Source organism: Parahoeflea olei, assembly GCF_001703635.1.
Classification (GTDB): domain Bacteria; phylum Pseudomonadota; class Alphaproteobacteria; order Rhizobiales; family Rhizobiaceae; genus Hoeflea; species Hoeflea olei.
Genome location: NZ_LQZT01000001.1, coordinates 605442 through 649118 on the forward strand (window position 1 = coordinate 605442; position 43677 = coordinate 649118).

At 64.5% G+C, this 43677-nt stretch carries 42 protein-coding genes; 24 read left to right on the top strand and 18 right to left on the bottom strand.

From position 1 onward, the window contains the following. Positions 1–49 precede the first annotated feature (49 nt). Genes phnD through AWJ14_RS02805 form a run of 4 tightly spaced genes read left to right on the top strand, consistent with a single transcriptional unit; the run spans position 50 to position 5131 of the window. Positions 50–979 carry a phosphate/phosphite/phosphonate ABC transporter substrate-binding protein gene (gene phnD / locus AWJ14_RS02790; RefSeq protein ID WP_066174600.1) on the top strand — a complete coding sequence of 310 codons (930 nt, stop codon included), beginning with the start codon at positions 50–52 and terminating at the stop codon, positions 977–979. Between the two features lie 38 nt (positions 980–1017). Further along, positions 1018–2856 carry an ABC transporter permease gene (locus AWJ14_RS02795; RefSeq protein ID WP_066174603.1) on the top strand — a complete coding sequence of 613 codons (1839 nt, stop codon included), beginning with the start codon at positions 1018–1020 and terminating at the stop codon, positions 2854–2856. Further along, positions 2856–3956: an ABC transporter ATP-binding protein gene (locus tag AWJ14_RS02800; RefSeq protein ID WP_066174606.1), complete on the top strand. Its 1101-nt coding sequence runs from the start codon at positions 2856–2858 to the stop codon at positions 3954–3956. The genes AWJ14_RS02795 and AWJ14_RS02800 overlap by 1 nt, the downstream gene beginning before the upstream one ends. A 35-nt stretch (positions 3957–3991) precedes the next feature. After that, the gene (locus AWJ14_RS02805; RefSeq protein ID WP_066174609.1) at positions 3992–5131 is read left to right on the top strand and encodes an ABC transporter substrate-binding protein; all 1140 of its coding nucleotides are present in this window, start codon (positions 3992–3994) and stop codon (positions 5129–5131) included. 179 nt (positions 5132–5310) lie between these two features. Here AWJ14_RS02805 and AWJ14_RS02810 read toward each other — a convergent pair whose 3' ends face one another. The 8 genes from AWJ14_RS02810 to AWJ14_RS02845 all read right to left on the bottom strand — a co-directional run bounded on the left by AWJ14_RS02810 (position 5311) and on the right by AWJ14_RS02845 (position 12606). Next, complete coding sequence (locus AWJ14_RS02810) at positions 5311–6786, bottom strand: aldehyde dehydrogenase (protein WP_083219976.1); 1476 nt, start codon at positions 6784–6786, stop codon at positions 5311–5313. A gap of 17 nt (positions 6787–6803) precedes the next feature. After that, entirely contained in the window at positions 6804–7517 is a 714-nt protein-coding gene (locus AWJ14_RS02815; RefSeq protein ID WP_066174615.1) for an ABC transporter ATP-binding protein, read from the bottom strand. Beyond that, positions 7507–8280, bottom strand: a complete 774-nt coding sequence (locus AWJ14_RS02820) for an ABC transporter ATP-binding protein (protein ID WP_066174618.1) — start codon at positions 8278–8280, stop codon at positions 7507–7509. Before AWJ14_RS02820 ends, AWJ14_RS02815 begins: the two co-directional genes overlap by 11 nt. Beyond that, the gene (locus AWJ14_RS02825) at positions 8277–9239 is read right to left on the bottom strand and encodes a branched-chain amino acid ABC transporter permease (protein WP_245304104.1); all 963 of its coding nucleotides are present in this window, start codon (positions 9237–9239) and stop codon (positions 8277–8279) included. The genes AWJ14_RS02820 and AWJ14_RS02825 overlap by 4 nt, the downstream gene beginning before the upstream one ends. Before the next feature lie 8 nt (positions 9240–9247). Continuing rightward, positions 9248–10111: a branched-chain amino acid ABC transporter permease gene (locus tag AWJ14_RS02830; protein WP_066174624.1), complete on the bottom strand. Its 864-nt coding sequence runs from the start codon at positions 10109–10111 to the stop codon at positions 9248–9250. A gap of 61 nt (positions 10112–10172) precedes the next feature. After that, positions 10173–11339 carry an ABC transporter substrate-binding protein gene (locus tag AWJ14_RS02835; RefSeq protein WP_139112503.1) on the bottom strand — a complete coding sequence of 389 codons (1167 nt, stop codon included), beginning with the start codon at positions 11337–11339 and terminating at the stop codon, positions 10173–10175. Between the two features lie 17 nt (positions 11340–11356). Then, positions 11357–12232: an alpha/beta fold hydrolase gene (locus tag AWJ14_RS02840; RefSeq protein ID WP_066174627.1), complete on the bottom strand. Its 876-nt coding sequence runs from the start codon at positions 12230–12232 to the stop codon at positions 11357–11359. Beyond that, on the bottom strand, positions 12229–12606 hold the full coding sequence (locus AWJ14_RS02845) for a hypothetical protein (RefSeq protein ID WP_066174629.1): 378 nt from the start codon (positions 12604–12606) through the stop codon (positions 12229–12231). Before AWJ14_RS02845 ends, AWJ14_RS02840 begins: the two co-directional genes overlap by 4 nt. 64 nt (positions 12607–12670) lie before the next feature. Between AWJ14_RS02845 and AWJ14_RS02850 the strand changes: the two genes are divergently transcribed. The 3 genes from AWJ14_RS02850 (at position 12671) to AWJ14_RS02860 (ending at position 15857) form a co-directional block, all read left to right on the top strand. After that, complete coding sequence (locus tag AWJ14_RS02850) at positions 12671–13762, top strand: SMP-30/gluconolactonase/LRE family protein (protein WP_245304105.1); 1092 nt, start codon at positions 12671–12673, stop codon at positions 13760–13762. Continuing rightward, positions 13759–14640: an NAD(P)-dependent oxidoreductase gene (locus AWJ14_RS02855; RefSeq protein WP_066174635.1), complete on the top strand. Its 882-nt coding sequence runs from the start codon at positions 13759–13761 to the stop codon at positions 14638–14640. The genes AWJ14_RS02850 and AWJ14_RS02855 overlap by 4 nt, the downstream gene beginning before the upstream one ends. 485 nt (positions 14641–15125) lie before the next feature. Next, on the top strand, positions 15126–15857 hold the full coding sequence (locus AWJ14_RS02860; RefSeq protein WP_066174641.1) for an IclR family transcriptional regulator: 732 nt from the start codon (positions 15126–15128) through the stop codon (positions 15855–15857). Positions 15858–15970: 113 nt separating this feature from the next. Here AWJ14_RS02860 and AWJ14_RS02865 read toward each other — a convergent pair whose 3' ends face one another. Further along, positions 15971–16957, bottom strand: a complete 987-nt coding sequence (locus AWJ14_RS02865; RefSeq protein WP_245304106.1) for a LysR substrate-binding domain-containing protein — start codon at positions 16955–16957, stop codon at positions 15971–15973. 26 nt (positions 16958–16983) lie between these two features. On the opposite strand from AWJ14_RS02865, the gene AWJ14_RS02870 reads away from it, so the two are divergent. Continuing rightward, a complete protein-coding gene (locus AWJ14_RS02870; protein ID WP_066174644.1) occupies positions 16984–17466 on the top strand; it encodes a DMT family transporter in 483 nt (160 codons plus the stop codon). Between the two features lie 40 nt (positions 17467–17506). Then, a complete protein-coding gene (locus AWJ14_RS02875; protein ID WP_066174646.1) occupies positions 17507–18097 on the top strand; it encodes an FMN-dependent NADH-azoreductase in 591 nt (196 codons plus the stop codon). A 167-nt stretch (positions 18098–18264) separates the two neighbouring features. Here the strand turns inward: AWJ14_RS02875 and AWJ14_RS02880 are convergent, their stop codons facing one another. Both AWJ14_RS02880 and AWJ14_RS02885 read right to left on the bottom strand, forming a co-directional pair. Next, entirely contained in the window at positions 18265–19707 is a 1443-nt protein-coding gene (locus AWJ14_RS02880) for an amidohydrolase family protein (protein ID WP_066174649.1), read from the bottom strand. Then, the gene (locus AWJ14_RS02885; RefSeq protein WP_066174652.1) at positions 19704–20387 is read right to left on the bottom strand and encodes a GntR family transcriptional regulator; all 684 of its coding nucleotides are present in this window, start codon (positions 20385–20387) and stop codon (positions 19704–19706) included. The genes AWJ14_RS02880 and AWJ14_RS02885 overlap by 4 nt, the downstream gene beginning before the upstream one ends. Positions 20388–20567: 180 nt before the next feature. On the opposite strand from AWJ14_RS02885, the gene AWJ14_RS02890 reads away from it, so the two are divergent. From AWJ14_RS02890 to AWJ14_RS02930, 9 genes are all read left to right on the top strand, one after another. Continuing rightward, positions 20568–22133 (top strand): ABC transporter substrate-binding protein, encoded by a 1566-nt coding sequence (locus AWJ14_RS02890; RefSeq protein WP_066174655.1) that lies wholly within the window; start codon positions 20568–20570, stop codon positions 22131–22133. 71 nt (positions 22134–22204) lie between these two features. After that, positions 22205–23188, top strand: coding sequence for an ABC transporter permease (locus tag AWJ14_RS02895; protein WP_066174658.1), 984 nt, complete (start codon positions 22205–22207; stop codon positions 23186–23188). 13 nt (positions 23189–23201) lie between these two features. Then, positions 23202–24119, top strand: a complete 918-nt coding sequence (locus AWJ14_RS02900; RefSeq protein WP_066174851.1) for an ABC transporter permease — start codon at positions 23202–23204, stop codon at positions 24117–24119. Between the two features lie 5 nt (positions 24120–24124). Then, complete coding sequence (locus tag AWJ14_RS02905; protein WP_066174661.1) at positions 24125–25093, top strand: ABC transporter ATP-binding protein; 969 nt, start codon at positions 24125–24127, stop codon at positions 25091–25093. After that, a complete protein-coding gene (locus tag AWJ14_RS02910) occupies positions 25090–26109 on the top strand; it encodes an ABC transporter ATP-binding protein (RefSeq protein ID WP_066174664.1) in 1020 nt (339 codons plus the stop codon). The genes AWJ14_RS02905 and AWJ14_RS02910 overlap by 4 nt, the downstream gene beginning before the upstream one ends. Beyond that, positions 26109–26762, top strand: a complete 654-nt coding sequence (locus tag AWJ14_RS02915; RefSeq protein ID WP_066174856.1) for a flavin reductase family protein — start codon at positions 26109–26111, stop codon at positions 26760–26762. Before AWJ14_RS02910 ends, AWJ14_RS02915 begins: the two co-directional genes overlap by 1 nt. Beyond that, entirely contained in the window at positions 26762–27487 is a 726-nt protein-coding gene (locus tag AWJ14_RS02920; RefSeq protein ID WP_066174669.1) for an aspartate/glutamate racemase family protein, read from the top strand. The genes AWJ14_RS02915 and AWJ14_RS02920 overlap by 1 nt, the downstream gene beginning before the upstream one ends. After that, positions 27484–28677, top strand: coding sequence for an amidohydrolase family protein (locus AWJ14_RS02925; RefSeq protein ID WP_066174672.1), 1194 nt, complete (start codon positions 27484–27486; stop codon positions 28675–28677). The genes AWJ14_RS02920 and AWJ14_RS02925 overlap by 4 nt, the downstream gene beginning before the upstream one ends. Beyond that, positions 28677–30149 (top strand): chlorohydrolase family protein, encoded by a 1473-nt coding sequence (locus tag AWJ14_RS02930; protein WP_066174675.1) that lies wholly within the window; start codon positions 28677–28679, stop codon positions 30147–30149. Before AWJ14_RS02925 ends, AWJ14_RS02930 begins: the two co-directional genes overlap by 1 nt. Before the next feature lie 283 nt (positions 30150–30432). On the opposite strand, the gene AWJ14_RS02935 is transcribed toward AWJ14_RS02930, so the two are convergent. From AWJ14_RS02935 to AWJ14_RS02955, 5 genes are read right to left on the bottom strand one after another with little or no spacing between them, the layout of a single operon-like run. Then, positions 30433–31938 carry a tripartite tricarboxylate transporter permease gene (locus AWJ14_RS02935; RefSeq protein ID WP_066174857.1) on the bottom strand — a complete coding sequence of 502 codons (1506 nt, stop codon included), beginning with the start codon at positions 31936–31938 and terminating at the stop codon, positions 30433–30435. A gap of 18 nt (positions 31939–31956) precedes the next feature. Further along, complete coding sequence (locus AWJ14_RS02940) at positions 31957–32400, bottom strand: tripartite tricarboxylate transporter TctB family protein (RefSeq protein ID WP_066174678.1); 444 nt, start codon at positions 32398–32400, stop codon at positions 31957–31959. Positions 32401–32405: 5 nt separating this feature from the next. Further along, a complete protein-coding gene (locus AWJ14_RS02945) occupies positions 32406–33377 on the bottom strand; it encodes a tripartite tricarboxylate transporter substrate binding protein (protein ID WP_066174681.1) in 972 nt (323 codons plus the stop codon). Positions 33378–33430: 53 nt separating this feature from the next. Next, positions 33431–34108, bottom strand: a complete 678-nt coding sequence (locus AWJ14_RS02950; protein ID WP_066174684.1) for an RraA family protein — start codon at positions 34106–34108, stop codon at positions 33431–33433. A gap of 8 nt (positions 34109–34116) precedes the next feature. Further along, positions 34117–35115 carry a hydroxyacid dehydrogenase gene (locus AWJ14_RS02955; protein ID WP_066174687.1) on the bottom strand — a complete coding sequence of 333 codons (999 nt, stop codon included), beginning with the start codon at positions 35113–35115 and terminating at the stop codon, positions 34117–34119. A 145-nt stretch (positions 35116–35260) separates the two neighbouring features. Between AWJ14_RS02955 and AWJ14_RS02960 the strand changes: the two genes are divergently transcribed. Continuing rightward, the gene (locus AWJ14_RS02960; RefSeq protein ID WP_280949299.1) at positions 35261–35932 is read left to right on the top strand and encodes a GntR family transcriptional regulator; all 672 of its coding nucleotides are present in this window, start codon (positions 35261–35263) and stop codon (positions 35930–35932) included. A gap of 207 nt (positions 35933–36139) precedes the next feature. Here the strand turns inward: AWJ14_RS02960 and AWJ14_RS02965 are convergent, their stop codons facing one another. Both AWJ14_RS02965 and AWJ14_RS02970 read right to left on the bottom strand, forming a co-directional pair. Next, positions 36140–36940, bottom strand: a complete 801-nt coding sequence (locus AWJ14_RS02965; RefSeq protein WP_066174691.1) for an aspartate dehydrogenase — start codon at positions 36938–36940, stop codon at positions 36140–36142. Then, positions 36937–37761 (bottom strand): IclR family transcriptional regulator, encoded by an 825-nt coding sequence (locus tag AWJ14_RS02970; RefSeq protein WP_066174693.1) that lies wholly within the window; start codon positions 37759–37761, stop codon positions 36937–36939. The genes AWJ14_RS02965 and AWJ14_RS02970 overlap by 4 nt, the downstream gene beginning before the upstream one ends. 252 nt (positions 37762–38013) lie before the next feature. Between AWJ14_RS02970 and AWJ14_RS02975 the strand changes: the two genes are divergently transcribed. The 5 genes from AWJ14_RS02975 to AWJ14_RS02995 all read left to right on the top strand — a co-directional run bounded on the left by AWJ14_RS02975 (position 38014) and on the right by AWJ14_RS02995 (position 43325). Continuing rightward, positions 38014–38958: a TRAP transporter substrate-binding protein gene (locus AWJ14_RS02975; protein ID WP_245304107.1), complete on the top strand. Its 945-nt coding sequence runs from the start codon at positions 38014–38016 to the stop codon at positions 38956–38958. A gap of 29 nt (positions 38959–38987) precedes the next feature. Beyond that, on the top strand, positions 38988–39476 hold the full coding sequence (locus tag AWJ14_RS02980; protein WP_066174696.1) for a TRAP transporter small permease: 489 nt from the start codon (positions 38988–38990) through the stop codon (positions 39474–39476). Between the two features lie 42 nt (positions 39477–39518). Next, positions 39519–40823 carry a TRAP transporter large permease gene (locus AWJ14_RS02985; RefSeq protein WP_066174698.1) on the top strand — a complete coding sequence of 435 codons (1305 nt, stop codon included), beginning with the start codon at positions 39519–39521 and terminating at the stop codon, positions 40821–40823. Positions 40824–40925: 102 nt separating this feature from the next. Continuing rightward, positions 40926–41741: an alpha/beta fold hydrolase gene (locus AWJ14_RS02990; RefSeq protein WP_066174701.1), complete on the top strand. Its 816-nt coding sequence runs from the start codon at positions 40926–40928 to the stop codon at positions 41739–41741. A 9-nt stretch (positions 41742–41750) separates the two neighbouring features. Then, complete coding sequence (locus AWJ14_RS02995) at positions 41751–43325, top strand: amidase (protein ID WP_066174704.1); 1575 nt, start codon at positions 41751–41753, stop codon at positions 43323–43325. Positions 43326–43677: the final 352 nt, after the last annotated feature.

Genomic DNA, 43677 nt, shown 5'->3' on the forward strand with positions numbered 1-43677 from the left:
CGTCTGGGAGGAGAAAATGACAAACACCTGCAGGTTTGCAGCGTTTGGAATGCTGGTTGTCCTCATGTCGGGAGGCGGCGCCACGGCCCATGCCGGGGCGTGCGAGCAGCGTGCTGCCCTGGAGCAGGCCTATTGCGACGCCGATGGCGATCTCGTCGCCGACCTCCCCGCCGACAGCTCGAAACTGCGTGACCCCGACACGCTGGTCTGGGCCTTCGCGCCGATCGAGGACCCGGCCGTCTATGCCCAGCTGTTCCGCCCGTTCACTCGCCATCTGTCGGCCTGCCTCGACCGCCAGATCGTCTATTACCCGGTTCAGTCCGTTTCCGCCGAAATCGCCGCCATGCGCGCCGGCCGCCTGCATTTCGCAGGGTTTTCCACCGGCCCCACGGTGGAAGCCGTCAACAAGGCCGGCGCGGTGCCCTTCGCGGCGAAAGGCCAGAACGGCGAAGTGCGGGGCTATCACCTGGTCGCGATCGTGCGCGCGGATTCGCCCTACCAGACGCTCGCGGACCTGAAGGGCAAGCGGGTGGCCCATGTTTCCGCCGCCTCCAATTCCGGCAACCTCGCCGCCCGTGCCCTGTTCCCGGCGGAAGGCCTTGTTCCGGACGAGGACTATCGGCCGATCATGTCGGGCGCCCACGACAAGTCGGTCATGGGCGTGCTGTCGGGCGATTACGACATGGCGGCGGTGGCCTCCGACGTTCTCGAGCGGCTGGTGGAGCGCGGCACGGTCGATCGCTCGGCCATCCGCGTCCTCTATGAAAGCCCGCTGTTTCCGACGGCAGCCTTCGTCCACGCCCATGATCTCGATCCCGCGCTCACGGAGAAGCTGAAGGCCTGCTTCTTTGCGTTCCGGTTTCCACCCGACATGTCGGCCGCCTTCAACGGCGACGAACAGTTCCTGCCGGTCCGCTATGAAGAGGCGTGGCGAACGGTGCGCGAAGTGACCGATGCCGTCGGCGCCTTGCCGGATTGAAGCCAGAAGAAAAACCATTCCCAACCAGAAGTGAGCCCATGACCCAGCAAACCGTTTTGCCGGAGGAGCGCGCGCATCCTCTCTCGGCCTGGAAAAGGCTGTCCTATCTCGTCCGCGTCAAGAGCGCCGATCCGACCCTCCTGCTGGCCTTGGCGCTGCTGATCGTCTTCGGCTATCTCATCTTCGCGCCCGTCGTGCTCCTGCTGGTCGATGCGGTCACGGTGCATTTCGCCGATACGGCGCGAACCCGGCAGGATCTCGGTGACCTGACCTTCTATTATCTCAACCGGGTGCTGCTCTCGCCGATATCGCGCGATCTGTTCTGGTGGCCGCTCGCCCACACGGCGATCATCAGCGCCGGCGCGATCTTGCTCGCATTCCTGGTCGGCGCCCCGATCGGCTGGCTGCTGAGCCGCACGGACCTGATGGGCAAGAAGTGGTTTTCCACGGCCCTGCTGGTCCCCTACATGCTGCCCTCCTGGACCTTTGCGCTCGCCTGGCTGACGCTCTTCAAGAACCGCACGATCGGCGGCCTGCCGGGCTGGATGGAGACCCTGGGCTTCACGCCGCCGGACTGGCTGGCCTACGGGGCGCTGCCGATCGCGCTCATCCTCGCGCTTCACTATGCGCCCTTCGTCATCCTGCTGTTCGGCAATGCGCTGAAGCAGTTCGACACGCAGCTCGAAGATTCCGCCCGCAGCCTCGGCGCCAGCCCGCTCACCGTTGCGCGCCGGATCATCCTGCCGCTGATGATGCCGTCGCTGGTGTCCGCCGCCACGCTCATCTTCGCCAAATGCCTGGGCGATTTCGGCGTGGCCTATGTGCTCGGCGTGCCGGTCGGCTTCGATGTGCTGGCCACATCGCTGTTCCGCGCGATCTCGACAAGCCAGGCCGGTGCATCGGCCGTGCTTGCCGGCGCCATCGTGCTTCTGGGCAGCCTGTCGATCATCATCGACATGCGCCTGCTCAAGGAAGCCCGGCGCTTCGTGACCATTGGCGCAAAGGGCGCGATTGCGCGCGAGGCGCCGCTCGGAAAATGGCAGTTGCCGGCGGTCGCCTGGGCGTTTGCGGTGTTTCTGGTCAGTGCGGGCATACCGCTTGCGGCGCTGTTGCTCACCACGGTGATGCATGTCCCCGGTTCGTTCAGCCTCGACAACTTCACCCTCGACTACTGGATCGGCACCGATCTCGGCACCACCGCGCTGCACCAGGGGATTCTCCTGACCGGCGAATTCTGGCTGGCGCTGTGGAACAGCGTCTGGATGGTGGGTCTGGCCGCCACCGGTGCGGGCATGCTCGGCCTGCTGGTCGGCTATGCCGTGGTTCGCTCGCCGGTGCGCTTCGTGTCGGTGGCGCTGCGGCAGATCACGTTCCTGCCCTATCTGGTTCCCGGGATCGCCTTCGCCGCCGCCTATCTCTCCATGTTCGCCGTGCCCCGGCCGCCGCTGCCGGCCCTTTACGGCACGCCGATCATCCTGGTGCTGGCAATCCTTGCAGACCAGATGCCCTTCGCATCGCGCGCCGGCATCTCCTCGATGATGCAGCTCGGCCGCGAACCGGAGGAAGCCGGGCAGATCGTCGGAGCCGGCTGGTTCCGCCGCATGCGCTCCATCGTGCTGCCGATCCAGCGCGGCGCGCTTGTCTCGGCGATCCTGCTGCCCTTCATCTCCGGCATCAAGGGCTTGAGCCTCGTCGTGGTGCTTGCCGTGCCGGGCACGGATCTCCTGACCACCTACGCAATCCGCCTTGTCGATTACGGCTACAGCCAGGCTGCCAATGCCGTGGTGGTGATGCTCTGCGTCGTCGCCTTTGCCGGCACCATGCTGGTCCAGAAGATCGGCAAGGCCAACCTCTCTGACGGTATGGGAAGCAAATAATGTCCAGCATCGTATTGGAAAACATCCGCAAGACTTACGGCCGCAACGCGCCCCCCGCCATCGCCGATCTGAGCATGGAAATCGGCTCCTCCGAATTCCTCTGCCTGCTCGGCCCGTCCGGCTGCGGCAAGACCACGACGCTGCGCATGATCGCCGGCCTCGAGCATCCGACGGACGGCCGCATCCTGGTCGACGGCAAGCCGATCGTTTCGGTCGCGGACGGTCTCTTCACCGTGCCGGAGAAGCGCAACATGGGCCTGGTCTTCCAGAACTATGCGCTCTGGCCGCACATGACCATCCGCGACAATGTCGCCTTCGGCCTGACACTGCGCAAGATGCCCGCCGCCGAGCGCGACGCCACCGTCGATCAGGTGATGACGACGCTCGGAATTGCCCGCTATGCGGATCGCTACCCGGGACAGCTGTCCGGCGGCCAGCAGCAGCGCGTGGCGCTCGCGCGCATGCTCGCGCTGCAGCCGTCCGTCATCCTGCTCGACGAGCCGCTCTCCAACCTCGACGCCAAGCTGAGGCTGGAGATGCGCACCGAGCTCAAGCGCATTCACGCCGAGGCGGGCTCCACCATCGTCTTCGTCACCCACGACCAGTGGGAGGCGATGACCCTCGCCACCACCATCGCCGTGATGAGCGAAGGAGAGTTGCAGCAGGTCGGCACGCCCGATGACATCTACGAGCGCCCCGCCAACCGCTTCGTCGCCGAATTCGTCGGCAACCTGCCGATCAACATCGTCGAGCGCGACGATGGCCGGAGCGACGCCCTGCATGCGTGGATCGACCGCTGCTTGACGCTGTTCGCCGTCGACGGGGCTCGCGTCGCTTCCGCCGGTATCCGGCCGGAAGCGCTCAGGTTCGGCAGTCTTTCCGACGAGGAGGTCACCCGGCACGCGGCCGGCCAAGGCGTGATCGTCGACATCGTCCCCACGGGTGGAAGCTGGATCGTCGAACTCGACGTCGCAGGCCATCGCGTCTTCGCCATCGCCACAGAGCATCCGCAGGTGACCACGGGCGAGCAAACGCATTTCTGGGTCGAAAGGCATCACCTGCATCTTTTCGACCGGGACAAGAAACGCATCACCCTGTGACGGGGATGTGCAACCAAAGGCAACGGAGGACCTCAATGCCTAGACTATCGATCTGCATTCTGACGAGCGTGTCCGCTCTCACCATCGGCCTGGCAAGCGCTACGGCGCAGGAAGCCAAGGAAATCGGGATTCCTGACAGCGAATACTCGCTGGAAGCCCTCATCGAGGCTGCCAAGAAGGAAGACCCGATCACCGTCATCGACGCCACCGGCAAGATCGTTGCGATGGCCGAGAACTTCTCGAAGAAATACGGCCTTCAGGCAACCGGCGTGAAGATGAGCGGCCAGGACCAGGAACAGGTGATCGCCCGCGAAGCCGCAGCCGGCAATGTGCGCACCGACGTCTTCAACATGAGCAACCTGCCCTCCGTGACCAGCCAGATCCTGCCGCAGGGCTTCGGCATTTCCTGGCTGGCGCCGGACCTCAAGGACAAGATTCCCGCCGAATACCAGAACCCGGCGATCACCAGCAACAATCCCTGGGTGTTCGCCTACAACACCGACGTCAACGGCGAGACCTGCCCGGTCGACAATCTCTGGGCACTGACCACGGACGCGTGGAAGGGGCGCGTCGCCATGCCCGATCCCCTGCTGCGCAACGAGACCATGTTCTGGTTCAACCAGCTCGCGGAGCATGGCGACCAGGCCATGCGCGAAGCCTACAAGGCCCAGTTCGGCGAGGAACTTGAAACCGACGAGGCAAGCGCGACGGCCGAATGGGTCAAGCGCCTTGCCCAGAACAAGCCGAAGGTCACCAAAAGCGACAGCGATGTCGGCCCGATCGTCGGCGCCAAGGAAGAGCAGCCCCCGATCGGCTTCCTCAGCGCGGCGATCTTCCGCGATGCGAAGAAGAACGGCTATGGCATGGGCATCTGCAAGGAGATGAAACCGTGGGTCGGCCAGCTGACGCCGCGGGTTGCGGTCATCGCCAGCGGCACCAAAAGCCCCAACACCGCCAAGCTCTTCGCCCGTTTCATCATGACGGAAGAAGGCATGGCGCCGCAGCTTCATGACGGCAAGATCTCGACCAATATCGACGCGAAGATGCCCGACGACGAAGCCTCCGGCATCGCCAACTATGTCGACCGGCTCTATGTGAACCACTCCGAGACGACCGACAGCGACTTTGCCAAACTGCAGGATTGGCAGGACTTCTGGCTGACGAACTCGCGGTAAGCGAAACCGCCCCACGTAGCGATGCGTGGGGCATCTCCTGTCGGCCGCGCCGTCAGGTCATCACGACACACCAGCGACCGGTCCCCGAGCCACCCGACGGATCTCCGAATGCCGGAGCCTGACCTGCCAACGCGACGGGATCCCGCGACCCGGAACCCCGCCCCCGACCCTGCCGGTCTTCACACCGCCCAGTACAGGCTCTTGGCCTGCTGGTAGGCACGCATGCCCTGGAGGCCCTTCTCGCGGCCGAGGCCCGAGAGCTTGAAGCCGCCGAAGGGGGCTGCGATCGAGAGCTGCTTGTAGGTATTGATCCAGACCGTGCCGGCTTCGAGCGCGCGCCCCACCCGCCAGGCTTTGCGGTAATCGCTGGTCCACAGGCCCGCGGCCAGACCATAGACGCTGTCGTTGGCCGCCGCGACCAGATCGTCTTCATCCTCGAAGGTCATGAAACACAGCACGGGCCCGAAGATCTCCTCCTGGGCAATCTCCGACCTGTTGTCGATCCCGCCGATGATCGTCGGCAGGTAATAGGCGCCGTCGGCGTAGACGTCGCCTTCCGGGCGCCGGCCGCCGAGGATCGCTTCGCCGCCGGCCTCAAGGCCCTTGCGGACGAAACTTTCGACCCGATCCCGGTGCGCGAAGGATGCCAGCGGCCCGAGATTGCTGTCGGGATCGGTCGGCGGACCGAGCCGCAAGGCCTGGGCCTCCTGGACCAGAAGCTCCCGGAACTCGTCGGCGACGCGCTGTTCCACGAACAGCCGTGACCCCGCGACGCAGGATTGCCCCGTGCCTCCGAAGATGCCGCTGGCAACCGTCTTGGCCGCTTCCTTCAGATCGGCGTCGGCAAAGACGATATGCGGAGACTTGCCGCCAAGCTCGAGGATCATCGGCACGAGCCGGTTGGCCGCCCCGCGCGCGATTGTCTGCCCGGTCGAAGTTCCACCGGTAAAGCTGATCAGTCCGATCAGGTCGTTTTCGACCAGGGCCTTCGCCGTTTCCACGCCGCCTGTGACAATGGAGACGAGACCGTCGGGGACCCCCGCGGCGACCATGCACTGCCCCAGCGCCAGCGTGACGAAGGACGTCGTCTCCGCGGCCTTGAGCACGACGGCATTGCCGGCGGCAAGCGCCGGCGCAAGCTTCTGCGCGCCCATGGTCAGGGGCGAGTTCCAGGGCGTGAGTGCCGCGACCACGCCGACGGGTTCGTGCACGGTCATGGTGAAATAGTCGCCGCGCGCGGGCGGCAGCGCATCCTCGCTGCACTCGCAGACCGCCGCGTAATAGCGAAAGATCCCGGCTGCGGCCAACGCCTGCGCCCGGCTCTCGGCGCGGGTCTTGCCGTTCTCGTTCATCTGCAGTTCGGCGAGATGGTCGGCCTGGCGCTCCACCTCGTCGGCCGCGCGATAAAGCACGCGCGCCCGCAGATGCGGCGGCTGGGCCGCCCAGCCGGACTTGCGCTGGGCTTCTCGCGCCAGCGCAATGGCCTGCGCGACCTGGGCGGGCGTCGAGGTGCCGACCCGTCCGATGCGCTGGCCGTTGGCAGGATTGATCACGTCCATCACCGGTCCGTCACCCGGCGTGGCACGCCCTGCGATCAGCAGGTCTTCGATGCCATCGGGCAGCGGCATGGCAACTGGAGTATCAAATAGCGGCATGGTCGAAATATCCTTGTTCAAAGCCCGAGATAGGCTGCCCGGATATCCGGGCTCGCCAAAAGGTCCTGGCCGCTGCCGGTCAGGGTCACGCGTCCTGTCTCAAGCACGATTCCCGTACTGGCGAGCGAGAGCGCCATCTGCGCGTTCTGCTCGACGAGCAGAACCGTCATTCCAAGACTCTGCGAAATCTGCGCGATGATGCGGCCAAGTTCGGCGACGATGATCGGCGCGATCCCGAGGGAAGGCTCGTCCAGCAGCAGCACACGCGGCTGCGCCATCAGCGCCCGTCCGATCGCGCACATCTGCTGTTCCCCGCCCGAGAGCGATCCGGCCGCCTGCCGCTTGCGCTCCTTGAGCCGCGGGAAATAACCGTAGACCCGCTCGAGCATCTCATCCCGGGCCTTGCGGTTGGAAACGGTGTAGGCCCCCATGAACAGGTTCTCCTCCACCGAAAGCGCCGGAAACAGCCGGCGCCCTTCGGGAGACAGGGCAACGCCACGACGAAGCGCCGCACCGGGCTTGGAGGGAACCGTTTCGCCGCCAACCTGGATGGTGCCGGAAACGGGATCGACCATTCCGCAGATCGCCTTGAGAACGGTGCTCTTGCCGGCGCCGTTGGAGCCCACCAGCGCCGCGATCCGGCCTTCCGGAACATCGAAACTGACATCGTGAAGAGCCCGGACCGGTCCGTAATTGACCGTCAGGTTCCGGATGGAGAGATCATTCGACATGTTCGGCTCCAAGATAGGCCTCGATGACCTTCTGATCGTTGCGCACATCCTCGGGCTGGCCGTCGGCGATCTTCTCGCCGTGATCCAGCACCACGATGTGGTCACACAGCTTCATGATCAGGCGCATGTGATGCTCGACGATGAGGATGGTGAGGTTGAAGTCGCGCTTGAGGTCCTGCAGGATCGCGCCGAAGCGGTCGACTTCCTCGGGATTGAGGCCCGCTGCCGGCTCATCGAGCAACAAGAGCGACGGCCGGGTGGCAAGGCCGATCGCGACCCCCAGCCGCTTTTGGTGGCCGTAGGCGAGCGTGCCCGCGATCTGGTCGGCATGCTCGGTCAGGCCGACGGCACGCATGACCTCCTCGACGGAGGCATGACCAGCCGCCTCGGCTTCGCGCGCGGCCGCTCCGCCGAACAGCGACGAGCCGAGCCCCAAAGGATGGCGCAGCAGCGCCCCGCGCAGGATGTTTTCCCGCACCGTCGCCTTCGGGAAGGTCGTGGCCGCCTGGAAGGTGCGCGCCAGCCCCCGCTCCACCACCTGGTGCGGCGGCAGGCCGGTGATTTCGCGTCCATCGAAAACCACCTTTCCGGATGTCGCCGAAAGGGTTCCGGTTATCAGGTTGAAACAGGTCGTCTTGCCCGCTCCATTCGGCCCGATGATGCCGCTGATATGGCCGCGCTCGACCTCGAAACTGACGTCGGAGAGGGCCGCGAGTCCACCGAACCTCTTGCTCAGTCCCTCGACGTTGAGAATGCTGTTCATGAGCGGTCTCCCTTCAACCGGGTGAGCTGTCCCGACAGGCCGGCCAGTCCCTGCGGCAGGAACCGGAGCACCGCGATCAGGATCACGCCGTAGATGATGTGCTGGTATTCGAGCGCGCCGCGCAGGAATTCCGGCAGGGGCGTGAGGAAGATTGCTCCGACGAGCGGCCCCCAGAGGGCCAGGCGGCCACCGGTCACGAGAATGATCACGTAGGAGACGGACAGCTGGAAGCCGAAGGTCTCAGGCGAAATGAAGCCGATATAGTGCGCCATGATCGCACCGGTGAAGCCGGCGATCGAACTGCCGATCACGAAGGCGAGGTTTTGCGTCCGCGCCGTCGGCGTTCCCGAGGATTCCGCAAGCGCCGGATTTTCCTCCACCGCCGCGAAACGACGGCCCAATTGCCCGTTGCGGATGAGGTAGAGAAGCGCAGTCACGGCCACGAGACAGGCAAGGGTGAAGACATAGACCTGCGACTGCTCGGCAAGCACAAGGCCGAACAGCTCGATCTTCGGCACGCCGGCGATGCCGCTCGAGCCGCCCGACACGCCGGGGAACTCAAGCATGACCAGGCGAAACAGCTCGTTGAGCGCAAAGGTGATCAGCACGAAATAGACCCCGCGCAGGCGAAGCAGAGGCTTGCCGATGAGATAGGCCACGGCGCCGGCAACGAGCGCGCCAGCCGGCAGACCGACGACAAACGGCAGGCCCAGTCGGGTGACCAGCAGCACGGAGGTATAGGCGCCCAGTCCGACGAATGCGGCATGGGCGAGCGAAAGCTGTCCGACCCAGGCGATCACCGCCAGCCCGCTCGTCGCCATGGCCGCGAGGCACACCATGATGCCGACATGGAAATAGAACACATTGCCGGTGAACCAGGGCACCGACGCGATGAGCGCGGCAATCACCAGATAGACGAACGTGCTTGCGCCAACCGTCGGCACAGTTTTTTTCGACACGGCAGCACTCATGCTTCCGCCCTCCCCATCAGGCCCGAAGGACGGACCAGCAGAACCACGACCACCAGGGCGAAGGTGACGATGTCGGCTGCAGAGGCGCTGACGAAGGAGCTCGTCAGGCTTTCGATCAGGCCGAGCAGAATCGCCGCCAGCGCCGCACCGGGGATGGATCCGAGCCCGCCGAGGATGACCACGATGAAGGCCTTGAGCAGCGGCGTGCCGCCGATGAAGGGAGAGACGCCGAACAGCGGCGCCATCAGCCCGCCGGCCACGGCCGCGAGCGCCACGCCGAGCCCGAGGCCGAGCGGATACATGATTTCGAGGCGGACGCCGTAGATCGAGGCGACTTCCTGGTCCTGAACCAGCGCACGCAGGGCCCGGCCCATCCGCGTATGCATGAGGAACCCGTAGAAGGCGAGCAGGATGACGACGCCGGCGCCGAGCGTGAGCGCACGCGACTTGGGGACGATCAGGTCGCCCAGCCGGTAGACGCCGGACACGAGAGACGGAAAGGACTGCGGATCCGGTCCGAAAATGATCAGCGCCATGTGCTGGAGGATCATTGCCAGCCCGAGCGAGGCGATCATCCCCGACAGTTCATCCGCGCGGAACGGCCGGAACACGAAGCGCTCGACCAGGCCACCGAGCAGGATGGCCATCACCACGGTGACGACCAGAGCGGCAGGAAACGGCAGACCGAGCCACTTGACACCGATGAGGGTGAGAAAGGCCCCGATCATGTAGAATTCGCCATGGGCGAAGTTGACAATTCGCATCACGCCGAATGCGAGAGTGAAACCTATTGCCATCATCAGATAGAGCGTACCGAGTATCACTCCATTGATGATCGACTGAGCGATCAGAAAACTCACGGACCGGACCTTTCAATGGGAGAAGCCGCGCGCGGGACAATCCCGCGCGCGGCACTGCGGCTTACTCGCAGCCTTGGGAGGTGCATTTGGCGACGATGACTTCAGAGCCGTCTTCGACGCGCGCGATGTAGAAGGGGGAGTCGAGCTGGTGGGCGATGCCGTAGCGCTCCGCACCGGTCCAGTTCAGCGTGCCGAGGACGCCGTCATAGTCCTTGAGGTTTTCGAGCGCGGTCTTGACCGCGTCCGTGTCCTCGACGGTGCCGGCATCCTGCATCGCCTTGAACAGCATTTTCGTGCCGTCATAGAAGAAGGGCGAGAAGCCGTTCATCTGATCCTTGTAGGTCTCTGTGTAACGCTTCTCATAGGCCGCGGCGGTTTCCACACCCGGATCGTAGGCCGAATGCACGAACATGCCTTCGGTCGCCTCCTTGCCGGCCACGTTGACGATGTCCTGCGTGGCGGGGCCGCCGGTGCGGATGATCACGCCTTCGAAGCCGATGTCGCGCGCCTGCTGGACGATCTGGCCGGCGGTGACCGGGGAGTTGCCATCCAGTTCGATGGCATCCACGCCCTGGGCGACGATGCGGGTCAGGAGCGGAATGAAATCGACGCGATCGCGCTCGAAGAACTCGACGGCCGACAGTTCCGCGCCGGCATTCGCATAGGCCTGGCCGACATCCTTGGCGATTGCCTGACCGGTCTCGTCCTTCGGGAACAGGGCGCCGACCGTCTTGATGCCCTTGTTGGCGACAATCCAGTCGATCTGCGGCTGAGCGACCTCGGCCGTGGTGGGATTGGGCCGGAAGGTATAGGGCTTCTCCGCGGACAGTGCCTCGGCGGTGAAGCCAAGCGTCATGGTGATGACCTTGTTTTCTTCCGTGATCGGCTGGATCGCCAGGATCGGTGCCGAGCCGACAGTGCCGATGATGTATTTGACCTTGTCTTCGAAAACGAGGCGGTTGGCGGCGGTCACGGCTTCATTGGCCTTGTAGCTGTCATCATAGGGGATGACCTGGACCTTGTAGGAGGTGTCGCCGACCTTGAGGCCGCCATCCTTGTTGACGTCCTCGGCGGCGAGTTCGGCAGCGCGCAGCATGCCCTGCCCCCAGCTCGAGCCGGCGCCCGACAGCGTCACCAAGGCGCCGATCTTCAGCGTTTCCTCCGCATTGGCCGCACCGGCAAGCAGTGCCAGCGCCGTCGTCGCGACGAGCAGTTTGTTCAGTCTCATGTCAATTCCTCCCTGTTTCAGTTGATCGACGGATTCGTCTCAGTCGCCCGGTCGGCAAGCTCCTGCAGAACCGGATGGAGATAGCGGGCGAAAAGCCCGTAATTTTCGCTCATCGGGAAATGGCCCAGTCGCTCCATGACGATGGCGCCACACCCCGGGATCTGCTCGGCGGTCGCGAGCATGTCTTCCGGACGGCAGGAGAAATCGTACTCGCCCGCCATCAGCCACAGAGGGCACTTGCGCGTGTCGATCCGCGGCAGGATCGGCCGCAAGTCTCCGTCGACACGGTAGAACCAGAGGTCGCCCTTGAAGATGCCGGGCCCGCCCTGCATGTAATGCCAGAGCGTCTCGTGGCGGTCGGCTTCGGGCCCGCCCGGAGCAACCAGCCCGGAGATGAGCGCAGCACAGACCTCGCCGCCATGGACTTCCGGGCGATGCAGCCAGTCGGTATCGTACCAGGGGGCCTGCCACGCGGCTCCCTGGGCACCGATCAGACCGCCGAAACGCTCGGCGTGATCGGCGGCAAGCTGCAGAACGATGCGGCCGCCGATGGAGCAGCCGAGCACCACGGGGCGCTCGAGCGCGAGTTCATCGCAAACCGCGAGGATCAGCCCGACATAATCGGCGGTCGAAAGCCTGTATTCCTCATCCTGCCAACCTTCCGGCGGACTGGACTTGCCATGCCAGGGCATGTCGAACGCGATCACCCTGAACCGGCTCGTGACCTCTTCGTCGAGCAGGAGGTTGCGATACTGCCTGGCATCGGCGCCGGCGGTATGAAGACACAGGAGCGGAATGCCCTGCCCCGCCTCCTCGACATACAGCCGATGCGGGCGGCCGCCGATGTCCATCCTGAGATACCGGCCGATGATGGGATCGAATTTCGCGCTCATGCTGCGCACCTCGGCAACGCCACGATGTCCTTGACGATCTGCAGATGCTGCATCAGCGGAAGAAAATTGCCTTCAATGCGCATCCGCCCATAGCGGGCCATGCCGAGAATGTCGCTCGCGTCGGGCGATGGCATCTCTTTCCAGTGATCCATCCAGGCCTCGCTCTTTGCGCGCAGCGCAAAATCCCAGCCATCCATCGGCCCGGATACAGCCCGGATCGCAAGTCGCCCGCAGTCGAGCGTGACGAGCCGCCCCACCTGGTCCGCCTCGAGAAGAAAGGTCAGCCGGGCGCGCCTGGCACGGCGCATCAAGCTATCATTGGCGGCGTATACCGCCGGAATGCGGTCGAGCAACCGCATCACGTTCTCCGCCATTCGCTCCTCCCATTGGTGTGCACAGCAGAACAATTGGTCTGTTTATAAGCAGAGCCTTTTCCGGTTGGCAAACACTTTTTTCGCGTCCCACACCAGCGCAGCGCCATCAGGCCGCGACATTAGACAAAAAATTTTGTTGCGCCTAGCAGAATTATGGGTCTATTTATCGAAACAGGAGGACCAAGATTTGACCCCACACGCACACACTCCGCTGGTCCGGATCGAGCAAGTCTCAAAAATCGGCAAGAACCTCGAACGCCCTGAATCGGTTCACTTTTTCAGTGACGGCTCGCTCGCGGCGTCGCATCGCGGACGCGGCGTGAGCCGCATCCTGCCGAACGGAGACGTGACCACCATCGGCCCCGACCCCGCCATCGCCAACTCACACGAACTGGTGCCCAACGGAATTGCGCCACTCGCCGATGGAAGCTTTCTTCTCTCCAATATCGGCGAGGGCGGCGGAATCTGGCATCTCTCTCCTGAGGGCACGCTGTCGCCGCACCTGATGGAAGCCGACGGAATCGCGCTGGCCGCCGCCAATTTCATCATGACGGACGCGCAGGACCGGACCTGGATCACGGTCAGCACCATCCGCCAACCGCGGTTCGACGCCTATAGCGACAAGGTGGCCGACGGCCTGATCGTGCTGATGGACCAGAGCGGCGCCCGGATTCTTGCGGACGACATCTGCTTTTCCAATGAATGCCGGCTGACCCCGGATGGAACGGGCCTGGTCATCAGCGAAACCTTTTCCCGCCGCATCACGCATTTCGACCTGGTGGGTGGAGAATTGAAGAATCGGCGGACGCTGGCCCAGTTCGGCCGGGGCGATTTTCCCGACGGGATCCGCTTCGACAGCCAGGGGCATCTTTGGGTCACCTGCATCGTTTCCAACCGCATCTGGCGCATCGCGCCCGATGGAAGCCGCACCCTCGTTCTCGAAGACTGCGACGCGGCCCTGGTGGATCGTGTCGAAACCGCGCTCGCCGAAGGCCAGATGGGCCGGGAACATTTCTATGACACCGGCACCAGCCGGCTCTGCAACATGGCGAGCATCGACTTTTCGTCCGACGAAAGCACCGCCTATGTCGGCTCCCTGTGTGGCGACGCAATCCTGACCTTCCCGATTTCAACGGTTCTTGGAGACCATCAATGACATCCCCGACGATCGGCTTCGCCGGCCTCGGCGTGATGGGCGAGCCCATCTGCCGCAATATCCTCACCAAATCCGGCGCCGCCTTGAAGGTGTTCGACCTCAAGCCGGACCCCGTCCAGCGCCTGGAGACCCTTGGCGCACATGCGGCCAGGACGCTCGCCGAACTTGCCGCCGAAGTCGATATCCTGTTTCTCTCGCTTCCGGGCGGAAAGCAGCTCGAAGCCGTGGTGCGCGGCCCCGGCGGCATTCTCGAGACCGGGCGCGAGGGCCTTCTGGTGGTCGACATGACCACCGCCCCCGTCGGCCTGACCCGCGAGCTTGCCGACGAACTCGCAGCCAGGGGCATCAATTATGCCGATGCGCCCGTCGCCCGCACGAGACAGGCGGCAGAGGATGGTACGCTGTCGATCATGGTGGGCGCCAGCCGCGAGGTGTTCGAGCGCATCCAGCCGATCCTCGCCCATGCGGCGAGCGAGATCACCCATTGCGGACCGATCGGCTGCGGTCAGGTGGTCAAGATCCTCAACAACATGGTGCTGTTCGAAACCGTCGTCGCCCTTTCCGAAGCGCTGGCGCTGGGAAAGGCCGCGGGCGTGGATGCCGGGCTTCTTTTCGACACCCTTTCCAAGGGATCGGCCGACAGTTTCGCCCTGCGCAATCACGGCATGAAGGCGATGCTGCCGGACAGCTTCCCCGAAGGCGCCTTCCCGACCGATTACGCCCTCAAGGACGTGTCCTATGCCCTGGAACTCGCCGCCCTGACCGGGTACCGGACCCCGGGCGCCGAACTTGCCAAGGCCCGCATGGAAAAGGCGCGTGAGGCTGGCTTCGCGAACGCCTATTTCCCGGCGCTGGCGCGCGTCGTGGACCGGACCTGACGATGGACCAGCGGCAATTCCACGCAGCCGGTGGCGGTGCCGCGGCACCGCATGCCTGGCGGAAGCGGCCCATGCTTCCGGGAATTGCCGGCGGTACCGGCTTGAGCGCCGGCCCGGGCGGGCTCGTCCTGCACCGCCTCGCAGACAGCCCGCTCCCCAGCCTTCTTCGGTCCTTTCGTCCCGGCCCGCTTGCGGCATTTCTTGTCACCAGGGACCACGAAAAATTCGTGCACGGCCTTTGCCGCCATCTTGCGCCGGCTCGCCGCGCGCGAGACAAACGATTGATGCAACACTGAAAACGGCGAGGCCGCATAATTCCATCACACCAGGAAATGCTCTACATATGAGATCCGGGGATAGACCAAAGGCATCCTGCACGCGGGCGCAATCGTCCGATGCAGACAAGATGCTCCAGATTGAGAAAGACAGAGCACACCTTGTGCGGCCAAGATGGACCCAGGGCGCTCTGGAAGCGAGGCGGTTGAATGGCGATCGATGACGGCGAGGAAGTGGACCAGGGCCAGCGCGGGGTTGCCGCCGTCGACCGGGCGCTGTCGATCATAGCCGCGCTCGAAGCCTCGAACATTCCGCGCAACCTGTCGGAGATTTCCCGGACCACCGGCCTCTACAAGAGCACGATCCTGCGCCTGCTCCAGTCGCTGCAGGATGCGGGCTATGTCATTCGTGTCGACGATTCGAAATACGCCCTCGGCCCCACCATCATGCAGCTTGGGCTGGCCTATGAGAGGACCAACCCGCTGCGGCACTTGTTCCTGCCGGTGATGCAGCGTCTTGTCGATGCCGGCACCGAAAGCCCCTCCTTCCATATCCGCCAGAATGCGGATGAACGGGTCTGCATCTTCCGCCTCGACTCCAACCATTCCACGCTCGACCGTGTCCAGGCCGGCGACCGGCTGCCGCTCCGCCGCGGCGCGGCCGGAAAGGTGCTGCTCGCGTTTGGCGAGGACCAACCCGCCGGCGAGGAGATGGAGCAGATCAGACGCGAGCGTTTCGCGGTGTCCCTGGGCGAGCGCGACAAGTTCTGTGCGGGCATCGCGGCCCCCGTCTTTACGCGACGCGACAAGCTGATGGGCGCACTCTCGCTCTCCGGCCCCAAGGAACGTTTCACGCCCGATAACATTCTGGCCATGAGAAACCACCTTGCCGTCACCGCCCGCGAACTCACTGCGGAACTCGGCGGCACTTACCCGGCCTGAAATCCGGCGGACCGACAGGCAGGCGGGTGCGCCGCTCAGAGCGGCACCGGCGGGCGATCATTGCTTCATCGGCTCCTTGACGGCAAAATCCGCCGACCATGCCCTACGCCCGTTCACGGGGGCGGGAGCGCTGATTGCCGGAGCCCCTTCGCGACGTCCGCAACGGCGCTGCGCAGCCACGCATGGGCGGGATCGCCACCGCGTCGTTCATGCCAGACCTGGACGAAGGCAAAGGGCGGGATTTCGAACGGCGGCTCGAAGACGATGAGCGACGGATCGTTCTCGTAGGCGACAAGCGCATTGCGCGCGACGGTCAGGACCAGATCGGTGCCTTGTATCAGCCGGGGCGCATTGCCCCAATGCGGCAGTGTGACCGCGATGCGGCGCCGATGGCCGATCATGCGCAGGGCCGTGTCGATCTCGGTGTTGGCACCATCTTTCATCGCCACGAGAACATGGGGCCGCGACAGATAGGCCTCGATATCGAGCCACTCCCTGCCCGACATCCTCTCCCGGTCCGCCAGGCAGGCGAAGTGCTCGACAGTCAGTCGCCCGACTTCAAGCCGCTCGGGAAGATCGGGGAAGACGCCCAAGGCCAGATCGCAGTCCCCGTCCAGCACCTGCCGGAGCATCGCTTCCCGGCTCGATTGAGTGATGACCAGGTCGATGCCCGGCGCCTTGAGACGCAGCAACCTCGTCAGCCCGGGAAGGAAGACCGCCGAGCCGTAATCCGACATGGCCAGACGGAATGTCCGCTTTTCCTGCGCGGCCACGAAGCCGCCCGGGCCGAGAACCTCCCGCATCTGCCGCAGGGCTTCGCTCAGCGCTGGCGCGATCTCGAGCGCCCGGGCACTCGCGACCAGCTGTCCGCCGCGGCGGATCAGCAAGGGATCATCGAACAGCAGCCGCAGCCGCGCGAGCGCATGGCTGACGGCGGGCTGGCTCATGTTCAACCGGGTGGCCGTGCGCGACACATGCCGCTCGGCCAGCAGGGCATCGAGCACCACGAGCAGATTGAGGTCGATGCCGCGGAGATTATTCACATTCTGCATGCCGTAGATGCTATATCGGAATTTCCATTTACAAAACAGATAACGCATCTGGTGCGCAACGGAGGTTGTTCACCATGCAAACAAACGCGCTTTTCCTCATCCTTGCCGCCATCGTCACCGGGGCGGTCGTTCCCTTCCAAGCCGGCGCCAATGCGGCGCTGGGCCGGACGCTCGGCCATCCGCTGTGGGGCACGCTCGTCTCCCTGTGCGTCAGCTTCGCCTGCATCGTGCCCGTCATGCTGTTGGCCAAGGTCCAGGCGCCGACGCTTTCCAACCTGGCCCAGGCGCCGCGCTGGATCTGGATCGGCGGCGTGGTCGGCGTCGTCTACATCACCGGCGCGCTGATGCTGGCGCCGAAGCTCGGCGCGGCCGGCTTCATCATCGCCGTCATCGCCGGGCAGATGCTGGCGTCGATCCTCATCGACCAGTGGGGCCTTGTCGGCCTGCCGCAAAAATCCGTCTCATGGTCCCGCCTGGCCGGCCTTGGCCTGATCTTCCTCGGGCTGATCGTGATGCAGTTGCAGGCGCTGGGACTGAAGCCGCCCGCCGGTTCGTAACCGCCCGACACGCGCTCCCCTCTTCCAGAAAGGTCAAACCATGAAACTGCTTCACATCGACTCCAGCATTCTCGGCGCCCGATCCGTGAGCCGAACGCTGTCCAGGGCGGCCGTCGAGAGATTGCGGGAGCACGATCCGGCACTGGAAGTCATCCACCGCGATCTGGTCGCCGATCCGCTGCCGCATCTGACCGGTGACCACCTCACATCCGCCCCTGCCGTCATCGAAGACATCGCCCTGGGCAGCCGGGTTCTGGAGGAATTCATCAACGCCGATGTCGTCGTCATCGGTGTCGCGCTCTACAACCTCACCATTTCCAGCCAGCTCAAGGCATGGATCGACCGGATCGTGATCGCGGGAAAGACGTTTCGCTATAGCGCTCATGGCCCGGAAGGCCTGGCTCGGGACAAGCGGATCATCCTCACCGTGGCGCGCGGCGGTCATTACCGGCAGGGCATCGGGCTGGCCTCGTCGGAACACGCCGAAGCCTATCTTCGCGCGATGTTCGCTTTCATCGGCGTGACACGGCTCGAGGTGATCGCCGCCGACGGTCTCTCCGTCAGCGACGCAGAGCGGGAAAGCAGCAGGCAGGCCGCTCTTGAGGCGATCTCGACCCTCGCGCCCTGCTGACTGCGACGGCGCATGCAATAGGCAGCGCCGCAGCAACCCGATGAACAGCTGCGGACCGCCTGCCCTCATCAAGGCAGGCCGGCGAACACGAGCACTGTGGGCGTAGCGCCGGATTGCAGTTTGACGGTGCGCCCCAGGGCGCACCTCCCTGGCCGGCCGCCAGGCTGTCAGTCGCCCTCGGACCCCGCCACGCGGTAGGCACCCGCCAGCCGCCGTGCCTGGTTCCAGATTTCGGGCGATTCCTGCCTTGCGTCCTGCCGCCCGCAGGCGGCGAATGCGCGATCCGCCTCGGCTTCCGCCTCCGCAAGCACCTCACCGAGATCGAGATGCGGAACCTTGCGCTCCTCCATCAGGATGCGCCCATCGACGATGACGGTGTCGACATCGGCGGCATTGGCAAAATGGGTGATCCGGTTCAGCGCCATCACCGGCGGCCACAGATGCGGTTTGCGCCCGTCTAGTAGCACGATATCGGCCTTCTTCCCCACTTCCAGCGAACCGAGGTGGTCCGAGACCCCGAGCGCCCTGGCGCTGTCGATGGTGCACAGTTCCAGCGTCTTGCCTTCCGGCAGCACCGCGGGATCGCGGAAGTGACGGCGATGATAGTGCATCGCCTGCGCCATGTGCCGGAACATGTCGAAGCCACGGTCCGGCGCGCCGGCATCCGAGCCCAGACAAACGGTGACACCGGCCTCGATCAGTTCCGGGACCGGACAGCGCCCGTTGATCGACATGATCGCGGACGGATTGTGGATGATCGATGCCCCGGTTGCGACGAGGGCCGCGAAATCCGCTTCGTTGAGATCGATGCTGTGCCCAAGGGCCGCAAGCGGCGACAACAGCCCCAGCTCCTGCGCCAGCGCAATGGTGCCGGTCCGGTGCCCGTCCTGGGTGAACAATGTCCCTGTCCGGTCCTGCAAGGCCCGCATGGCGCCCGACATCCGGCGGATCTCCGCACCGTTCTGCTCCATGTGCGGCGGCGCATAGACCGGCAGGATCAGGGCAACGCCGGTACGGCGGCCGAGAATGTCGTCATGCCGGGAGATCAGCTCGGCGCAGACCTCCATCTGCTCATCGAAGCTGACCGGCCGGCGCTCCGGGCCGAACTGCTTGGGGAAGGGCAAACGCCCCGGCCCCACGGCCATGAAGGTCCGCAGGCCTGACTCGATCGTCGCCGCACTGTGGGCATCGCCCGCTTCCGGCGTGTCGGTGCGCATCACGTCCGCGCCGCCGCCGAGCAGCGACACGGCGGTCGTCACCCCGCCCATCAGCCGCTCCAACTGGGCGAGCCGCGCCTCTGCCCGCCAGAAGGCGGGGGTGGCGACTCCGGCATAGATTTCCTCGCAGATCCGGAACCACAGGTCGCCGTCCCCGTCGCCGGCCGCGCGCACCAGCCCGTGACCGGAATGGGAATGGGCATCGATCAGCCCCGGCAGGGCGATCAGGCCCGGCCGCTCGATGATCCGCCGTGCCTCCGGCGCCTGGCCGGTGCCGATGGCGGAAATCCGGTCCGCATCGATGGCGATCCATCCGTTCTCGATCACGCGCCGGTCGGCATCGACGGTAACGATGCTGGCGCAGCGAACCAGCAAGTCATGCAACACATTCATGCGAGGAGGTCCTTAAGGTCGGCGGAAGAATCCGCATCTTCGTCAAGATCGAGCTGGCCTTCCAGATGGTCGAGATGATGGTCCATCAGAAGTTGCGCCCGCTCGCTGTCGCCAGCCTTGATCGCTTCGACCATTTCGGCATGTTCGTCAGGTCCGCATTCGGCCTGCTTGCGGGTCTGGTACATCGCGATGATCAGCGAGGTGCGCGAGACGAGGTCGCGCAGCACGTCCCAGAGATAGGGCGATCCGGCGAGTTCGCCGATCAGCAGATGGAAGCCGCCCGACAACAGGATCGTGGCCTTGGTGTCGCCCGTGGCCCTGGCCTGCTGCTCCTCCTCGACATGCGCCTCCAGGCGCGCGATCGCTTCGGAATCAGCCGCTTGGCAGAGCCGAGCGAGGAGACTGCGCTCGATCGTGCGGCGAGAAAAGAAGATGTCCCGCGCTTCCTCGATCGAAGGCTGAGAGACGAAGGCGCCGCGATGCGGCACCAGCGTGACCAGACCGTCATGCTCGAGCGCGGTGAGCGCCGCGCGCACGCGCGCCCGGCTCACCGAGAAGATCTCCGCCAGCTGTTCTTCCTTCAGACGCGTCCCCGGCTTCAGCTTGCGTTCGGCGATCGACAACCAGATGCGGTTGTAGATCTCCACCTGCGGTGCGTCGCTCGTTTCTGTCTCAGACATTCAGCTCAATCCCTCGATGAACACTTAATCTCCAATCTGCCTAAAATTACGTCAACAATAATGTTGTCACAAGCAATTTATTTTGTAGACAATCCGCGTCTATCGTGTTTGCAATAAGGCGTCGCGGTCCTGATACCCGTCAATTCTTTGGGCCAATCGAACAAAAAAGGGAACTCACAGATGCTTCGCCACCTTGCCATGACAGCCGTCGCCGCGACCATCGCGGCCACCGGCGCTTCCGCGGAAACCCTGCGCTATGCCACGGCGCGGGATGTCTACGGGCTTGACCCGCATGCGGTGACCGACAGTTTCACCAATATCTTTACCCATCACATCTACGAACCGCTGGTCCGCTACAATGCCGATCTCAAGGTCGAGCCGGCGCTGGCCACAAGCTGGGAAGTGATCGAGCCCACCCGCGTGCGCTTCAAGCTGCGCGAAGGCGTGAAGTTCCAGGGCGGCCAGGACTTCGGCGCCGACGATGTGCAGGTCTCGCTGATGCGCGCGGTCGATCCGAAATCGCCGCTGCGCGGCAACCTCCCCGGCCTGAAGGCGGTCGAGATCGTCGACGACCTGACCGTCGACCTCATTCTCGAAGGTCCCACGCCGCTTCTCAACAACTACCTCACCAACATCTTCATCATGGACAAGGGTTGGCTCGAGGAACACAATGCGGTTGCGCCGATCGACGCGAGCCAGGGCGAGGAAGGCTACACCACCAACAATGCCAACGGCACCGGTCCCTTCAAGCTCGAAAGCCGCCGCCCCGACGCGCTCAACGTGCTCGTCAACTATGAAGGCTGGTGGGATACGCCGCAGCACAACCTGACCCGCATCGAGCACACGCCGATCGGCTCCGACGCCACCCGCGTGGCAGCGCTCCTGTCCGGCGAGATCGACCTGATCGAACCCGCGCCGCTCCAGGACGCCGACCGCATCGACGGGACCGAGGGCGTGCACATGCTGCAGAACCCGGGCCTTCGCAGCATCATGATGGGCATCAACATGGGTGACGAGCTTGTCGACGGCAATGTCGAAGGCAACCCGCTCAAGGACCTCAAGGTCCGCCAGGCGATGTATCACGCCATCAACATGGACCTGATCCGCGACCGGATCATGCGCGGCAAGTCGCGCGTCACCGGCTCGCTGATCGCGCCGGAAGTGAAGGGCTTTACCGAAGCCATGGACGAGCGGCTCCCCTATGATCCGGAGAAGTCCAAGGCGCTGCTCGCCGAAGCCGGCTACCCCGAGGGTTTCGCCTTCAACCTGAACTGCCCCAATGACCGCTATGTCAACGACGAGGGCATCTGTCAGGCTATGGCCGCGATGCTGGCCCAGGGCGGCTTCCAGCCGCGTCTGGTGACCGAGCCCCGCCAGATGCACTTCCAGAAGGTCGACAACCACCAGGTCGACGTGTTCATGCTCGGCTGGGCCACTCTGCCGATGCTCGACGGCTTCTCCGTGCTCTCGGCCATGCTGGCAACACCCGGCGGCGAATACGGCACCTTCACGCCGAAGGGCTATTCCAACCCGAAGGTCGACGAGCTGACGCACGCCGTCGCCACCGAGATCGACGAGGAAAAGCGCCTGGCGATGATGCAGGAAGCGCTGATGCTGGCCAAGGCCGACATTCCGTGGCTGCCGCTGCACCAGCAGCCGCTGTCCTGGGCCGCTCGCGACAGCGTGGAAATCCCGCAGGCCGCCGACGATCTGGTCCGCCTCTGGTACGCCAAGATCACCAAGTGATCTGAACGGGGCCGGAACGCTTTGCTCCGGCCCCTTCTTGTCTTCATCCAGCTGCCAGGGAGGACCCGGACATGCTCGGCTTTCTGATCCGCCGAATCATCCAGTCGATTTTCGTGATGCTCGCGGTCGCACTGATCGCCTTCATGATGTTCCGCTTCATGGGCGATCCGGTGAATTCGCTGGTAGCCGAAAACGCCACCGTGGAGGAGCGCGACGCGGTGCGCGAGCGCCTGGGACTCGACCAGCCACTCTGGGTGCAGTACGGGCGCTTCGTCGCCCGCGCCGCCACCGGTGATTTCGGCCTCTCCTGGCGCAATGCCCGCCCGGTCTCGACCCTGCTCGCCGAACGCTTTCCCGCGACCGCGGAGCTCGTGCTGGTCGCCGCCGGGCTGTCGCTCTTGCTCGGCATACCCTTGGGCATCCTGACCGCACTCAGGCCGCACAGTTTCTCCACCCAGACGCTGCAATTCTTCTCGCTGATCGGCATTTCGTTGCCAACCTTCGTGACCGGCATCCTGCTGATCCTCGTCTTCTCGGTCTGGCTCGGCTGGCTGCCCTCCTTTGGACGCGGAACGGTGGTCGATATCGGCTGGTGGTCGACGGGCTTTCTCACGCTCTCCGGGCTCAAGGCTTTGGTGCTGCCCTCAGTCATGCTCTGCCTGTTCCAGCTCACGCTGATCATGCGGCTCGTACGGGCGGAAATGATGGAGGTGCTGCGCACCGACTACATCAAGTTCGCCCGCGCACGGGGACTTACCAACCGGTCGATCCATTTTAGGCATGCGCTCAAGAACACGCTCATTCCGGTCATCACCATTTTCGGCCTGCAGCTCGGCGGCCTGATCGCCTTCGCCATCGTCACCGAGACCGTGTTCCAGTGGCCCGGCATGGGAGCGCTTTTCATCCAGGCCGTCAGCTTCGGCGACGTGCCGGTGATGGCCGCCTATCTGGTGCTGGTCAGCTTGATCTTCGTCGTCATCAACACAACCGTCGACCTGCTCTATGCGGTGCTCGACCCGCGGCTGCGCGTCGATGGCGCGCGTGCCGCGCATTGACCGGGGGAACGCCATGACAACCTCAAGCCTTTCCCGCGCCTTCAACAGCGACATCGCCTGGAGCTTCCGCACCTCCTGGTCGGCCCGGATCTCGAGCCTGATCCTTGTGCTGCTCTTTGCCGCCGCCTTGCTCGCACCGGTGCTCGCGACCCAGAACCCCTATGACATCTCGCAGCTGTTCCTGCTCGACAGCGAACTGCCGCCGTCCTGGATCGATGGCGGCGACCCGCGCTATCTGCTCGGCACCGACCAGCAGGCCCGCGACGTCTATTCCTCGATCCTCTACGGGCTGCGCCTGTCGCTGATCGTGGGCTTCGCGAGCGTCGCGCTTGCGGCCGCGCTCGGCGTGTCGCTCGGCCTGCTCGGCGGCTTTGTCGGCGGCGTGGTCGACGGCGCGATCATGCGGGTCGCCGATATCCTTCTGAGCTTCCCCGCCATTCTGGTGGCGCTGCTGGTCAACGGCATCGCTCGCGGCGTGCTCCCGCCCGAACGCCATGCCGATGCGGCGATCTGGGTGATGATCCTCGCCATCGGCCTCACCAACTGGGTGCAATATGCCCGCACCGTGCGCGGCTCGACCATGGTGGAGCGGCACAAGGAATATGTGCAGGCCGCCCGCATCAACGGCGTCTCGGGCGCGGGCATCATGATCCATCACATCCTGCCCAACGTGCTCGGCCCTGTTCTGGTCATCGCCACCATCAATCTCGGCATGGCCGTGTTGACCGAAGCCACCCTGTCGTTCCTCGGCGTCGGCATGCCGGCGACCCAGCCTTCGCTTGGCACGCTGATCCGCATCGGCAACGAGTACCTGTTCTCGGGCATCTGGTGGGTGGTGATCTTCCCGTCTGTCGTGCTGGTCGTGCTCGTGCTTGCCGTCAACGTGCTTGGCGACTGGTTGCGCGATGCGCTCAACCCGAAACTGAGGTAAGCCCCATGACAATTCTGACGGTTGAAAATCTGACGGTCTGCTTCCCCGGTCGACGCGGCACGATCAACGCCATCGAGGACGTCTCGCTTTCGGTGTCCGCAGGCGAAATCCTCGGCATGGTCGGCGAAAGCGGCGCCGGCAAGTCGATGACGGGCGCTGCCATCATCGGCCTGATCGAACCGCCCGGCCGCATCGCCAAGGGCGAGATCAGGCTCGAGGGTGAGCGCATCGACAACCTGCGCCCCGAAGCCATGCGCCGCCTCCGCGGACGCCGGATCGGCGCGATCTTCCAGGATCCGCTGACGAGCCTCAATCCGGTGCTGACGGTCGGCGAACAGCTGATCGAAACCATCCAGACGCATCTCAGGCTGCCCAGGTCCCAGGCGCGGGAACGGGCAATCGACTGGCTGCGCCGCGTCGGCATTCCCGCGCCCGAGGCCCGGATCGACACCTATCCGCACCAGTATTCGGGCGGCATGCGCCAGCGCGTCGTCATCGCGCTCGCGCTCTGCGCCGAACCGCAATTGGTGATTGCCGACGAGCCCACCACCGCGCTCGACGTGAGCGTCCAGGCCCAGATCATCGCGCTTCTGCGCAAGCTCGCCCGGGAGACCGGGGTGGCGGTCATCCTCGTCACCCACGACATGGGTGTGATCGCGGAGACGGCGGACCGGGTCGCCGTGATGTATGCGGGCCGGATCGTCGAGATCGGCGAGGTTGCCGACGTGCTGACAGCACCGAAACATCCCTATACCAGCGGCCTGATGGCTTCCATTCCGCGGATCGGCGAACGTCCCGAGACGCTTCCGCAGATCGAAGGCGCGATGCCGCGCCCGCACGCCCGCCCCGAGGGCTGCGCGTTTGCCCCGCGCTGTCCGCACCGGATGGAGATCTGCACCCGCGAGCGGCCCGAACCCAGAGGCACACTGACCCGCTCCGTCGCCTGTCACCTGACCGAGGAGGTCCCCGCATGACCGAGCCACTTCTCCAGATATCGGGCCTGAAGAAGAGCTTCGATCTGCCGATGCCCTTCATCAACCGCATGCTCGCGGGCGGCAAGCGCCAATCGGTCCAGGCGGTGGACGGCGTCGACCTGTCGGTCGTGCGTGGAACGACGCTGAGCCTTGTCGGCGAAAGCGGCTGCGGCAAGTCGACCGTCGCCAAGCTTTTGATGGGGCTTGCACGCCCGACCGCGGGCAGCATCCGCTTCGACGGGGCCGAACTGGCAAACGCGCCGGCCGGTTCGCCGCCGGACATCCGGCGACGGATGCAGATGATCTTCCAGGATCCCTATGCCAGCCTCAATCCGCGCTGGCGCGTGGCTCGCATCATCGCCGAGCCGATGAAGCATTTCGGCACCCACCCCGATCCGGTGGAGCGTCGCAAGGAGGTGGACCGGCTGCTCGAATTCGTCGGGCTTTCGGCCGCCGACGGCGAAAAATTCCCGCACGAGTTTTCCGGTGGCCAGCGGCAGCGTATCTCGATCGCCCGGGCGATCTCGACCAAGCCGGAATTCCTCGTCTGCGACGAGCCCACCTCGGCGCTCGATGTATCTGTTCAGGCGCAGATCCTCAACCTGATGCGCGAGCTGCAAAGGGAGCTCGGGCTCACCTATGTGTTCATCAGCCACGACCTGGCGGTGGTGAATTACATCTCCGACCATATCGGGGTGATGTATCTGGGCCGCATCGTGGAACTCGCGCCGGCGGCGGAGATTTTCGCCAATCCGCAGCACCCCTATACCCGGCTCCTGCTCGAAACGGTGCCGGACATCTCGATGGCTCATCGTGACGCCGCCCGCCCCATGGGCGAGGTGCCCAATCCGGTGACGCCGCCCGCCGGTTGCCATTTCAATCCGCGCTGTCCGCTCGCCAACGACCGCTGCCGCGCGGAAACCCCGGCCATGCTGCAACAGGGCCCGGCCCGGGTGCGCTGCCATGCCGTCGAGGAAGGCCGCGCCGGCGCCCCGCAACTCAGAAAGGTCGGATGATGGACTTCGATTTTACCCGCCTGCCCCCGCAGGACCGCTATCGCCTGCTCACAAACTTCGTCGGTCCCCGGCCGATCGCGCTGGTCACCACCCGCTCGGAAGCCGGCCACAACAACGCGGCGCCGATGAGCTTCTTCAACGTCTTCTCGCAGGACCCGCCGATCGTCATCCTCGGCATCCAGACCCGGGCCGACGGCAATGAGAAGGACACCCTGGTCAATATCCGCCGGACCCAGGAATTCTGCGTCAACATGGTCGACATGCCGATCGCCGAGGCGATGATCCTGTGCGGCGTCAATTTCGCCCGCGACGTGGACGAGCCCGCCTTCGCGGGGCTTGAGACGGAAGCCTGCCGCCAGATCGACGCCCGTTACCTTACCTCCACGCCGTGCGCGATGGAATGCCGGGTGGAGCGCATCATCGATTATCCGCGCCGGGCAATCATCCTCGGCGAAGTGGTGGAAATGACCGTTCGCGACGACTGCCTCGACGCTGCCGGACGCTACGTGAACCCGGAGGTCTACCAGCCCGTCGCCCGGCTTCACGCCGACAACTACATCGTCGCCGACCGCCAATTCGAACTGAAGAAACCCGACGGGGCCGCAGCCTGGGAAGCAGCCCAGCTCACTCCGCCGGCGGAGAAGACCACCTAATGCGCATTCACGTCATCAATCCCAATTCCACCGCGTCCATGACCGCCCAGATCGGCCGGGCAGCGACCCGCGCGGCGAGCGCGGGCACCACGATCGACCTCGTCACCGCGACCGGAACGCCCAGCTCGATCGAAGGCTATGCCGACGAAGCCCTGGCCGTGCCGCCGATGCTTGCCGCGATCCGCGCCGCCGAGGCCCGCGGCGCGATGGCCCATGTGATTGCCTGTTTCGACGACCCGGGCCTGAGCGCCGCGCGCGAAGTGGCGGCCACCCCGGTGATCGGCATCTGCCAGGCGGCCCTGCAGGTGGCGGTGACGCTGTCCTCGCGGTTCTCGATCGTCACCACGCTGCCGCGCTCGGTGCCGATCATCGAGGATCTTGCCGACGCCTATGGCGCGGGCCGCCGCTGCCGCCGGGTGCGCGCGATCGATCTTCCGGTGCTGGCGCTGGAGGAGGACATGGACCGCTCCCATGCGCTGATCGCGGCCGAAATTCACGCAGCCCGCCGCGAAGAGGGCGCAGAGGCGGTGGTGCTCGGCTGTGCCGGCATGGCCGAACTCTGCGAACGACTGACACAGGAAACCGGGGTTCCCGTGATCGACGGCGTCACCGCCGCGGTGCGGCAGGCCGAGGCGCTGATCGGCATGGGTTATCGCACCTCCAAGCTCGGCAGCTACGCCTGGCCCAACCACAAGGCGGGCGGCTTTGCCCCGGAGGCTGCATGACCGACCTTCTGATCCGCAACCTGCGCCCCATGGGCGCCGCCCCCACCGATATGCTGATCCGCAACGGACACATCGACACCATCGCCTCCGGGATCGAGGCGCCCGGCGTCGCGGTGGAGGATGCGCACGGCGCCATCGCAGTGCCCGGGCTGGTGGAAGCCCACACCCATATCGACAAGACGCTGATGGGAATGGGCTGGTACGAGAATGCCGTCGGCACCGATCTGCGCGCGATGATCGACAACGAGCGCGCCGAACGCGTGCGGCTCGGCCTCGACCCGGCGCGCCAGTCGATGCGGCATGCCCTGGCGCTGGCCGGCAACGGCATCACCCATATCCGCAGCCATGTCGATGTCGACACCGATAACGGCCTGGCCGCGATTGAAGGCGTGATCGAGACCCGCGCGGCGCTGCGCGATGTCGTTGACATCGAGATCGTGGCCTTTCCCCAGTCCGGCCTGATGATCCGCCCCGGAACGGCGGAGCTTTTGGACAAGGCCATGGAGCTCGGGGCGGACCTTGTGGGCGGGCTCGACCCCTGCGGCATCGACCGCGATCCCAAGGGCCATCTCGACACGATCTTTGGACTTGCCGACAGGCATGGCAAGGGCATCGACATCCACCTGCACGAAGGCGGAGACCTCGGCGCGTTCTCGATGGAACTGATCCTGGAGCGGACGCGCGCGCTGGGGATGAAAGGCAAGGTCGCCATCAGCCACGCCTTCTGCCTCGGCATGCCCGACTGGAACCGCACGGAAGCCCTGCTCTCAGCCCTTGCCGATCAGGACGTGGCCATCCTGACCACCGGCGCGCCTTCGCGTGAAGTGCCGGCGGTGAAGCGGGCGCTTAGCGCCGGAATCCGCATGGGCGCCGGCAGCGACGGTGTGCTCGACACCTGGAATCCGTGGAACCGCCCCGACATGCTGGACCGGGCGCGGATCGTCGCGCTCAAGAACAACATGCGCTCCGACGCGGACCTCGCGCTGGCGCTGGCGGTCTGTTCGACCGGCGGCGCCGAGGTCATGGGCGTGGCCGGACACGGTCTGACGCCGGGATGCAATGCCGACCTGGCCCTGCTACCGGGATCGACGCTTGCCGAAGCCGTCGCCACCGGCGGCCCGGTGCTGCTGACCGTCAAGGCAGGCAAGATCACCGGCCGCGATGGAAAACCGACACGGGAGATGCCCTGATGCTTGATGAGTTGACCCTGGGCGTCCGCCCGGAGGGCCGCACCGCCTTGAAGGCCCGGTTCATCGTTGCCCATCAGGAGGGTGGCCATCGGCTGCTGGAAAACGGCGAGATCGTTATCGAGCGCGACCGCGTTGTCTATGTCGGGCCGCGCTTTGAAGGCGAGGTCGCCCGCCGCATGGACCTCGGCGAAGTGCTCGTCTCGCCGGGCTTCATCGACCTCGATGCGCTCTCGGACCTTGATACCACGACGCTTGGCGCCGATTGCGGGCCGGCCTGGGCCAAGGGCCGGGTCTGGCCGCAAACCTATATCGACCGCGGTCCCTACGAGATGTACGCGCCGGACGAACTCGCCTTCCAGAAGCGGTTCAGCTTCGCGCAGCTGCTCTGCAACGGCGTGACCTCGGCCCTGCCGATCGCCTCGCTGTTCTACCGCGAATGGGGCGAAACCGCAGCCGAGTTCGAGGCGGCGGCAGAGGCCGCGGGCGAACTGGGCCTGCGTGTCTGGCTCGGCCCCGCTTACCGCGCGGGCGGCATGGTCTGCACCGCACCGGGCGTGCTCGAACCCCGGTTTGACGAAGCGCGCGGGCTCAAGGGACTTGACGACGCGCTCGCCTTCATCCGGGCGCAGGCCGGCCGCTTCGAGGGGCTGGTGCAGGGCATGCTGGCACCCGACAGGGTGGAAACCTGCACCGAAACGCTGCTCACGCGCACCATGGATGCCGCGCGCGAGATGGAGATCCCCGTGCGCCTGCACATGGCGCAGGGACAGATGGAGCGCGACACCGTTGAGGCGCTGCATGGAACCACCGCCCCCCGCTGGCTGGCAGGCTTCGGCGCGCTCACCGAACGCCTGATCGCCCCCCACGCCACCTGGGCGGTCGAAGAGGACCTGCGTCTTTACGCCGATCACGGCGTCACCGTCGCCCATTGCCCGCTGGTCTTCGCCCGCTCCGGGACGATGCTGCGGTCTTTCGCCAGGCTCCGGCGCATGGGCGTGAAATTCGGCATGGGCACGGACACCGCGCCCCCCGACATGGTGCTGAACATGGCCGTGGGCGTGATGATGGCGCGCATGGCAGGCGACAGCCTGACCGAGACCGCGCCCGAACACCTCTTTGACGCGGCAACGCTCGGCGGCGCTAAAGCCCTCGGCCGGACGGATCTCGGACGCCTGGAGACCGGCGCCAAGGCCGACATCGCCATCTTCGACATGGCCGATGCGCTGATGGCCCCGCGCGTGGATCCGATTCGCACCCTGGTGCTCGGCGCGACCGGCCGCGTGACAAAGGCCGTCTTCGTCGACGGCCGGCTGTCGATGCGCGACGGCAAGGTCGCCGGTCTCGACTGGGTCGAAGCCCGCGCCCGGGCCCAACGCCAGTTCGACGGGTTGGTGCAGAAATATCCCGAGCGCACCTGGGGCCATCCGCCGGTGGAAGAGATCTTCCCCTCCGCCTATCCGGCGTTTCGCTGACAGAACGGCGGCCCGGAGGGCCGCGGTCGGCCGCGTGCACCCTGCGGCGGTATCGTACAGCAGGGTTCGGATCGCGATCCTTGCAGCGCCGCGCTCAAGGCCAACGCCGAAGCGGGCACCCCCGGACATGCGAAGGCCGCCGCCATGATCACGTCATGGCGGCGGCCTTCGCCCAGGCTCTCAAGTCTCCCCCCTGCCGCTTTGCCCCCGCCTGTCGCTTCCTCGCCGGCGGCGGCTCATTTGGGCGCAGGCACGCGGTTTGGGCTCTGTCTGCCTTTGCGGCTCAGCCCCGTCGGCGGCGCCAGAAGGCCATCAGCGGCGCCTTGATCACACCGAAGGCCATGACCATGAGGACGAGCGTGGTGAAGCTCATCGTCAGCGGCTTGGCGAAGAAGATACCCCAGTCGCCCTGCCCCAGCATGATCGACTGCCGCAGGTAATTCTCGGCCAGCGGCGAGAGCACGAGCGCCAGGATGAACGGACCCGTCGGATAGTCGGCGCGCTTCATCATGTAGCCGATGATCCCGAAGATCGCGGTTACCCAGATCTCGAACAGCCCGTAATTGATTGCAAAGGCCCCGACCAGGCAAAAGGCCAGAACGATGGCGCTGAGATGCTTCTGGATGATCCGCAACGCGTTGACGAAAATCGGGATCAGCATGATGTTGGACAGAAGCAGGAAGAAATTGGCGATCACAAGCCCGGCGATCGTCCCCCAGACGATGTCGGCGGACTGGATCATCAGCATCGGTCCGGGATTGAGTCCGAACATCACCAGCGCACCGAGCATGATGGCCGTCCCGCCGGAGCCCGGAATGCCCAGGGCCAGAAGCGGGATCAGCGAGCCGGGAACGGCCGCATTGTTGGCGGCTTCCGGTGAAGCCAATCCTTCGATCGCGCCCTTGCCGAAACGCTCGGGCGTCTTCGACAGCTTGCGCTCGGTGATATAGGACACGAAGGTGGCGATCGTGGCACCGGCTCCGGGCAAGACGCCGATCATCGTGCCCAGGGTCGAGCCGCGCAGGATCGGCAGTGCGCTTTGGCGCAATTCGCCCCGGTTGGGCACAAATTCGCTGAAGCGGAACCGGGGCTTGCCCATCTCCAGACGAACGCGCTCCTCTATCCCCGCCAGAACTTCGCCGATGCCGTAGAGCCCGATGATGACGGCGACGAAATCAACGCCGTCAATCAGTTCCGGCATGATCACGAAGCGCGCATTGCCGGAGACGTAATCGCTGCCGATCGTGCTGATCAGGATGCCGAAGAAGGTTGCGATGAGTGCCTTGATCGGGTCCGAGCCTGCAAGCACGATGATCATGCTGAGGCCCAGCAGCATCAGCATGAAATATTCGGGCGGCCCCAGGAAGATGGCATATTCAGCAATCACAGGGGCGAACAGCACCAGCACCACAAGGCCGAACAGGCCGCCGATGAAGGAGGCGATCGCCGAGATGCCCAAGGCCAGGCCACCCTTGCCCTGCTGCATCATCGGATAGCCCTCGATCGCGGTCACGATCGCTGGGGCGTCGCCTGGCGTGTTGATCAGGATCGAGGTAAGCCGGCCGCCATACATGGTTCCCATGTAGACGCCGGTGAGCAGGCTCAACCCGGCGACCGGGTCCATCCCGAATGTGAGCGGCATCATCAGCGCAATCCCGGCGGACGGACCGAGCCCCGGCAAGGCGCCGACCACGGTTCCGATCAGCCCGGCGGCAAAAATCATCACCAGATTGGCCGGGGCCGCGAACTGGGCCATGGCCGAAAAGAGTTCGGACAGCGAATCGAGCATCTGCAAACCTATGGAAACTCAAGTGATGGGAAGGCCGAGCCAAACCGAGAAGATCAGGTAGAGGAGAGCCGTGGTGGAGGCGCTGACGAACAGCGAGATCGGCAGCGGATGCCGCGTCACACCCCAGGAAATCAGCAGCAGGATCGCCGCCACCGGACCAAAGACCGAACCGAGGGACATCGATGCGACGCCGAAGCCGATTATGGCAATCGCCAGGGCCAGCCCTGCCAGGTTGGGCGGCAGCTTGCTGCGATCCTCCGCGGCCTCCGCCGGCGTGGCACGCACGAGCCTGATGGCCTGGATCACGCAGCAAACAAGCATCAGGGTGGCGATGACGACAGGAACGAAGCCGGGTCCGAACGAGTACTCGTCGGCAAATTTCAGGTCCTGCGAACCGGCAAGGATGCTGACGGCGAAAGCCGTCAGCAAACCCAAAAAGATCAAATGGATCCCTTTCTCCACCTCAGTCACCCTTTCAGCAGGTTGAGCCGCTCCAGGGTCGAACGGTACAGCTCGTTCGTCTGCTCGAGATAGGAGCCGAAATCATCGGGACTGAGATAGCCCGGCACAATGCCGTTGGGCTCCAGATACTGCGACTTCCAGGCGTCGGTGGCCTGAAGCTTCTCGACCATGTTCGACAGATAGCTCTTCTCTTCTTCAGAGATATCTTTCGCGGCAACCACGCCCCGGAAGACGGCGGCGACGACATCGAAGCCGCTTTCCTTGAACGTGGGCACATCGGGCAGCATCGTCGTCCGCTCATCCGTGGAGATGGCGATGGCCCGCACGCGACCGGCCTCGATGAATTCCTTGATCGCGCCGGGATTGATCATGGCCGCATCGACCTGACCGCTGAGAACCGCCGTCGAGACCTCGCCATCGCCCTGGAACGGGATGAAGTTGAAGGTCTTGTCCATCTTGTCGCCGAGAAGGATCGTCACGATGTTCTCGATCTGGCCACGGCCGCCGCCTGCGATATTGAGAACGCCGTCGGCATTCTTCACGTCGTCAAGCGACTGGATCGGAGACTTGGCCGACACGACCATGATGACCGGGTCGATGCCCAGCCGGGCGATCGGGGTGAAATCCTTGTAGTTCAGCCCGACATCGGTGGTCAGCGGGGTGGTGATGAAGGAGGACGTCGCGGACATCAGATAATGTCCGTCGCCCTTGTGCGAGTTCAGGTAGCCCAGTGACGTGGCGCCGGCCCCGCCGGGCTTGTTGACGACATTGATCTTGGCATCGACGATCTTGTCGGACTGGATGATCTTGGCCATCATCCGCAGCATGGTGTCATGCCCGCCGCCAGGCCCGTAACCGGCGACGAATTCGATACCCCGTCCGCCCGGAAACTCCTGCGCCGCAGCCGGCATGGCAGCCGCGGCCGTCAAGGCTGCCGCCGTCAGCATCGCCTTGAAACTACGTGTAAATACTTGCATCTCTTCCTCCCATTGTGAAGAACCCAGCCACGGCAGTCGCGCCGCAGCCCAACTCAGTCGATAAATTCGCATCCCAGACGATTGAGAGTCTGGTCGATCCAGTCGCCCTGGTATGCCCCTTCAAGCGTGCTTTGAAGCTGCGCCTCCTCGGAGGCATGCTTCTTCTCGGCACGCGTCAGGATCTCGCCCGCGGAAAGGCGGGGAAGCACGATCACGCCGTCCTGGTCGCCGACGACCAGATCTCCTGGATCAACGACCATGGTCCCAAGCGTAATCGGCAGACCGATCTCACCGGGGCCGTCCTTGTAGGGACCGCGGTGGGAAACGCCGCAGGCAAAGACCGGCGTATCCTGCTGGCCAATCGATTCGACATCGCGGATCGCGCCGTGAATGACGACACCGGCGATGCCGGAATGCACGCCGCGCGCCAGCATCAACTCGCCCATGATCGCATTGTCCAGCGCGCCGCCGGCATCGACCACGATCACCTCGCCGGGCCGCACCATCTGCAACGCCTTGTGCAGCATCAAATTGTCGCCGGGGCGAACACTGACGGTCAGGGCGGGGCCGGCCATCACACCTGCGCGGTGCATCGGACGCAAACCGGCCGGCGCCGCGAAGTGACGGGACATCACATCACTGATGTTGGACACCGGGATGCCCTTGGCGCGACGCACCTCGGCTTCGCTTACCCTGTCCCAGTTTGTCTTGACGCGGAATCCTTCGGTCATACCACTTCCTACTCCTGAAGCCCGCCGAGCGCGGCGGCCTTTGCATGAAACTTGGGCGGAACCGGTTTTCCCGCCAGATGATCAATGATCAGCTGCGCCGCCATTGTCGCCATCGCGCGCTCCGCCCCGGGCGTCAGACCTGCAGCATGCGGGGAGACGATCAGGTTCGGTGCAGCCCAGAGTGCCAAATCCGGAGCTGGCGGCTCCTGCTCGAAGCTGTCGATACCGGCTCCGGCGAGCGTGCCGGCGAACAGGGCCTCGGCAAGCGCCTCTTCATCGACGATCCCGCCCCTTGCGGTGTTGACCAGGACGGCTTCCGGCTTCAGCCGCGCCAGAAAGCTCCGGTTGACAAGATGGTGGGTGGCGGGCGTGAGCGGGCAATGCAGGGACACGACATCCGCGTCGGCAAGCATGTCCTCGATGGCGTCCACGACCTTGATGTCGTCGCGGCCCAGCGCCTCGCGCGCCGCCGCATCGCAGCCGGGATCGAAGGCGCTGATTTCCATGCCAAGCCCCCTGGCCAGCGTGGCGACTTCACGTCCGATCTCTCCCAAGCCCACAAGGGCCAGCCGGGCGCCCCTGATATCCCTGCCGACGAAGGAGGACTTCAGCCATTGACCGCCCTTGGTGGCCTTGTCGAGGTGCGGCAAGGACTTGAGCAGCGAAAGCATCAGCGCGATGGCGTGCTCGGCCACCGACCGCGCATTGGCGCCAACGGCACGGTATACCGGAATTCCCAGATCCTCGGCCGCGGCAAGATTGATGTTGTTGACCCCGCTGCCGTGCTTGACGACCACCTTCAGGGCACTCGACGCGGCCATCACCTCGCGGGTGATCCGGCCCTGGGACACCATGATGGCATCGACACGCGCCTCGCGTGCGACGCGGACGACCTCTTCACCGGATGCGTAGGGCGGCGAGAACAGGCACTCGAAGCCGTTTTCATTCAGCATCGTGACGGCTTCCGGGTGAATCCGGGTGCGGGTGACAAGGACCGTTCGGGACATGCAGGCGAATTTCCAATGTATGCAAAAAGCGTTCTAACTTTCATTTTCGTATACTGAACGGATCGGACGCGTCAAGCTTGTTCCGGCAGCAAAAGATATGCTAACCAACCGGGAGTGCGCTTTGGCACAGATTTCCGAGGTGTTGATGGCAAGTTCCAACTCCAAGACAGAGGACTCTCTGGGTGAAGCTGTATACGCAAAGATGCGTGAGCTTCTTCGCAACGGCACACTTGCGCCGGCCGAACGCGTCAGCGAACAAAGCCTGTGCAAGCTGTTCGATGTCAGCCGCACCCCCGCGCGCGAAGCCCTGCAGCGCCTGCTCAGTGAAGGATTCCTGACGACCACCGGCGGCGGACGGATGATCGTCGCCACCATCGACATCGCCCGCGCCGAGGAAATCTACGACATGCGCGAAGCGGTCGAGTGCCTGGCTGCCCGGCTTGCCGCCAAGCGCGCCCAGACGGCAGACCTGATCGAGTTGCGGGCAATCCTTGCCGATCAGGAAAAGGGGCAGGACAACGAGACCGAGTTTCTCGCGATCAACGATCGCTTCCACCGCTGCATCTATCGAATCTCGAACAACCGCTATGTCCAGCATACGGCCGAGATCCTGCGGGTCTCGGCCGAGATGATCCGCGGCGAGACAAAGGGCCGTTACGACTACGACGCCTGGTCGCTCGACGATCATCGCGCGATATATGAGGCGATCGAGAACGGCGACGGCGCGGCGGCGGAAGAAGCAGCACGGCAGCATGTGCGCCGCGGCCGGTTCCAGCGTCTGGCATTGCTGCTTGAACGAACCGACGCGCCTGCCTGAGAAGGCCTCGCGCGGATGACCTAGCCCGCACCGGCGGAGACAGGCCGTCAAGCGATCCGGATTATCCGGTGAACGGATCGCCAGCGAATTGGGGCACCGTCAGCCAGGCCCTTGCTCCGTACCGCAAGCACGTCACACCGCCGCCGGGACCGGCATCCAAACCCAGTCGCCGGTTCCAGCCTGCCCTGAACGTAAGACTGGGCCTGTTCAGGCAAGTCTGATCGTGTTCGAGTCGCCCCTGAGGAACGCCAGGATGCTGAACACCGTGCTCCCCGAGGTACGCGGGTTGACGCTCAAGGGCATCGATGTCGTCTCGAAGCGGAATTCGCCCAGGGCTCCGCGAGAGTCGACCACGTGACGATTGTGGGTTGCATCGGGATCCGCCACCAGCGCGACCTCTGTTTCATCAAACCCGGCCCCCGCCAATGCAATCGTCGCGGCCACATTTGCGTTCTTGGGGAAACACTGGGCGACTTTGCGAGCCGAGCCGGTGAAGAATGTCGTCGGCGTCGTGATCGCATCCAGGTCGATGCAGTCCTCCGCCGGCGTGCCCTTCCAGGCCTTGCTCGGCTTGATGCCGGTGTAGCGGACGGTCTGCTTTCCGGCGGCGCGAGCCGTGGAAAGCGCATCGAGGGCACCGATGGCCCCACTGAGGACATGAATTTCGCTCCGGTTGCGACGCGCCGCGGCCTGGATCGCCCCGCGAAAGTCGTCGTCAGCCAGCGCGCCCGACGACACCAGCGCGAGGCGCCTGCCGCTTTCGACGACATCGACGGCATATTTGCGCAGTGCGGAGTGTCCGGCGGCTTCGACCACCAGCTCCACCTCAGGGTCGATCTGGTCGGTGGAACTGACGAAACGGGCATCTTTCCAGCCATAGCCCGGGGCACCGATGCGTTCGGGTCTCGTGACGATGTTGCTGACGCAAATGTCGTCGCTTGCCTCCAGCACCGACAGCAATGTCTGGGTGATGCTGCCGAAACCTATGATCGCTATTCTCGCCGTCACGTCCTGTCGATCCTCAAATTCTCGGTAAAGATGTCGGAAAGCTCGGTCGCGGCCCTTACCAGCGATGCTTCGAGCTGCTTTGCGTCATGGTCGCGAATGCGGTTGCTCGGACCGACGATCGAGACCGCGTAGATCACGCCGATCTGCGGCAGATGCAAAGGGGCCGCGACCCCCATCAGGCCGCGGTCTATCTCCTCGCGACAATAGGCAACGCCGGATTCGCGAATGGCCCTGTATTCCTTCCTGACGGCATCCGCCGAGGTCAGGGTGAGGTCCGTGAGGGCAGGAAGATCCTGTTTGAGAATGCGATCCCATTCGCTTTCGTCCCTGAAGGCGAATATGGCCTTAGCGGAGGCCGCGGCGTGGGGCGGCATCACCCGCCCGGGATTGACGAAGCCGTGGGCATCCTTTGCCGGCGTCACCAGAACCGCGCTCTCCACCCGGTCGCCCCGGAGAACGGAGAGGAACGCCGATTCCTTGAACTCTTCGGCGAGGCGGTGCAGCACCGTCTGCGACAGCGCGACGATCTGCTGGGGATCAACGGCGCTGCCGAGCAACCGGCGAATGCGGTTGCCCAGAACGTAAACCCTGCGGCCGCGGCCGACGCTGTCGCCGAACTCGCTTTCCACATCGGGGCCGCCCGTGGCGATGCAATCGGCTTTGCTCAGTCCGGCGATCAGGCGGTGTATCGATGCCTTCGGCAGATCGAGTGCGGCCTGAAGATCGCTGAATGTCAGCCCGTCGGGATTGCGCGCGACCAGTTCGATCAGCTGCAACTGGCGCTCGAGAAGATCGCGTCCCTCTGCCGGTTTCTCCGCCAATACCTGTCCCTCCCTCGAATTCGATCATCAAAAACCGCTTGACTACCGGAAACCATCATCACTAGTTTGTTCCAAATTACAATACCAAAGTTCCGTTAAACGAAACTAGCGACGGAAGCAGTTGGTTGAATCGTGGCCAAACAGAGGGAAACCATGACTATGCAGATTTTGAAAAAATTCACGATTGCGCTCGGCGCCGCTGCGGTGGGGGCATGTGCCTTTGCGACAACGGGCATGGCGGAAGACGCTCAGGTGAAACTTCGCCTGTCCCACAATCTTCCCACAAACAACGCGCTGCACTATGGCGTGCTCGAGCCCTGGGCCAAGTCGATCGGCGAAGCTTCCAACGGCTCGATCGCCATCGACATCTTCCCCGCACAGCAGATGGGTCCGGCCAAGGACCACTACAACATGGCGCGCGACGGCATTGTCGACATCGCCTTCTATCTGGTCGGGATCGAACCCGGCCGCTTCCCGATCGTCTCGGCGGCCGAAGTGCCGTTCCTCGTTTCGGCCAATGACCGGGGTTCGCGGGCGCTCTACGAATGGTACAAGCCCTATGCCGAGACGGAAATGTCGGACGTCAAGGTCTGCACCATGTTCTATGACGGCGGCGGCACCATCCATGCGAAGAAGAAGATCGAGCGCCCGGCAGACCTCGCCGGCCTCAAGATCCGCTCTCCCAACGTGATGGCGGCTGAACTCTACCGTCTGGCCGGCGCCTCGCCGATCCAGATGTCCGCCAATGATGCGGCCGAAGCCGTCGAACGCGGCGTCGTCGACGCGCTTTCCTTCCCCTGGAAGCTGGTCCAGGCGCTGGGCGCCGACCGCGTGCTCCACTACCACATGGACACCACGCTTTACTCGCTCGCCACGGCAATCCTCATCAACAAGGGCTCCTACGAGCGCCTGTCGGATGCGCAGAAGGCCGTGATCGACGATCACTGCAATGCGGACTGGTCGGAAAAGCTGCCGGTGGCATGGACCGACTTCGAAAACGAGGGCCGCGCCGTCCTGCTGGAAAAGCCGGAACACGAGGTCTACGAGATTTCGGACGAACAGCTTGCCGAATGGAAAGAGCTCGCCAAGGGTGTGCAGGACAAGTGGAGCGCCGATGTCGCTGCCAAGGGCCTCGACGGCGACAAGGTGTTCGCCGATCTCAAGGCTCTTCTTGAGAAGTACGACGCGGCGCGCTGACGTCGAAACCTGACGATGAGGAGCGCCATATGCGATATCTGAGAGCCTTTCTGGAAGCCGTACCTGCGGTGCTGCTGCTCGCCATGGCGCTTCTCACGTCTGTGTCGGCCGCGACACGCTACCTGATCAACACCCCCATCCCCGACGAGTATGAAATCTCGCGGATGTTGCTCAGCATCGTCATCTGCTGGGGAATGGCCGCGGCATTCTACTACAACGATCACATCCGGCTCGATGTGTTCTGGGGGCGGGCCAGCCCCGCCGCCAAGATGATCCTGTCGAGGATCGGCACGCTTCTCAGCCTCATCATCATCGGCACCTATTCGGTCGCCTTGTGGCTGAAGGTTCTCGACACGATGAGGTCCGGCCTGCTGACGATCGACCTCGGCCTGTCGGTTTGGGGGTTCCAGTTCGCGGCCTGGCTGGGAACCCTGGCCTCGGCTGCCGTGCTTTTGACGCAGACAATCTGGCCGCCCCGTCACTTTATCGAAGAGCAGCCCATCGACCAGGCGCTTTGAGCCGGTCTTTTCCTGCGACCTCACACCTTGAGCGAGACCGTTATGCTGGACACCAATGTCGTGATGTTCCTGGGCTTCGGACTGACTTTGCTTCTGTGCGCACTGCGCGTCCCGATCGGGCTCGCGATGGGCAGCGCGGGCATTCTCGGTTTCGGCCTGCTGACCGGCTTTGAACCGGCCTTCCGGCTGGTTTCACACTCCGTGATCTCCACCTTTTCCGACTACACGATGGGGTTGATTCCGCTGTTCATCCTGATGGGAGCGGTGGCGGTCGCCTCCGGCATCAGCGCCGATCTGTTCAGGGCCGCGCAGCTCTGGTTCGGCGGCTTCCGCGGCGGGCTGGCGGCGGCGACCATCGCCTCCTGCGGCGGGTTTGCGGCCATATGCGGATCCTCCGCCGCCACCGCAGCGACGATGACCCGGCTGGCCCTGCCGGAAATGAAGCGGTATGGCTATTCCGAACGCCTGGCCACCGGGGTTATCGCCGCTGGCGGTACCTTGGGTGTTCTCATCCCGCCCTCGATCGCACTTGCCATCTATGGGCTGCTGACGCAGCAGAGCATCGGTCTGCTTTTCATGGCAGGCGTAGTGCCCGGCATCATCGCCATCGGCTTTTATATGCTGACAGCCCGGCTTTGGCTGGTGCGGAACCCCGACGATGCTCCGGCGGGCATCGCTGCGCCGATGCGCGAGCGGCTCGGCAGCCTCGGCCGGCTCAGCCCGATCCTGCTTCTGTGCCTCGTCGTGATCGGCGGCATTTACGGTGGCTTCTTCACACCGACCGAGGCCGGTGCGGTGGGTGCGACAGGCGCGATCGTCATCGCCTTCTCCATGGGGCAGTTCTCGTTCCAGCGCCTGTTCACCTCGCTCGCCGAAAGCGTGCGAACGGCAGCGGCGATCCTGACGATCCTGGCCGGCGCGCTGCTGTTCGGCTATTTCCTGACGATCACGCAAACGCCCCAGAAGGTCGCCCAAGTGCTGCTGGAAGCCGATCTCGGGGCCTATGGCACGCTGGTCGTGATCCTGTGCGTGATGCTGGTTCTGGGATGCGTGATGGATTCGGCCGCCGTCGTCATCCTGACCGTTCCGATCGTCTATCCGATCATTACCCAGCTCGGCTTCGACCCGATCTGGTTCGGCGTGATCGTGACCATGACCGTCGAGATCGGCATGATCAGCCCGCCCTTCGGGCTGAACGTCTTCGTCATCAAGGGCATCTCCAAGGACACGGACCTCTGGGAAATCTACAAGGGCGTCACTCCCTTCATCATTGCCGACCTTTTGCGCATTGGTGTCATGATCCTGTTTCCCTCGCTGGTCCTGTTCCTCCCCAACCTGCTCCGGTAAGCGGCTGCGCCGTTCATGCGGCACTCCGGTGGCCGCTGCCGGGCGTCAATTCGTGTTTTGTGTCGGGAACGCTCCCGGCATTTCAAGTTCAGGAAGAATATTTTGGCATTTGTAGAGATCGAGAACGGCAGCCTGCATTATGAAGTGAGCGGACAGGGCAAACCCCTGATCCTTATCTCCGGCCTGGGCGGCGTCGGCGAATTCTGGCGTCACCAGGCACACCGCCTCGCCCGCGATTTTCAGGTCGTGCTGCACGATCACCGGGGAACCGGCAGGAGCACCACCCGGACCACCGAATATTCGGTCGAGCTCATGGCCGCCGACGTGCTGGCGCTGATGGATCATCTGGGTATCGAGAAGGCCTCGCTGATCGGTCATTCGACCGGCGGCATCATCGCGCAGACGGTGGCGATCTCCGATCCGGAGCGGGTCGACAATCTGGTGCTGAGCGCCTCGTGGGCGCATGGCGACGCCTATTTCAGAAGCCTGTTCGAGCTTCGCCTGGAAGTGCTCAAAGGTCTCGGCATCGAGGCCTACGAACGGTTCGGGCGGCTGTTTCGCTATCCGCCCTGGTTCTTCGAGGGCAAGCCGGAGGCGCTGCTTCCGGGGGCTGTGGGAGAAAGCGGAAGCGAGGAGGTCATCGCCAGCCGTATCGGCGTCCTTCTGTCGTTCGATTCCCGCGCCAGGCTTTCCCTCATCAAGGCCCGGACCTTGGTCATCGGGGCCGAGGACGATGCGATCACGCCGCGCTATCTCTGGAACGAACTCGCTGGGAAGATCGGGAATGCGGTTCTGGCGACGCTGCCCACGGGCGGGCATTTCTGCCCGCAGACGCAACCCGATCTCTATCACCGTCACCTGATCGAGTTTCTGCTTGCGGAGCCGGCAACGGCTTTGCCCGACGAAATCAAGCAATAGGATAAAGCCATGTGGAAGAGCGACGAACTGCGACAGATGCTGGACGCCGTGGCGCGGTACCGTGACTACGGATCTCTCGATCGCTTGCCGCAATGGGAAGAACGCCTGCGGGTCAACGCGCGCGAGTTGAGCCAGTTTGCGGATATCCCGCATGTCGAGGCCGAGCCGATTTCAACCGCAGCGGCGCCCACGGCTGCCGAAGCGCCGCGGCCAACCGGCGGCAGCGCCCTGGGGGACGGCAAAGCCGAGACGGCTGTCGCCATTGCCGCCGCCGTGCGGCGGGGCGACAGGTCCGTCAGCGACATCGCCGACGCCTATATCGCCCGCGCCGAGGCCGTCGCCGGGATGAACTTCTTCACCACCTTCGATGCCGAGCTGATCCGCAAGGAAGCGCGCACGCTCGACGACCGCGTCGCCAGGGGCGAAGACCTGGGGCCGCTGGCTGGCGTGCCCGTTCCGATCAAGGACTTCATGTTCGTCCGCGGCTATCCGCGCACCGGGGGAACCCGGGCGATGGCGCCGGGCACCGGGCACGACGACGCACCGGCGATTGCGAAGCTGCGTGCGGCGGGCGCCCTGTTCGCCGGCATGACGAACCTGCACGAGCTGGCCTATGGCGCCACAGGCATCAACCCGCATTTCGGTGCGGTCGCCAATCCGGGTCATCCGAGACACATAATCGGTGGGTCGAGTTCCGGTTCGGCCGGTGCCGTGGCGGCAGGCCTTGCGCCTGTCGCGGTCGGCACGGACACCTCCGGATCGATCCGCATCCCCTCTGCCTTTTCCGGCGTGACGGGTTTCAAGCCAAGCTATGACCGCGTCAGCCGCGACGGGGTGATGCCGCTTGCCTGGACGCTCGACCACGTCGGCCAGATCGGCGGAAATGTCCGCGATGTGGCGCTGCTGTTTGCGGTGATGTCCGGTCTGGCGCCGGAAAGCTGCGTGCCTGACGCGAGCTGGAAATCCGGCCGCCTGCGCATCGGAAAGCCCGTCAACCATTTCTACGAGGAAGTCGACACCGAGATCCTCGATCGCCTGGAGCGCCTGGTTTCGGCCCTTGCCGGCGAGGGCCACGAGATCCTGGCTCCCCGCCTGGATGCGGTGGAGAACTGCCTGCCGATCCACGTCCAGACAGTCAGCGCCGAAGCCTCCCAGGCCTACTGGTTGCCGCTTGTCGAAAACCCCGACCTGCTGGGCGAGGATGTGCGCGTGCGGCTGGAAGTGGGCCAGTTTCTCGCAAGCGTCGACTATGTCAAGGCGCAGCGCCTGCGCACGGTGCAGCGGAGCGCGCTGCAGGCCGCGTTCGACAATGTCGATGTGCTGATCACGCCGACGGTGGCGACCGTGGCACCGAAATTAGAGGCGACAAGCGTCTTGATAGATGGCGTCGAGCGGCCAATGCATCCGGCGCTGACCCGCTTCACCACCCCCTTCAACCAGTCCGGCCTCCCCGCCATCACCCTGCCCTGCGGGACCAATTCGGCGGGGCTGCCGATCGGGGTTCAACTGGCAGGCCCCTTCGGAAGCGATGAACGGCTTCTCGCAATCGCCGCAGAAGTCGAACGCATCATCGCCACGCTGTAAGCCATCGCGGCGCCCTATCCCTGTCCCTGGATCGCCCCAAGCGAGATCTCTCTGGGCTTCGGGCCCGGGGATCTCGCCGATGAAGGTATACTGCGACCGTGGCTTGCCATGACGAGCGGCAGCCCCGTCTGCGCTGGCCTCGACTGGCGGACGCTGAACAGGTTGCCGGCACCTTGCAGACAACGACCAAACGCAAAAAGCCCCCGCGGACGGGCTTTTTGCTATCGGACAAAAGCTATTTGCGCCTGAGCGCGTGACGGCATGGAGGCTCATCAGCTCCCCCCGTCATGGCGCCAGGGTAGTGTGCGGAGAGTTCTGCAAAATGGCTGAGATTGGGCGGTCATGGCAGGCT

Excerpts from the sequence above, each read along its gene's own strand:
- AWJ14_RS02805 (WP_066174609.1), top strand. The coding sequence starts at position 3,992 with ATGCCTAGACTATCGATCTGCATTCTGACGAGCGTGTCCGCTCTCACC.
- AWJ14_RS02980 (WP_066174696.1), top strand. The coding sequence starts at position 38,988 with ATGCGATATCTGAGAGCCTTTCTGGAAGCCGTACCTGCGGTGCTGCTG.
- AWJ14_RS02865 (WP_245304106.1), bottom strand. The coding sequence starts at position 16,957 with ATGCGTTATCTGTTTTGTAAATGGAAATTCCGATATAGCATCTACGGC.
- AWJ14_RS02880 (WP_066174649.1), bottom strand. The coding sequence starts at position 19,707 with ATGAATGTGTTGCATGACTTGCTGGTTCGCTGCGCCAGCATCGTTACC.
- AWJ14_RS02895 (WP_066174658.1), top strand. The coding sequence starts at position 22,205 with ATGCTCGGCTTTCTGATCCGCCGAATCATCCAGTCGATTTTCGTGATG.
- AWJ14_RS02815 (WP_066174615.1), bottom strand. The coding sequence starts at position 7,517 with ATGTCGAATGATCTCTCCATCCGGAACCTGACGGTCAATTACGGACCG.
- AWJ14_RS02935 (WP_066174857.1), bottom strand. The coding sequence starts at position 31,938 with ATGCTCGATTCGCTGTCCGAACTCTTTTCGGCCATGGCCCAGTTCGCG.
- AWJ14_RS02820 (WP_066174618.1), bottom strand. The coding sequence starts at position 8,280 with ATGAACAGCATTCTCAACGTCGAGGGACTGAGCAAGAGGTTCGGTGGA.
- AWJ14_RS02860 (WP_066174641.1), top strand. The coding sequence starts at position 15,126 with ATGGCGATCGATGACGGCGAGGAAGTGGACCAGGGCCAGCGCGGGGTT.
- AWJ14_RS02995 (WP_066174704.1), top strand. The coding sequence starts at position 41,751 with ATGTGGAAGAGCGACGAACTGCGACAGATGCTGGACGCCGTGGCGCGG.
- AWJ14_RS02915 (WP_066174856.1), top strand. The coding sequence starts at position 26,109 with ATGGACTTCGATTTTACCCGCCTGCCCCCGCAGGACCGCTATCGCCTG.
- AWJ14_RS02800 (WP_066174606.1), top strand. The coding sequence starts at position 2,856 with ATGTCCAGCATCGTATTGGAAAACATCCGCAAGACTTACGGCCGCAAC.
- AWJ14_RS02840 (WP_066174627.1), bottom strand. The coding sequence starts at position 12,232 with ATGAGCGCGAAATTCGATCCCATCATCGGCCGGTATCTCAGGATGGAC.
- AWJ14_RS02910 (WP_066174664.1), top strand. The coding sequence starts at position 25,090 with ATGACCGAGCCACTTCTCCAGATATCGGGCCTGAAGAAGAGCTTCGAT.
- AWJ14_RS02960 (WP_280949299.1), top strand. The coding sequence starts at position 35,261 with ATGGCAAGTTCCAACTCCAAGACAGAGGACTCTCTGGGTGAAGCTGTA.
- AWJ14_RS02890 (WP_066174655.1), top strand. The coding sequence starts at position 20,568 with ATGCTTCGCCACCTTGCCATGACAGCCGTCGCCGCGACCATCGCGGCC.
- AWJ14_RS02955 (WP_066174687.1), bottom strand. The coding sequence starts at position 35,115 with ATGTCCCGAACGGTCCTTGTCACCCGCACCCGGATTCACCCGGAAGCC.
- AWJ14_RS02835 (WP_139112503.1), bottom strand. The coding sequence starts at position 11,339 with ATGAGACTGAACAAACTGCTCGTCGCGACGACGGCGCTGGCACTGCTT.
- AWJ14_RS02925 (WP_066174672.1), top strand. The coding sequence starts at position 27,484 with ATGACCGACCTTCTGATCCGCAACCTGCGCCCCATGGGCGCCGCCCCC.
- AWJ14_RS02945 (WP_066174681.1), bottom strand. The coding sequence starts at position 33,377 with ATGCAAGTATTTACACGTAGTTTCAAGGCGATGCTGACGGCGGCAGCC.
- AWJ14_RS02870 (WP_066174644.1), top strand. The coding sequence starts at position 16,984 with ATGCAAACAAACGCGCTTTTCCTCATCCTTGCCGCCATCGTCACCGGG.
- phnD (WP_066174600.1), top strand. The coding sequence starts at position 50 with ATGCTGGTTGTCCTCATGTCGGGAGGCGGCGCCACGGCCCATGCCGGG.
- AWJ14_RS02855 (WP_066174635.1), top strand. The coding sequence starts at position 13,759 with ATGACATCCCCGACGATCGGCTTCGCCGGCCTCGGCGTGATGGGCGAG.
- AWJ14_RS02795 (WP_066174603.1), top strand. The coding sequence starts at position 1,018 with ATGACCCAGCAAACCGTTTTGCCGGAGGAGCGCGCGCATCCTCTCTCG.
- AWJ14_RS02950 (WP_066174684.1), bottom strand. The coding sequence starts at position 34,108 with ATGACCGAAGGATTCCGCGTCAAGACAAACTGGGACAGGGTAAGCGAA.
- AWJ14_RS02900 (WP_066174851.1), top strand. The coding sequence starts at position 23,202 with ATGACAACCTCAAGCCTTTCCCGCGCCTTCAACAGCGACATCGCCTGG.
- AWJ14_RS02810 (WP_083219976.1), bottom strand. The coding sequence starts at position 6,786 with ATGCCGCTATTTGATACTCCAGTTGCCATGCCGCTGCCCGATGGCATC.
- AWJ14_RS02920 (WP_066174669.1), top strand. The coding sequence starts at position 26,762 with ATGCGCATTCACGTCATCAATCCCAATTCCACCGCGTCCATGACCGCC.
- AWJ14_RS02885 (WP_066174652.1), bottom strand. The coding sequence starts at position 20,387 with ATGTCTGAGACAGAAACGAGCGACGCACCGCAGGTGGAGATCTACAAC.
- AWJ14_RS02985 (WP_066174698.1), top strand. The coding sequence starts at position 39,519 with ATGCTGGACACCAATGTCGTGATGTTCCTGGGCTTCGGACTGACTTTG.
- AWJ14_RS02905 (WP_066174661.1), top strand. The coding sequence starts at position 24,125 with ATGACAATTCTGACGGTTGAAAATCTGACGGTCTGCTTCCCCGGTCGA.
- AWJ14_RS02875 (WP_066174646.1), top strand. The coding sequence starts at position 17,507 with ATGAAACTGCTTCACATCGACTCCAGCATTCTCGGCGCCCGATCCGTG.
- AWJ14_RS02845 (WP_066174629.1), bottom strand. The coding sequence starts at position 12,606 with ATGGCGGAGAACGTGATGCGGTTGCTCGACCGCATTCCGGCGGTATAC.
- AWJ14_RS02930 (WP_066174675.1), top strand. The coding sequence starts at position 28,677 with ATGCTTGATGAGTTGACCCTGGGCGTCCGCCCGGAGGGCCGCACCGCC.